Source organism: Reyranella aquatilis (genome assembly GCF_020880995.1).
Classification (GTDB): Bacteria; Pseudomonadota; Alphaproteobacteria; order Reyranellales; family Reyranellaceae; genus Reyranella; species Reyranella aquatilis.
The window spans coordinates 1-54329 of sequence record NZ_JAJISD010000008.1; the positions used below are offsets into that span (position 1 = coordinate 1).

At 67.6% G+C, this 54329-nt stretch carries 58 protein-coding genes (1 of these 58 running past the window's edge); 29 read left to right on the forward strand and 29 right to left on the reverse strand.

The window, feature by feature from the left end:
• Window positions 1-245: 245 nt before the first annotated feature.
• The 5 genes from LJ725_RS18125 to LJ725_RS18145 all read right to left on the reverse strand — a co-directional run bounded on the left by LJ725_RS18125 (window position 246) and on the right by LJ725_RS18145 (window position 5002).
• A complete protein-coding gene (locus LJ725_RS18125) occupies window positions 246-962 on the reverse strand; it encodes an ABC transporter ATP-binding protein (protein ID WP_230552058.1) in 717 nt (238 codons plus the stop codon).
• On the reverse strand, window positions 959-1690 hold the full coding sequence (locus tag LJ725_RS18130; RefSeq protein ID WP_230552059.1) for an ABC transporter ATP-binding protein: 732 nt from the start codon (window positions 1688-1690) through the stop codon (window positions 959-961). The genes LJ725_RS18125 and LJ725_RS18130 overlap by 4 nt, the downstream gene beginning before the upstream one ends.
• Window positions 1687-2685, reverse strand: coding sequence for a branched-chain amino acid ABC transporter permease (locus LJ725_RS18135; RefSeq protein WP_230552060.1), 999 nt, complete (start codon window positions 2683-2685; stop codon window positions 1687-1689). Before LJ725_RS18135 ends, LJ725_RS18130 begins: the two co-directional genes overlap by 4 nt.
• Window positions 2682-3563 carry a branched-chain amino acid ABC transporter permease gene (locus LJ725_RS18140; protein ID WP_230552061.1) on the reverse strand — a complete coding sequence of 294 codons (882 nt, stop codon included), beginning with the start codon at window positions 3561-3563 and terminating at the stop codon, window positions 2682-2684. The genes LJ725_RS18135 and LJ725_RS18140 overlap by 4 nt, the downstream gene beginning before the upstream one ends.
• 188 nt (window positions 3564-3751) lie before the next feature.
• Window positions 3752-5002, reverse strand: a complete 1251-nt coding sequence (locus tag LJ725_RS18145; protein ID WP_230552062.1) for an ABC transporter substrate-binding protein — start codon at window positions 5000-5002, stop codon at window positions 3752-3754.
• Window positions 5003-5075: 73 nt separating this feature from the next.
• On the opposite strand from LJ725_RS18145, the gene uraD reads away from it, so the two are divergent.
• From uraD to LJ725_RS18170, 5 genes are all read left to right on the forward strand, one after another.
• Window positions 5076-5957, forward strand: a complete 882-nt coding sequence (gene uraD / locus LJ725_RS18150) for a 2-oxo-4-hydroxy-4-carboxy-5-ureidoimidazoline decarboxylase (RefSeq protein WP_230552063.1) — start codon at window positions 5076-5078, stop codon at window positions 5955-5957.
• Between the two features lie 17 nt (window positions 5958-5974).
• Window positions 5975-7414, forward strand: coding sequence for an NAD-dependent succinate-semialdehyde dehydrogenase (locus LJ725_RS18155; protein WP_230552064.1), 1440 nt, complete (start codon window positions 5975-5977; stop codon window positions 7412-7414).
• 159 nt (window positions 7415-7573) lie between these two features.
• On the forward strand, window positions 7574-8548 hold the full coding sequence (locus LJ725_RS18160) for a Bug family tripartite tricarboxylate transporter substrate binding protein (RefSeq protein ID WP_230552065.1): 975 nt from the start codon (window positions 7574-7576) through the stop codon (window positions 8546-8548).
• A 46-nt stretch (window positions 8549-8594) separates the two neighbouring features.
• Window positions 8595-9575 carry a Bug family tripartite tricarboxylate transporter substrate binding protein gene (locus LJ725_RS18165; protein ID WP_230552066.1) on the forward strand — a complete coding sequence of 327 codons (981 nt, stop codon included), beginning with the start codon at window positions 8595-8597 and terminating at the stop codon, window positions 9573-9575.
• Window positions 9576-9578: 3 nt separating this feature from the next.
• Complete coding sequence (locus tag LJ725_RS18170; RefSeq protein WP_230552067.1) at window positions 9579-10553, forward strand: Bug family tripartite tricarboxylate transporter substrate binding protein; 975 nt, start codon at window positions 9579-9581, stop codon at window positions 10551-10553.
• Window positions 10554-10605: 52 nt separating this feature from the next.
• Here LJ725_RS18170 and LJ725_RS18175 read toward each other — a convergent pair whose 3' ends face one another.
• Window positions 10606-11352, reverse strand: coding sequence for an SDR family NAD(P)-dependent oxidoreductase (locus LJ725_RS18175; RefSeq protein ID WP_230552068.1), 747 nt, complete (start codon window positions 11350-11352; stop codon window positions 10606-10608).
• A gap of 39 nt (window positions 11353-11391) precedes the next feature.
• On the opposite strand from LJ725_RS18175, the gene LJ725_RS18180 reads away from it, so the two are divergent.
• Window positions 11392-12174 (forward strand): alpha/beta fold hydrolase, encoded by a 783-nt coding sequence (locus tag LJ725_RS18180; protein WP_230552069.1) that lies wholly within the window; start codon window positions 11392-11394, stop codon window positions 12172-12174.
• Window positions 12175-12273: 99 nt separating this feature from the next.
• Window positions 12274-13200, forward strand: a complete 927-nt coding sequence (locus LJ725_RS18185) for a cation diffusion facilitator family transporter (RefSeq protein ID WP_230552070.1) — start codon at window positions 12274-12276, stop codon at window positions 13198-13200.
• A 12-nt stretch (window positions 13201-13212) separates the two neighbouring features.
• Here the strand turns inward: LJ725_RS18185 and LJ725_RS18190 are convergent, their stop codons facing one another.
• Window positions 13213-14409, reverse strand: a complete 1197-nt coding sequence (locus tag LJ725_RS18190) for a CaiB/BaiF CoA transferase family protein (RefSeq protein ID WP_230552071.1) — start codon at window positions 14407-14409, stop codon at window positions 13213-13215.
• 110 nt (window positions 14410-14519) lie between these two features.
• Window positions 14520-15308, reverse strand: coding sequence for an enoyl-CoA hydratase (locus LJ725_RS18195; protein ID WP_230552072.1), 789 nt, complete (start codon window positions 15306-15308; stop codon window positions 14520-14522).
• 82 nt (window positions 15309-15390) lie between these two features.
• Here LJ725_RS18195 and LJ725_RS18200 point away from each other — a divergent pair, with 82 nt between their 5' ends.
• From LJ725_RS18200 to LJ725_RS18220, 5 genes are read left to right on the forward strand one after another with little or no spacing between them, the layout of a single operon-like run.
• Window positions 15391-16458: an ABC transporter ATP-binding protein gene (locus tag LJ725_RS18200; protein ID WP_230552073.1), complete on the forward strand. Its 1068-nt coding sequence runs from the start codon at window positions 15391-15393 to the stop codon at window positions 16456-16458.
• 3 nt (window positions 16459-16461) lie between these two features.
• Window positions 16462-17538 (forward strand): extracellular solute-binding protein, encoded by a 1077-nt coding sequence (locus tag LJ725_RS18205; protein WP_230552074.1) that lies wholly within the window; start codon window positions 16462-16464, stop codon window positions 17536-17538.
• A gap of 3 nt (window positions 17539-17541) precedes the next feature.
• The gene (locus tag LJ725_RS18210) at window positions 17542-18594 is read left to right on the forward strand and encodes an ABC transporter substrate-binding protein (RefSeq protein WP_230552075.1); all 1053 of its coding nucleotides are present in this window, start codon (window positions 17542-17544) and stop codon (window positions 18592-18594) included.
• Window positions 18591-20270 carry an ABC transporter permease gene (locus tag LJ725_RS18215; protein WP_230552076.1) on the forward strand — a complete coding sequence of 560 codons (1680 nt, stop codon included), beginning with the start codon at window positions 18591-18593 and terminating at the stop codon, window positions 20268-20270. Before LJ725_RS18210 ends, LJ725_RS18215 begins: the two co-directional genes overlap by 4 nt.
• Window positions 20271-20329: 59 nt before the next feature.
• A complete protein-coding gene (locus LJ725_RS18220; protein WP_230552077.1) occupies window positions 20330-20779 on the forward strand; it encodes an SH3 domain-containing protein in 450 nt (149 codons plus the stop codon).
• 18 nt (window positions 20780-20797) lie between these two features.
• Here LJ725_RS18220 and LJ725_RS18225 read toward each other — a convergent pair whose 3' ends face one another.
• Window positions 20798-21769 (reverse strand): ABC transporter substrate-binding protein, encoded by a 972-nt coding sequence (locus LJ725_RS18225; RefSeq protein ID WP_230552078.1) that lies wholly within the window; start codon window positions 21767-21769, stop codon window positions 20798-20800.
• 100 nt (window positions 21770-21869) lie between these two features.
• Here LJ725_RS18225 and LJ725_RS18230 point away from each other — a divergent pair, with 100 nt between their 5' ends.
• The gene (locus LJ725_RS18230; RefSeq protein WP_230552079.1) at window positions 21870-22751 is read left to right on the forward strand and encodes a YihY/virulence factor BrkB family protein; all 882 of its coding nucleotides are present in this window, start codon (window positions 21870-21872) and stop codon (window positions 22749-22751) included.
• On the opposite strand, the gene LJ725_RS18235 is transcribed toward LJ725_RS18230, so the two are convergent.
• Window positions 22748-22975 carry a hypothetical protein gene (locus LJ725_RS18235; protein ID WP_230552080.1) on the reverse strand — a complete coding sequence of 76 codons (228 nt, stop codon included), beginning with the start codon at window positions 22973-22975 and terminating at the stop codon, window positions 22748-22750. The genes LJ725_RS18230 and LJ725_RS18235 overlap by 4 nt on opposite strands.
• A 142-nt stretch (window positions 22976-23117) precedes the next feature.
• Here LJ725_RS18235 and LJ725_RS18240 point away from each other — a divergent pair, with 142 nt between their 5' ends.
• Together LJ725_RS18240 and LJ725_RS18245 are read left to right on the forward strand one after the other, a co-directional pair.
• Entirely contained in the window at window positions 23118-23630 is a 513-nt protein-coding gene (locus LJ725_RS18240; protein WP_230552081.1) for a tetratricopeptide repeat protein, read from the forward strand.
• A gap of 68 nt (window positions 23631-23698) precedes the next feature.
• Window positions 23699-25171, forward strand: a complete 1473-nt coding sequence (locus LJ725_RS18245) for a M23 family metallopeptidase (protein WP_230552082.1) — start codon at window positions 23699-23701, stop codon at window positions 25169-25171.
• On the opposite strand, the gene LJ725_RS18250 is transcribed toward LJ725_RS18245, so the two are convergent.
• Window positions 25157-26644 (reverse strand): amino acid permease, encoded by a 1488-nt coding sequence (locus LJ725_RS18250; protein WP_230552083.1) that lies wholly within the window; start codon window positions 26642-26644, stop codon window positions 25157-25159. The genes LJ725_RS18245 and LJ725_RS18250 overlap by 15 nt on opposite strands.
• A 46-nt stretch (window positions 26645-26690) precedes the next feature.
• On the opposite strand from LJ725_RS18250, the gene LJ725_RS18255 reads away from it, so the two are divergent.
• Window positions 26691-27440 carry a bestrophin-like domain gene (locus LJ725_RS18255; protein ID WP_230552084.1) on the forward strand — a complete coding sequence of 250 codons (750 nt, stop codon included), beginning with the start codon at window positions 26691-26693 and terminating at the stop codon, window positions 27438-27440.
• Window positions 27441-27683: 243 nt separating this feature from the next.
• Here LJ725_RS18255 and LJ725_RS18260 read toward each other — a convergent pair whose 3' ends face one another.
• From LJ725_RS18260 to LJ725_RS18285, 6 genes are all read right to left on the reverse strand, one after another.
• A complete protein-coding gene (locus LJ725_RS18260) occupies window positions 27684-28412 on the reverse strand; it encodes a hypothetical protein (RefSeq protein ID WP_230552085.1) in 729 nt (242 codons plus the stop codon).
• Window positions 28413-28487: 75 nt separating this feature from the next.
• Window positions 28488-28862, reverse strand: a complete 375-nt coding sequence (gene grrA, locus LJ725_RS18265) for a GrrA/OscA1 family cyclophane-containing rSAM-modified RiPP (protein ID WP_230552086.1) — start codon at window positions 28860-28862, stop codon at window positions 28488-28490.
• Between the two features lie 82 nt (window positions 28863-28944).
• Window positions 28945-29673, reverse strand: coding sequence for a hypothetical protein (locus LJ725_RS18270; RefSeq protein ID WP_230552087.1), 729 nt, complete (start codon window positions 29671-29673; stop codon window positions 28945-28947).
• A complete protein-coding gene (grrM, locus tag LJ725_RS18275) occupies window positions 29670-30881 on the reverse strand; it encodes a cyclophane-forming radical SAM/SPASM peptide maturase GrrM/OscB (RefSeq protein WP_230552405.1) in 1212 nt (403 codons plus the stop codon). The genes LJ725_RS18270 and grrM overlap by 4 nt, the downstream gene beginning before the upstream one ends.
• 2 nt (window positions 30882-30883) lie before the next feature.
• A complete protein-coding gene (locus LJ725_RS18280; protein ID WP_230552088.1) occupies window positions 30884-31192 on the reverse strand; it encodes a hypothetical protein in 309 nt (102 codons plus the stop codon).
• 280 nt (window positions 31193-31472) lie between these two features.
• Window positions 31473-31979, reverse strand: coding sequence for a hypothetical protein (locus LJ725_RS18285; protein WP_230552089.1), 507 nt, complete (start codon window positions 31977-31979; stop codon window positions 31473-31475).
• An 81-nt stretch (window positions 31980-32060) separates the two neighbouring features.
• Between LJ725_RS18285 and LJ725_RS18290 the strand changes: the two genes are divergently transcribed.
• A complete protein-coding gene (locus tag LJ725_RS18290; RefSeq protein ID WP_230552090.1) occupies window positions 32061-32597 on the forward strand; it encodes a cupin in 537 nt (178 codons plus the stop codon).
• Here the strand turns inward: LJ725_RS18290 and LJ725_RS18295 are convergent.
• Complete coding sequence (locus LJ725_RS18295; protein WP_230552091.1) at window positions 32575-33885, reverse strand: tetratricopeptide repeat protein; 1311 nt, start codon at window positions 33883-33885, stop codon at window positions 32575-32577. The two genes, LJ725_RS18290 and LJ725_RS18295, sit on opposite strands and share 23 nt — an antisense overlap.
• 277 nt (window positions 33886-34162) lie before the next feature.
• Between LJ725_RS18295 and LJ725_RS18300 the strand changes: the two genes are divergently transcribed.
• Complete coding sequence (locus tag LJ725_RS18300; RefSeq protein ID WP_230552092.1) at window positions 34163-34546, forward strand: DUF4189 domain-containing protein; 384 nt, start codon at window positions 34163-34165, stop codon at window positions 34544-34546.
• 116 nt (window positions 34547-34662) lie between these two features.
• On the forward strand, window positions 34663-35757 hold the full coding sequence (locus LJ725_RS18305; protein WP_230552093.1) for a serine hydrolase domain-containing protein: 1095 nt from the start codon (window positions 34663-34665) through the stop codon (window positions 35755-35757).
• On the opposite strand, the gene LJ725_RS18310 is transcribed toward LJ725_RS18305, so the two are convergent.
• Window positions 35754-36644: an FkbM family methyltransferase gene (locus LJ725_RS18310; protein ID WP_230552094.1), complete on the reverse strand. Its 891-nt coding sequence runs from the start codon at window positions 36642-36644 to the stop codon at window positions 35754-35756. The two genes, LJ725_RS18305 and LJ725_RS18310, sit on opposite strands and share 4 nt — an antisense overlap.
• Window positions 36645-36764: 120 nt before the next feature.
• Here LJ725_RS18310 and LJ725_RS18315 point away from each other — a divergent pair, with 120 nt between their 5' ends.
• Together LJ725_RS18315 and LJ725_RS18320 are read left to right on the forward strand one after the other, a co-directional pair.
• Window positions 36765-37616: a TauD/TfdA dioxygenase family protein gene (locus LJ725_RS18315; protein WP_230552095.1), complete on the forward strand. Its 852-nt coding sequence runs from the start codon at window positions 36765-36767 to the stop codon at window positions 37614-37616.
• The gene (locus LJ725_RS18320) at window positions 37613-38590 is read left to right on the forward strand and encodes a tripartite tricarboxylate transporter substrate binding protein (RefSeq protein ID WP_230552096.1); all 978 of its coding nucleotides are present in this window, start codon (window positions 37613-37615) and stop codon (window positions 38588-38590) included. Before LJ725_RS18315 ends, LJ725_RS18320 begins: the two co-directional genes overlap by 4 nt.
• 366 nt (window positions 38591-38956) lie before the next feature.
• Here the strand turns inward: LJ725_RS18320 and LJ725_RS18325 are convergent, their stop codons facing one another.
• The 4 genes from LJ725_RS18325 to LJ725_RS18340 form a co-directional block, all read right to left on the reverse strand.
• A complete protein-coding gene (locus LJ725_RS18325) occupies window positions 38957-39502 on the reverse strand; it encodes an ester cyclase (protein ID WP_230552097.1) in 546 nt (181 codons plus the stop codon).
• 66 nt (window positions 39503-39568) lie between these two features.
• Window positions 39569-40042, reverse strand: coding sequence for an SRPBCC family protein (locus LJ725_RS18330; RefSeq protein WP_230552098.1), 474 nt, complete (start codon window positions 40040-40042; stop codon window positions 39569-39571).
• Between the two features lie 72 nt (window positions 40043-40114).
• Window positions 40115-41227 carry a hypothetical protein gene (locus LJ725_RS18335; RefSeq protein ID WP_230552099.1) on the reverse strand — a complete coding sequence of 371 codons (1113 nt, stop codon included), beginning with the start codon at window positions 41225-41227 and terminating at the stop codon, window positions 40115-40117.
• 20 nt (window positions 41228-41247) lie between these two features.
• Window positions 41248-42123, reverse strand: a complete 876-nt coding sequence (locus tag LJ725_RS18340) for a hypothetical protein (RefSeq protein WP_230552100.1) — start codon at window positions 42121-42123, stop codon at window positions 41248-41250.
• Window positions 42124-42360: 237 nt separating this feature from the next.
• Here LJ725_RS18340 and LJ725_RS18345 point away from each other — a divergent pair, with 237 nt between their 5' ends.
• On the forward strand, window positions 42361-42711 hold the full coding sequence (locus LJ725_RS18345; RefSeq protein WP_230552101.1) for a hypothetical protein: 351 nt from the start codon (window positions 42361-42363) through the stop codon (window positions 42709-42711).
• On the opposite strand, the gene LJ725_RS18350 is transcribed toward LJ725_RS18345, so the two are convergent.
• Genes LJ725_RS18350 through LJ725_RS18360 form a run of 3 tightly spaced genes read right to left on the reverse strand, consistent with a single transcriptional unit; the run spans window position 42708 to window position 45514 of the window.
• Window positions 42708-42971, reverse strand: a complete 264-nt coding sequence (locus LJ725_RS18350; RefSeq protein WP_230552102.1) for a hypothetical protein — start codon at window positions 42969-42971, stop codon at window positions 42708-42710. The two genes, LJ725_RS18345 and LJ725_RS18350, sit on opposite strands and share 4 nt — an antisense overlap.
• A 5-nt stretch (window positions 42972-42976) precedes the next feature.
• Window positions 42977-45319 (reverse strand): xanthine dehydrogenase family protein molybdopterin-binding subunit, encoded by a 2343-nt coding sequence (locus tag LJ725_RS18355; RefSeq protein ID WP_230552103.1) that lies wholly within the window; start codon window positions 45317-45319, stop codon window positions 42977-42979.
• A 48-nt stretch (window positions 45320-45367) separates the two neighbouring features.
• Window positions 45368-45514, reverse strand: coding sequence for a hypothetical protein (locus LJ725_RS18360; RefSeq protein ID WP_230552104.1), 147 nt, complete (start codon window positions 45512-45514; stop codon window positions 45368-45370).
• An 88-nt stretch (window positions 45515-45602) separates the two neighbouring features.
• Here LJ725_RS18360 and LJ725_RS18365 point away from each other — a divergent pair, with 88 nt between their 5' ends.
• Both LJ725_RS18365 and LJ725_RS18370 read left to right on the forward strand, forming a co-directional pair.
• Window positions 45603-47432 (forward strand): serine/threonine-protein kinase, encoded by a 1830-nt coding sequence (locus tag LJ725_RS18365; RefSeq protein WP_230552105.1) that lies wholly within the window; start codon window positions 45603-45605, stop codon window positions 47430-47432.
• A 42-nt stretch (window positions 47433-47474) separates the two neighbouring features.
• Window positions 47475-48530 (forward strand): oxygenase MpaB family protein, encoded by a 1056-nt coding sequence (locus tag LJ725_RS18370; RefSeq protein WP_230552106.1) that lies wholly within the window; start codon window positions 47475-47477, stop codon window positions 48528-48530.
• Window positions 48531-48558: 28 nt separating this feature from the next.
• Here LJ725_RS18370 and LJ725_RS18375 read toward each other — a convergent pair whose 3' ends face one another.
• On the reverse strand, window positions 48559-49146 hold the full coding sequence (locus LJ725_RS18375; protein ID WP_230552107.1) for a hypothetical protein: 588 nt from the start codon (window positions 49144-49146) through the stop codon (window positions 48559-48561).
• Window positions 49147-49253: 107 nt separating this feature from the next.
• Between LJ725_RS18375 and LJ725_RS18380 the strand changes: the two genes are divergently transcribed.
• Window positions 49254-50183, forward strand: coding sequence for an SAM-dependent methyltransferase (locus LJ725_RS18380; RefSeq protein ID WP_230552108.1), 930 nt, complete (start codon window positions 49254-49256; stop codon window positions 50181-50183).
• On the opposite strand, the gene LJ725_RS18385 is transcribed toward LJ725_RS18380, so the two are convergent.
• Window positions 50172-51059 carry a LysR family transcriptional regulator gene (locus tag LJ725_RS18385; protein WP_230552109.1) on the reverse strand — a complete coding sequence of 296 codons (888 nt, stop codon included), beginning with the start codon at window positions 51057-51059 and terminating at the stop codon, window positions 50172-50174. The two genes, LJ725_RS18380 and LJ725_RS18385, sit on opposite strands and share 12 nt — an antisense overlap.
• A gap of 101 nt (window positions 51060-51160) precedes the next feature.
• Between LJ725_RS18385 and LJ725_RS18390 the strand changes: the two genes are divergently transcribed.
• Window positions 51161-51574, forward strand: coding sequence for a cupin domain-containing protein (locus LJ725_RS18390; RefSeq protein ID WP_230552110.1), 414 nt, complete (start codon window positions 51161-51163; stop codon window positions 51572-51574).
• On the opposite strand, the gene LJ725_RS18395 is transcribed toward LJ725_RS18390, so the two are convergent.
• Window positions 51571-52485, reverse strand: a complete 915-nt coding sequence (locus LJ725_RS18395) for a LysR substrate-binding domain-containing protein (protein ID WP_230552111.1) — start codon at window positions 52483-52485, stop codon at window positions 51571-51573. The two genes, LJ725_RS18390 and LJ725_RS18395, sit on opposite strands and share 4 nt — an antisense overlap.
• A gap of 107 nt (window positions 52486-52592) precedes the next feature.
• On the opposite strand from LJ725_RS18395, the gene LJ725_RS18400 reads away from it, so the two are divergent.
• The 3 genes in view from LJ725_RS18400 to LJ725_RS18410 are tightly spaced (at most 31 nt apart) and all read left to right on the forward strand, a layout consistent with a single transcriptional unit that may run on beyond the window.
• A complete protein-coding gene (locus LJ725_RS18400; protein ID WP_230552112.1) occupies window positions 52593-53630 on the forward strand; it encodes an ABC transporter substrate-binding protein in 1038 nt (345 codons plus the stop codon).
• 31 nt (window positions 53631-53661) lie between these two features.
• Complete coding sequence (locus tag LJ725_RS18405) at window positions 53662-54288, forward strand: histidine phosphatase family protein (protein ID WP_230552113.1); 627 nt, start codon at window positions 53662-53664, stop codon at window positions 54286-54288.
• Window positions 54288-54329 carry the start of an ABC transporter ATP-binding protein gene (locus LJ725_RS18410; protein ID WP_230552114.1) on the forward strand. It continues 885 nt past the right edge of the window, so only the first 42 of its 927 coding nucleotides appear in the window; its start codon is at window positions 54288-54290; the stop codon falls past the right edge of the window. Before LJ725_RS18405 ends, LJ725_RS18410 begins: the two co-directional genes overlap by 1 nt.

Below are 54329 nucleotides of genomic sequence, written 5' to 3' on the forward strand. Positions count from 1 at the left end.
CAAAATCAACGGTGGAGGCACCGAGCTCAGGAACGGGCTTGTAGGCCCCAGGAGACTCCGGGCTCTCCACCGAGACCGCGCCCGCAACTCTACGCCGACGCGGCCGTCTCTTGATACAAGGAGCGCCGCGAAGCGGCGCGTCTCGAAGGATGGGCAACAGGCGGGGTGCGCCTGACCACCCTTCGAGACGCGGTCTTGCGGACCGCTCCTCAGGGTGAGGATGTTGGTGAAAAGCCGATGAAAGGCTAGAGCCCCAGATAGGCCTGTCGCACGCGATCGTTGGTCAGGAGATCGGCCGCCGGACCCTCGAGTTCGATGCGGCCGTTCTCCAGCACATAGCCGCGGTGGGCGATGCGCAGCGAGGCCATGACGTTCTGCTCGACCAGCAGGATGGTCAGGCCCTCCTCGTTGAGGCGGCGCACGATGCGGAAGACTTCCTGCACGATGGTGGGCGCGAGGCCGAGCGAGGGTTCGTCGAACATGATGAGGCGCGGCTGGCCCATGAGGCAGCGGCCTATGGCCAGCATCTGCTGCTCGCCGCCTGAAAGCGTGCCGGCGGCCTGGCGCCGCCGTTCGGCCAGCCGCGGGAACATGGCGAAGACGCGCTCGAGCGTCTGCTTCTCCAGGGCCCGCGCGCGTTTGGGCGTGGCGCCCATCTCGAGATTCTCGATCACCGACAGATTGGGGAAGACCTGCCGTCCCTCGGCGACATGGCCGACACCTGCCTCGCACACGCGATAGGAGGGCCAGCCGGTGATGTCGGTGCCGTCGAACCAGACCTGGCCGCGTGCCGGCTTCTCGATCCCGTGGATGGAGCGGATCAGCGAACTCTTGCCCGCGCCGTTGGCGCCGACGATGGCCACGATCTCGCCCTGGGCGATCTGCAACGAGACGCCGGCCAGCGCCTGGGCGTCGCCATAGTAGAGATCGAGGGTCTCGACCTGGAGCAGGGGGGCGCTCATGCCGGCTCCGGTTCGCCCAGATAGACGTCGAGCACGGCCTGGTGGCGCGCGATCTCGGCCGGCGTTCCCTCGGCAATCTTCTCGCCGTAGCTCACCACCACGATGTTGGACGCCAGCGCCATGACGGCGCGCATCACATGCTCGATCAGCAGGATGGTGAGGCCGGTGCGCCGGTTGAGGTCCTGCAGGAAGGAGACCATGACGTCGATCTCGGTGGGTCGCAGCCCCGCCATCACCTCGTCGAGCAGCAGCAGCTTGGGCTCGGTGGCGAGCGCGCGCGCGACCTCGAGCCGCTTGCGGTCGGGCAGGGTCAGGCTCTCCGCCGCCTGGTGGCGGCGGTCGTGCAGGCCGAGCTGCATCAGGATGTCGGCGGCGTAGGCGCGCGCTTCGCCGAGACGGGGGCGGCGGTGCAGCGCGCCGACCGTGACATTCTCCAGCACGCTCAGCCCCTTGAACGGCTTCACGATCTGGAAGGTGCGGCCGACGCCTGCGTCGCACACGAGGTCGGGCCGCAGTCCGGAGATCTGCCGTCCGTCGAGTCGCACGCTCCCGGCGTCGGGTCGGTAGACGCCGGCGATCATGTTGAAGATCGTGGTCTTGCCGGCGCCGTTCGGGCCGATCAGGGCGTTGATGGCGCCCGCCGGAACGTCGAACGACACGTCGTGCACGGCGCGCAGGCCCCGGAAGCTCTTGCCGATGCCGTCCAGTTCGAGGCGCGCGCCGCTCACTGGCGCTTCTCCCCGAAGCCGAAGCGTTCCGCGATCCAGGGCCACACGCCGGCCGGCCGGTACATCACGATCACCAATAGCGCGAGTCCGTAGAAGATCTGCTTGAGGCCCGAGACGTGGAAGACCTCGCTCAGGTCGGTGAAGATCTCGCCGAGGCCGGTCAGCACCACGGCGCCGACGATCGGGCCGAACAGCGTGCCCAGCCCGCCGATGATCGGCGCCAGGGTGAATTCGATCGAGCGGCCCATGGCGAAGGCCGTCTCGGGGAAGAGGTTGTTGTAGTAGAAGGCGTTCCAGACACCGGCCAGCGCCGTCAACGCGGCCGAGATCACGATCGCGATCATCTTGCAGCGCAGGACCGGCACGCCGACCGCCTGCGCCGCCTCCGGATCCTCGCGAATGGCCAGCCAGTAGCGGCCGAGCCGGCTCTCCAGCAGGGCACGGCACAGGATGAAGGCGCCGACGGCCAGCGCCAGGATCACGTAGTAGAAGAGGAGCGGCCCGCCCCGCAGGTTCAGCATGTCGGAGCCGGCATCGACCTTCAGGAACAGGCCGCCCGAGCCGCCGGCCCAGGCCCAGTGGTCGAAGGCGATGCGGGTGAACTCGCTGAAGGCAATGGTGAGCAGCGCGAAATAGACGCCGGCCAGCGAGAAGCGGAAGCCGAGATAGCCGACGACCGATCCTGCCGCCGAGGCTGCCAGCACCGCGACGAAGACGCCGGCCCACGGGCCGATGCCGTAGTGGAAGAACAGTCCTGCCGCGATGTAGCCGCCGAGCCCGGCATAGAGCGCATGGCCCAGCGAAAGCTGGCCGGCGAAGCCCATCATGATGTTCCAGGCCTGGCCGACATAGGCGAAGTAGAGGACCAGGATCAGCACCGAGAGGCCGTACTTGCCGAGCAGCGCGGGCGCCACCAGCAGGAAGGCGAACAGCAGGCCGAGGCCCCAGAGCGAGCGGGCCGGCACGCCGCCGGTGAGTCGTGCGAGCAGGTTCATGGCCCGCTCTTGCCGAACAGGCCCTGCGGCCGCAGCAGCAGCACCAGGATCAGGATGCCGAAGCTCACCATGCTCTTCAGCGACGGCTGCAGCAGGAGGCCCGCCACCGCCTCGCTGACGCCGATCAGCAGGCCGCCGGCCAGCGCGCCGGTCATGCTGCCGAGCCCGCCCACGATCACGATGACGAAGGCCAGCAAGGTGTATTCGGCGGCCAGGAAGGGCGTCACCGGGATGATGGTGATCATCAGCGCGCCGGCGGCGCCGACGCAGGCCGCGCCCACGCCGAAGGTGAAGGCGTAGAGCCGGCGGACGTCGAGGCCGACCACCAGGGCGCCGAGATTGTTGTCGGCGGCGGCGCGGATCGACTTGCCGGTGCGGGTCCGGGTGAAGAACAGCCAGAGCAGGCCCGCGATGACGACCGCAGTGAGGGCGGCGTGAACGCGCACGGCGTCGAAGACGAAGGGGCCGAGTTCGTAGGAATCGAACTGCGAGTCCATCTGCACGCCGCGCGAATCGGGGCCCGCGATCACCAGGCAGGCATTGACCAGCAGGATCGCGATGGCCAGCAGCAGCAGGAACTGCTGGTGCTCGGGCCGGCCGATGAAGGGAGAGATCACGGCGCGCTGCAGCGCGTAGCCCGCGCCGAAGAACAGCAGGGCGATCAGTGGCAGGCTGAGCATCGGCGAGACCTGCAGGTACTCGAACCCCATCCAGGCGAGATACATGCCGACGACCATGATCTCGCCATGCGCGAAATTGACCACGCGCATGACGCCGAAGATCACCGACAGGCCGAGCGCCATCAGCCCGTAGACCATGCCGGTCAACAGGCCCTTGGTGATCGCCTGGGCGAGCGAGAGAAGAAAGTCGGCGGTCATTCTTTCAGGCTCCTCTCCGCCCGCGAAGCGGGGGGAGAGGCTGGGTGAGGTGGGTCATGTGCGGCTCTGCGGGCGAGGCCATCTCGGAAGAGAAGACAACTTCATCCTCCCATTGCTTCGCAACGGGCCCCTCCCTCTCCCCCGCTGCGCGGCGGAGAGGTGGTTTGTGCGCCGAAACAATTTCAGCGTCAGGTACGGCGCTTGTCGTTCCACGGCGGCATCGGGAAGACGAGCGGCGCGGCCGCCGATTCGAGCGGCAGTACGACCGTGGGCTTGCGCTTCAGGTTCTCGACCGCGGTGGCCTTGATGTTGACGTTCTGTCCCTTCGCATCGAACTGGATCGGGCCGCCGACCATGACGTGCTGGTCGATCTTGATCTTGCGCAGCGCCTCCATCAGGTCGCCGGGCTTGGTCGATTTGGCGGCAAGCCAGGCCTGGGCGGCGATCAGGATCCCCTCGAAGGTGAAGCCGCCGTTGAGGTCGAGCTGGTCGTTCGGGTACTTCGCGGCATGACGCTTCTCGAGCGCGGTCGTCATCGCCGACTTCGGGTCGAGCCACGGCACGTTCGAGATCATGAACTCGCCGTACTTGCCCATGGTCTTCAGGAAGTCCTGCTCGTAGAGGCCGGGCGCGCCGGGATTGAGGACGCCCATCGGCTCCCAGCGCTGCTTCACCATCTCCTGGACCAGCAGCTTGGCGTCGTTGAGGCGGCTGACCGGCAGCAGCAGCTCGGCCTTGGTGGCCTTGGCTTTGGCAACCTCGACCGAGAGATCCTTGGCCGCGACGTCGTAGCTGATCGTGTCGACCAGCTCGTAGGGCATGTCGAGCTTGGGGAACAACGCCTTAATGCCGTTGATCATCGAGGTGCCGAACGTGTCGTTCACGCTCATCAGCACGGCGGTTTTCGGCGTCTTGCCCGAGACCTTGAAGATCTCCTTGTGCAGTGCCAGCGCGCCGGTGATCAGCATCGGCGCCGTCGGGAAGTTGCGCACCACGAACTTGTAGCCCTGCTCGGTGATCTGAGGCGCGGCCGCGATGTTCACCACCAGCGGGACGCCGCGCTGCTCGCAGACCTGTGCGATGGCGATGGTCTGGCCTGAATCGAAGGCGCCGACCAGCATGTGGCAGCCCGCGTCGATCGCCTTCTCGGCCTGGGTGCGGGCGACGTCCGGCTTGGTCTCGGTATCGTAGTTCACGATGTCGAGCTTCACCGGCAGCTTCATGTCGGTGAACACCTCGTTCGCCACGTCGGCGCCGCGCTTGCAGGCCTGGCCGATCTGCGCCTGGAGGCCCGAGGTCGGCAGGAGCAGGCCGACCTTGAGGTTGGCGGGACCTCCCTGGGCGAAGGCGTCGCGCAGCGGCAGCGGGGCTCCGAGCAGGGCAGCACCCGCCAAAGCGGTCTGGCCGAGGCGGCGGCGGGTGAAGTTGCGGCCGGTCATTGCGGCTCCTCCCTATGGATTTTGCTGACGCGGACTATAGAGACGGTCCCGGGGGCATGCTAGGTGGGCCGGCATGTTCCATGCCCTCGCCGACCTCAATCGCGCGGCCCCTGCGGACTTCTGTGCCGCCGTCGGCGACACTTTCGAGCTGGCGCCATGGGTCGCCGAAGCGGTCGTCGGGCAGCGGCCCTTCGCCAGCGTCACGGCGCTCCACGAGGCGATGATGGGCGCGGTCCGGGCGGCCCCGCGGGACCGCCAGCTCGCCTTCGTGTGCGGCCATCCCGATCTCGCCGGCAAGGCGGCTCGCGCCGGCGCTCTGACCGCGGAGTCGCGGCACGAGCAGGCGAGCGTCGGCCTCGACACGCTGTCGGAGGAGGAGTTCGCGCGCTTCCATCGGCTGAACGATGCCTACAAGCAGAAGTTCGGTTTCCCCTTCATCGTCTGCGTGCGCCGACATACCCGCGATTCGATCCTGAACCAGTTCGAGCGCCGGCTGCGCCACGACGCCGCGACCGAGTTCGCCACCGCCCTGCAGGAGATCGCCTTCATCACCCGGCTGCGCATCGCGGCCAAGGTGACGGGAGAGGGAATGCCGCGGGTCGACGGGCGCCTCAGCACGCACGTTCTCGATACCCATGCCGGCCGTCCGGCGATGGGCGTCGCCATCGAACTGTACGAATTCACGGGCGATCGCGCCCATCGCATCGCCACGGCGGCGACGAATGCCGACGGCCGCACCGATGCGCCGCTGATCGGCGGAAGGCCGCTGCCGATCGGCCGCTACGAATTGCGGTTTGCGATCGGTGACCACTTTCGCAGCAGGGGCATCGAACAGGGCGATCCGCCTTTTCTCGACATCGTGCCTTTACGCTTTTCCATCGCCGAGCCGGAGGGGCATTATCACGTCCCGCTGCTCTGCACGCCCTGGAGCTACTCGACCTATCGCGGAAGTTAAGAAACGGAGGAGACCGAATGACGAGCTATAGCGACGTATCCCTGATGATCGACGGTGCCTGGACCAAGGGCGCCAACGGCCGGACGATCCCGGTGATCAATCCCGCAACCGAAGAAGTCATCGGTCAGGTGGCCCATGCCGAGAAGGCCGATCTCGACCGCGCTCTCGAAGCCGCGGAGAGGGGCTTCCAGGAATGGCGCAAGGTCTCGCCGTTCGACCGTTACAAGGTCATGCGCAAGGCCGCCGAGCTGATCCGCCAGCGTGTCGACGAGATCGCGCCGATCATGACGCTGGAGCAGGGCAAGCCGGTGATCGAGGCCAAGGGCGAGACCCTGCTGGCCGCCGACATCATCGAGTGGATGGCCGAGGAAGGCCGCCGCACCTACGGCCGCATCGTTCCGGCCCGCCTGCCCAACGTCCACCAGCTCGTGATGAAGGAGCCGGTCGGACCGGTCGCCGCCTTCACGCCGTGGAACTTCCCGATCAACCAGGTGGTGCGCAAGGCCTCGGCCGCGCTGGCCACCGGCTGCTCGATCATCGTCAAGGGCCCCGAGGACACGCCCGGCTCGTGCGCGCAGCTCATCAAGGCCTTCGTCGATGCCGGCGTGCCGAAGGGCGTGATCCAGCTCGTCTACGGCGTGCCGTCGGAGATCAGCGAGTATCTGATCCCGCATCCGATCATCAAGAAGGTGACGTTCACCGGCTCGACGCCGGTCGGCAAGCAGCTGGCCGCTCTCGCCGGCGCACACATGAAGCGCGTCACCATGGAACTGGGCGGCCATTCGCCGGCCATCGTGTTCGAGGACGCCGACGTCGACCAGGCGGTGAATGTCCTGGGCGCCAACAAGTTCCGCAACGCCGGCCAGGTCTGCGTCGCGCCGACCCGCTTCCTCGTTCACGAGAAGGTCTATCCGGAGTTCGTCGAGAAGTTCACGGCCTACGCCAAGAACATCAAGGTCGGTAACGGCCTCGACGCCGACACGCGCATGGGCCCGCTCGTCGCGGAGCGCCGCCTGCACGCGATCGACGGCTTCGTGAGCGACGCCCTGGCCAAGGGCGCCAAGGTCCAGACCGGCGGCCAGCGCAAGGGTAACAAGGGTTACTTCTACGAGCCGACCGTCCTCACCGACGTGCCGCTCGACGCCAGGATCATGAACGAGGAGCCGTTCGGCCCGCTGGCGCCGATCTCGCCGTTCAAGGACTTCGACGGTGTGATGAAGGAAGCCAATCGTCTGCCGTGGGGTCTGGCGGCCTACGCCTACACCACGAACTCGAAGACCATGGCCCAGGTTGGCGCCGCCTTCGAGAGCGGCATGGTGTCGATCAACCATCATGGTCTCGCCCTGCCGGAAGTGCCGTTCGGCGGCATGAAGGATTCGGGCTACGGCTCGGAGGGCGGCATCGAGGCGCTCGAGGCCTATCTGAACACCAAGTTCATCAGCCAGCTCGGCATGTAATCCGCCTCTACCGGGCGGGAATGGGCCCTCCTCCGATCCATCGGAGGAGGGCCTTTTCGTCTGCGGAACCTGTCGCCCCTCGGAACGGCGGACAATCGGCGACTCGCCTTTTGGCCGGGCCGATCTATACGGGTCCGGTATCGACCGAGGAGCGTTGAAATGAAGCGTAGAAATGTCATGGCCGCCCTGGGCGGTCTTCCGGTCGCCGCCGCGCTGGGATCGGCTGCGCGGGCACAGGACGCCTATCCCGCGCGGATCGTGAAGATCCTCGTGCCGTTCGGCCCGGGCGGCTCGACCGACATCATTTCGCGCCTGATCGGCAAGCAGCTCGAGACCATGACCGGCAAGCCGTTCGTGATCGAGAACAAGCCGGGCGCCACCGGCATGATCGGCACGACGCAGGTCAAGAATGCGCCGGCCGACGGCTATACGATCCTGCTCGGCTCGACCAGCACGCTGGCCGCCAACTACAGCCTCTACAAGTCGATGACCTACGAGCCGTCGGATTTCACGACGGTCGCGGTCAACGGCACCATCGGCAACTTCATGCTGGTGAAGCAGGACGCACCGTACAAGACGGTCAAGGAATTCGTGGCCTATGCCAAGGCGCAGCCCAAGCCGCTGTTCTCCGGGTACGGCAATGCCTCCTCGCGTGTGCCGGCCGCCCTGTTCGAGGTCACGACCGGCGTGAAGTTCGAGGAGGTCGCCTATCGCGACGCCGTCGCCTCGATCCAGGATCTCAACGCCGGCCGCGTCGACTGCGTGTTCCCCGACCAGGTGGTGGGCGAGAGCTACGTGCGCTCGGGCTATGTTCGCGCTCTCGCCGTCACCTCGAAGGAGCGCTCGCCGCTCTTCCCCGACGTCGAGGCGATCTCGGAGACCTATCCGGAGTACTCGATCATCTCCTATTCCTGCTTCGCGGTGCGCCGCGAGACGCCGGACGACATCAAGAAGAGGCTCAACCGCCTCATCATGGACGCTCTCTACGAGCCTTCGGTGATGGAGCGCGTGAAACAGCTCGGATTTCTGCCGCCGCCGAAGGACTGGACCATCGCGCAGTGTGACGCCTTCGTGACGAAGGAGCGCGAGGATTGGACCCGCTACATCAAGCTGGCGAAGATCGAGCCGCAATAACGGCCGCTATTGCGCCGCGACGGCGGACCGTTAATCTCGCGCCCGCATGAGCGGGATCGCGCGGCGGAGCCTATTGGGCGGATTGCTGGCGGCCGGCGCCGGGGCGGCGTCGCCCGCGCGCGCCGACGACTGGCCGACGCGGGCCGTCTCGTGGATCGTGCCGTTTCCGGCCGGCGGCGGCTCCGACATGTTCGCCCGCCCGATCGCGGCCCGCGTGGCCGATGCGATCGGCCAATCTGTCGTGATCGACAATCGCAGCGGCGCCGGCGGCACGGTCGGGGCCGCGGTCGCGGCCCGCGCGGCGCCGGACGGTTACACCCTGCTGGTGGGCGACACCGGGCTCGCCTATGCGCCGACTGTCTATCCGCGGGCCGGCTTCGACTTCCTGCGCGACTTCGCGCCCATCGCTGCCTTCGGCCGCGTGCCCTACGCGCTTGTGATCAATCCGGCACGGCTGGACGTGGCCAACCTCGAAGCCTTCATCGAGAAGGCGAAGCAGGCGCCGGGCGGCATCGACATCGGCTCGGCCGGCCTCGGCACCGTGACGCATCTCGCCATCGGTCTTTTCGAGGGCCGCGCGGGGGTGAAGCTGACGCACGTTCCCTATCGCGGCGGCGCGCCCATGCTGCAGGACCTGCTGGCCGGCCAGATCGGCGCCGCCTTCGTGCTGGTGACGGCCGTGGCGGGCTACGTCCGCTCGGGCAAGCTGAAGGCGCTGGCCGTGATCAACCGCCGCCGCGACGCGTTGCTACCCGGCGTGCCGACGGCGCACGAGGCGGGCCTGCCCGACTTCCGCATCACCACCTGGTTCGGCCTGTTCGCGCCGGCCCGCACGCCCGACGCCATCCTCGACCGAATCCATGCCGCCGTGCAGCAGGCGCTGGGCTCGGACGAAGTGAAGCGCCTGTGGGCCGAGCACGGTGCGCGGGTCGAACTCGAGAGCCGGGCCGATTTCGCGAGCTTCATCGCCCGCGAGACCGAGCGGTGGAGCCGCATCGCCAAGGCCGCCAACGTCCAGATGGAGTGAACCATGGTGCTTTCGCGTCGTGCCACACTGGGCGGCCTTCTAGCCGCAACGGCCATCGCCCCCGCGAACGCACAGCAATGGCGGCCGTCGCGGACCATGAACTGGATCGTGCCGTTCCCGCCCGGCGGTTCGAACGACACCTTCGCGCGCCCGGTCGCGGTGCATGTCAGCCGGACCCTCGGCCAGCCGGTGGTGGTCGAGAATCGCAGCGGTGCCGGCGGCACGCTGGGCGGCATGGTCGTGGCGCGGGCGCGACCCGATGGCTGCACGCTGCTGGTTGCCAACAGCGCGCAATCCTTTGCCACCGTCGTCTATCCCGATTCGGGCTTCGACCTGCTGCGCGACTTCGCACCCGTGAGCAACATCGCCAGGGTGCCGGTCGGTCTCGTGGTCAATGCGGCGCGACTCGACGTCAAGGATCTCGCGGGCTTTCTCGCGGCGGCGCGAAAGGCGCCGGACACGATCAACATCGGCTCGTCGGGTCTCGGCACCATGCCGCACCTCGCCATCGAGCTTCTGCAGCGGCGCACCGGGATCAAGCTGATGCACGTGCCCTATCGCGGCGGCGGCCCGGCGCTGCAGGACCTGCTGGCCGGCCAGCTCGACGCGACGTTCCAGCCGCTCAGCACGGTGGCGTCCTACGTGCAGTCCGGAAAGTTGCGCGCGCTCGCCGTCGCCACCGCAAAGCGGGAGAGCGTGCTGCCCGACGTGCCGACCTTCGCCGAGGCTGGCGTGAAGGATTTCGAGGTCAGCACCTGGTACGGGCTGTTTGCCCCCCGCGCGACGCCGGCCGCGCCGCTCGACGCGATCCATGCCGCTGTCCAGGCGGCGCTGGCGGAGCCGGACATCAAGCGCGTCTGGGCGGAGCAGGGCGCCCGCATCGACCTCGAAAGCCGCCAGGCCTTCGGCGACTTCGTGAAGGCCGAGGTCGAGCGCTGGAGCGCCATCGCGAGCACCACCGGGCTGCCGATGGAGTAGTGCTTTCGTGTTCCTCTCCACCGCTAGGGGGGGAGAGGTGCCTGATTTTGATTCAGGTCTGACCGCCGCCGTTCACCTGGATCATCTGGCAGTTGACGTAGGCGCCGCCGTCGGAGACCAGCAGGCCGAGTACCGACCCGATTTCGGCGGGTGTGCCCATGCGGCCGAGCGGGACCTTGGCCATCGTCTCGAGGCGATGGTGGTTCGACTCGGCGTCGTCCTCGACGTCGGCCGAGATCGGGCCGGGCGAGATCGCGTTCACGGTGATGCCCTTCGGCCCGAATTCCTTGCCCAGCGCCTTGGTGAGACCCCAGACGCCGTGCTTGGCAACGGAGACCGGCGCGCGACCGGCATAGCCGTGCATCGCGTTCATGCCGGTGAAGTTGACGATGCGGCCCCAGCCCTTCTTCACCATGCCGGGCAGGCAGGCCTGCGACAGCCAGACGGCGGCGTCGAGATCGACCGAGATGACGCGCCGCCAGTCGGCCTCGCTCATCTCGAGGAAGGGCTTGGCCGGCCGCAGCGCGGCATTGTTCACCAGCACGTCGACCGAGCCGAACTTCGCGATCGCCTCCTGGGCCATGCGGCGGCATTCCTCGGCGCTGCCGACATCGGCCATCACGACCAGCGTCTCGACACCGAGGGCCGCGGCTTCCCTGGCCACCGACTCGCAGGCCTTGCGGTCCGACGAGCCGTTGATCACGACGTCGTAGCCCATCCGGGCGAGCTCCAGCACACAGGCCCGACCGATGTTTCGGCCCGCGCCGGTCACCAAAGCAGTTCTCCGCGTCGTGGCCATCTTCTATATCTCCCGCTTCATAGGTTCAGAGGGCGTGACGTGGAGCTAAGGACAATTCCGCTCGGCCAGCGCTCGGCGAGAGTCTGGACCGGCGGCACCGGCGAGGCAATCGTGCTGCTGCATGGCGGCTGGGCGGGCGCGGAAGCCTACTGGTCGACCGTGACGGACGATCTCGAACGCACGCATCTCGTCGTGGCGCCGGAGTTGCCGCCGATCCATTCGGTCGAGGGCCTGCCGAGCTTCGGCGCCTACGCTGCGTGGCTCGCCGAGCTGTTGACGGCGCTCGGCGTCGAGCGTGCGACGCTGGTCGGCAACTCGCTGGGCGCCACCGTCGGCTGGTGTTTCGCCGGCCGGTACCCCGAACGCTGCGCTCGCCTCGTGCTGGTCAACGGCTACCAGCCGCCGGTCTACTCGAAGATGCTGCGCTGGCTCGCCGGCAAGACGCCGATCCGCGCCCTGGCGCGCGGCAATCTGCAGCGACTGCACTACGGTCCCGAGGTCATCCCGCTCGCCTTCCACGATCGCAGCAAGGTGCCGGCCGAGATCGCGCGCATGCTCGACAGCTTCACCGCGGCCGACGTCGATCGTGTCATCGACCGGCTCCTGTCGGGCGAGAAGGCGCCGCCGCCGCCCAAGGGCTCTGTGCTGCTGATCTGGGGCGAAGCCGACCGCTCGCCCGTCCTCGACAAGAACGGCGCGCGCAAGATGCGGCTGACGCTGGAGGAGTCGCGGCTGGTGACGATCCCCGAAGCGGGTCACCTGCCTCAGGTCGAGCGGCCGGACGAGTTTCTGCGCGCGCTGCGGGGATTCCTGAAGCGCTAATCCATGGGTGCCGACAGGGCACCGAGTCCGAGGCGGATCCTTGCCGCCGCTGTCCTCCCTGCGGTGGCTATCGTAGTCTGAGGCCCGAGGGGGACGATCATGGCAGCAGGGCATTCCCACGGTTCGCAGGGTCGCGCGCAGGCGACCGGCTCCGCCGCTGCGCAGCACAAGACGCGCCTGAAATGGGCGTTTTTCCTGACGGCCTCGTTCATGGTGGTCGAGGTGGTCGGCGGCCTGGTGACCGGCAGCCTGGCGCTCATTGCCGACGCCGCCCACATGTTGACGGACGCCGGCGGCCTCGCGCTCGCCCTCATCGCCATCAACTTCGGCGAGCGTCCGGCGACGCCGCAGAAGACGTTCGGCTACGTCCGCATGGAGGTGCTGTCGGCGCTGGCCAATGCTGTCGTCCTGCTGGGTGTGACGGCGTTCGTTCTCTACGAGGCCTACGATCGTTTCCTGAACCCGCCCGAGGTCCTCGGCGGGCCCATGCTGGCGGTCGCCGTCGCCGGTCTGGTCGTCAATCTCGTCAGCATGAAACTGCTGTCGGCCGGATCGTCGGAGAGCCTCAACGTCAAAGGTGCCTACTTCGAGGTGATGAGCGACATGCTGGGCTCGCTCGGCGTGCTGATCGCCGCCGTCGTGATCCTGCTCACCGGATGGACGCTCGCCGATCCCCTGATCGGTGCCGGCATCGGCCTCTTCATCATCCCGCGCACATGGATGCTCCTGCGCGAGGCCATCCACATCCTGATGGAAGGCACGCCGCCCCATGTCGACCTGACGCTGCTGGAAAAGACGCTGCTGGGCATTCCCGGCGTGACGGCGGTCCATGACCTTCATGTCTGGACCATCACGTCCGGCGTCGATTCCATGAGTTGCCATCTCGTGGTCGCCGACATGGCCCGCTCGCGGGAAACGCTCGAGGCGGCGCAAGCGGCGATGCGCGACACGTTCGGCCTCTCTCACAGCACCATCCAGATCGATGACGAGGCGCTGCGAGCGCAGGAAGGCGCTTCGCGTTTCTGAGCAACGCGTAGACTAGACAGCGCCCCCCGACTTGAGGCCCGCGATCGCCTTCGCATCGTAGCCCAGCCCGGCAAGAACCTCGTCGGTATGCTGGCCGAGGTCCGGAGTCGGGTTGAGGGACTTCGGCTGCGGGTAGTCCGACAGGTTGATCGGCTGGCCGACCACCTTGATCTCGCCCAGCGCGGGATGGTTGACCGGGCGGGCGATGCCGAGGTGCTGGACCTGCGGTTCGGCGAAGGTCTTGTCGATCGTGTTGATCGGGCCGCAGGGGACGCCGGCCTTGTTCAATGATTCGATCCAGTGAGCGCTGGTGTTGGTCCTGGTGACCTCGGCCAGCCGCTCGTTCAGCGCCTTGCGGTTCTGCGAGCGCAGCGCGGGCGTCGCGTGTTCGGGATGGTCGATCAGCGCCTGGGCGCCGAGCGCCAGTGCGGCGCGCTTCCACATCTTGTCGCCGGCGGCGGCGATGTTGATGTAGCCGTCGCTGGTCGGGAAGACGCCGGTCGGGATGCTGGTCGGGTGGTCGTTGCCGGCCTGCTTCGCCACCTCGCCCTTCATCAGCCAGCGCGAGGCCTGGAAGTCGAGCATGAAGATCTGCGCCTCGATCAGCGAGGTGTGGACCCACTGGCCTTTGCCGGTTCGCTCGCGCGTGTAGAGCGCCAGCATGATCGCCTGGGCGAGCAGCAGACCCGAGGTGAGGTCGGCGATGGGGATGCCGACGCGCATGGGCCCACGGCCCGGCTCGCCGGTGATCGACATCAGGCCGCCCATGCCCTGGGCGATCTGGTCGACGCCGGGGCGGGCCGCATCGGGGCCGCTCTGGCCGAAGCCCGCGATCGAACCGTAGATGATGCGCGGGTTCACCTTTGCCACCGTGTCGTAGTCGACCTTGAGGCGATGCTTTACGTCGGAGCGGTAGTTCTCGACGATGACGTCGGCCTTGGCCGCGAGCTTCATGAAGATCGCGTGACCTTCCGGGCTCTTGAGGTTGAGCGTCATCGACTTCTTGTTGCGGTGCAGGTTCTGGAAGTCGAAGCCGTGTCGTGCGCCGCCCATCGAATCGTTGTTCTTGCCGCCTTCGGAAGGCGGCGGGGGCGGCTCGATCTTGATGACGTGCGCGCCCCAGTCGGCGAGCTGGCGCACGGCGGTCGGACCGGCGCGGTGCGCCGTGAGATCGAGGACGGTGAGATGCGAAAGGGGCAGGGCGGTCATGTAGCTTGCCTTTTGAAAATTTGCGTCATCCCGACCGGAGCGAAGCGGAGCGGAGGGATCTCTCTCTGGATGAAAGAGAGGCCCCTCGGCTTCGCTCGGGGCGCCGGCACTTACTTTCCTTTGAAGACGGGCTTGCGCTTTTCCATGAACGCCCGGCGGCCTTCCTTGAAATCCTCGCTGTCGAAACAGGCTTCGGCCATCTTGTCGAGCTTCGCATGGTCCTGCTTCGATTCGGGCTTGGCGATCTCGCGCGCCGCGGCTTTGGCGAGCGCGATGGTGAGCGGCGCATTCTGCGCGATGGCGCCGGTGATGCCGTCGACCATGGCGTCGAGTTCGGTATCGGCGGCGACGCCGTGGACGAGACCCATGTCGTAGGCCTCCTTGGAGGAATACTGCTTGGCCGTGAACAGGAACTCCATGGCGCGCGGCAGGCCGACGATGCGCGAGAAGCGCTCGATGCGCAGGAAGCCGTAGCCGAGGCCGAGCTTGGCGGCCGGCACGCCGAAGCGCGCACCCTCGTTGCAGTAGCGCAGGTCACAACAGGCGGCGAGATTCATGCCGCCGCCGATGCAGTAGCCGGTGATCTTGGCGATGGTCGGCTTGGGAAAGTCGTAGAGCGCCTCGTAGCCTTCCTTGGAAATGGCGTCGTAGCGCACCTGCGCCTCTGCATTGGCGCGTTCGCTTTCGAACTTGGAGATGTCGGCGCCGGAGACGAAGGCCTTGCCGCCGGTCCCGCTGACGACCAGGCAGCGGATCTCGGGATCCTGGGCGAAGTCCTTGAGGATGCTCACGAAGCCGTCCCACATGTCGAGCGAAACGGCATTGAGCTTGGCCGGGTTGTTGAAGACGACGTGGCCCACGGCGCCCTCGCGGCGGCCGATGATTTTCTGTTCCTGCATGCCGGCGATCCTTCAATTGAGGTCGGGGAATATAGCGCGCCCGAATTGAAATGAATAAGGTGCGAGTCAACAGGGAGGAAACGTGGCCGCAGTCGAACTGAAGGGCCTTTCCAAGCGCTACGGCGCTGCTGTCGCGGTCGACGATGTTTCGCTGCGCGTCGAGCACGGCCAGCTCGTCTGCCTGCTGGGCCCGTCGGGCTGCGGCAAGACCACGACGTTGCGGCTGATCGCGGGCTTCATCGAACCCTCGGCAGGCGAAATCGAGGTGGGCGGCAAGGTTCTCTCCTCGCCGTCGCGCACGGTGCCGCCCGAAGGCCGCAAGATGTCGATGATCTTCCAGAGCTACGCGCTGTGGCCGCACATGACGGTGGCGGAGAACGTGGCCTATGGGCTCAAGATCCGGAAGCTCGACCGTGCCACCATTGATGCGAAATTGAAGGCCATCCTCTCGACCGCGCGTCTCGAAGCGCTGGCCGACCGCTATCCCGGCGAACTCTCTGGAGGCCAGCAGCAGCGCGTGTCGCTCGCCCGCGCGCTGGTCGTCGAGCCCGAGACGCTGCTGCTCGACGAGCCGCTCTCCAATCTCGACGCCAACCTGCGCGAAGAGATGCGCTTCGAGATCCGCCGCCTGCACGACCAGTATCGCTACACGACGGTCTATGTGACCCACGACCAGGCCGAGGCCATGACCACCGCCGACCTGATCGCCGTCATGAACAAGGGCAGGGTCGAGCAGCTCGGGCCGCCGGAAGAAATCTACACCCGCCCGCGCTCGGAGTTCGTCGCCCGCTTCATCGGCGGTTCGAACGTGCTGGCCGCGACAGCGCTCGACGAGGTCCGCGTCTCCGTGGCCGGCGGCGCGCTGCGCACCACGGGTCGATCGCTGTCAGCCGGGCGGCCGGTCGCCGTCTCGGTCCGCCAGCACGAGATCGGCATTGCCCTCGAACCACCATCTTCGGGGGCGGAGAATCACCTGCAAGGGACCGTGACACGCCAGGTGTTCCTGGGTTCGACGCGCGACTACACGGTCACGCTCGCCGACGGAACGGAACTGCGCGTCACCGCGCCGCCGGGGCGCAACATCGCGCCCGGTCAATCGGTCTGGCTGCATCTGCCGGCGGAACAATGCCGGGCATTGGCGGAGGAGTGATCCATGACGAGTGAGCCGACCACGCGGAAGCTGACGCGACGCCATGTGCTTGCCGCCTCGGCGGCGGCGGCTGCCGGTTCGTTCATCACGCCGGTGCGCGCCGCGCCGCCGGAGCCGACGAAGATCACGCCGGCGCTGATCGAAGCGGCGAAGAAGGAGGGCAAGTTCTCCTGGTACACGTCGGTCGACCTGGCGCTCGCCGAGAAGGTCGCCAAGGCTTTCGAGGCCCGGTATCCCGGCGTCACCATGAAGGTCGAGCGCTCGGGCGCGGAGCGCAACTTCCAGCGCATCGGCCAGGAATTCCAGAACAGGATCTACAATTGCGATGTCGTGAACAGCTCTGACGCGGCGCACCTCATCGTCTGGAAGCGGGCGAAGATGCTGGCGCCGTTCGTGCCGGAGGACGTCGCGCAGTATTTTCCGGCGGCGCACAAGGATCCAGACGGCATGTTCGCTTCATGGCGCATCACGCTCTGCCCGATCGCCTACAACACGAAGCTGGTGAAGGCCGAGGACGCACCGAAATCCTATGCCGACCTGCTCGATCCGAAATGGTCGGGCAAGCTGGTCAAGGCGCATCCGGGCTACAGCGGCACCATCATGACGGCGACGCAGCAGCTCAGCCGCGATCTCGGCTGGTCGTGGTTCGAGAAGCTGGCGAAGCAGAAGGTCATGCAGGTGCAGTCGGCCACCGAGCCACCCAAGAAGCTGGCGCAGGGCGAGCGGGCGGTGATGGCCGATGGCGGCGAGTATGTCGCCGAGGAACTGAAGACGCGGGGCGAACCGGTCGAGATCGTCTATGCGGCGGAAGGCACGCCGCTGATCACCGGCCCATCGGCGATCATGGCCAATGCGCCCAATCCCAACGCGGCGCGCCTTTTCCACGCCTGGTCGATGACGCGCGAGGCGCAGCAGCTCAACATCGATGTCGGCGCGCTGCGCTCGGCGCATCCGCAGGCCGTGGACCGCCCCGACATGAAGAAGTTCTCCGACATCAAGCTGATGAGGGAAGAGGCGAGCGTCGTGGCCGACCAGGCCGACGCGCTCAAGGCCCAGTACGTCAAATACTTCAAGGTGTAGCCCATGCGCCGTCGTCAATTCGTCGCCGCTGCCGCGGCCTCCGCCGCCCTCGCGCCGCTCGCGGCGCGGGTCGTGTCCGCCGCGCCGGCACCGACTGCCCTTACGCCCGAACTGATCGAGGCGGCGAAGAAGGAAGGCAAGGTCACCTATTACACGGCGATGGATCTCTCCGTCGCCGAGCCGATGGCCAAGGCCTTCGAGACCAGGTATCCCGGCATCAAGGTCGCCGTGGAGCGTACCGGGGCCGAGCGCCTGTTCAACCGCATCGGCCAGGAAGTCGGCAGCAACATCCGTCGCGTCGACGTGGCCAACAGCTCCGACGCCGCGCACTTCATCGTGTGGAAGCGGCAAGGCTGGCTGGAGCCTTTCCTGACACCCGACATGGCCGAGAACCTGCCGGCCGACCAGCGTGACGCCGACGGCGCCTTCGTCAACCAGCGCACGCATCTGTCGACCATCGCCTACAACACGAAACTGGTGAAGCCCGAGGATGCACCCAAGGGCTTCGTCGATCTGCTCGATCCGAAGTACTCGGGCAAGCTGGTGAAGGGGCACCCCGGTTATTCCGGCACGATCATGACCGCGACCCAGCAGCTGGCGAAGGCGCTGGGCTGGGAATACTTCGACAAGCTCTCGAAGCAGAAAGTTCTGCAGGTCCAGTCGGCGACCGAGCCGCCCAAGCGTATCGAGGCGGGCGAGCGCGCCATCGCTGTCGACGGCAGCGACTATCTCTTCTGGATGGCGAAGGAGCGAGGGGCGCCGGTCGAGATCGTGCATGCCGTCGAGGGTACGCCGCAGATCTCCAACCCGATGGCGATCTTCAAGTCATCGCCCAATCCGAACGCCGCGCGACTTCTCGTCGGCTGGATCATGTCGCCCGAGGGCCAGGAGTTCATCGTCAAGGTGAGCGGCCAATATCCGGCGAACAAACGGGTGAAGGCCAAGGAAGGCCGTCCGGCGCTGGCGTCGATCAAGACTCTGCCGGAGGATCCGCTCGAAGTGGAGAAGACGGCCGACGAGATCAAGTCGCGATACCAGCGCTACTTCAAGGTATGACGCGCGGCATCGATCTCTCGCGGCCCGTACTCGTCGCCGTCGCCGCCCTGCTGGCGGTGATGATCGTGCTGCCGGTCGGCTGGCTGCTGGTCGTCAGCCTGACGTCGAAGGAGGGCGGCTTCACGCTCGCCAATTTCGCGACGTTGTTCACCGATCCGACCTTCGTCGATCCGCTGGTCACGACACTGATCATCTCCTGCTCGGTGAGCGCGATCTGCTGTCTGGTGGCCGCACCCCTCGGCTGGCTGGTGGCGCGCACCGACATGCCGCTTGCGCGCACCATCCGCACGCTGGTCATGGCCTCGCTGGTGACGCCGCCCTTCGTCGGGGCCATCGCCTGGGAGATGCTGGCGGCGCCCAATTCGGGCCTGCTGAACCAGCTGTGGCGGCTGCTGAGCGGCATGCCGCCCGACGAGGCGCTGTTCGACATCTACAGCCTCGGCGGGCTGATCTTCGTGATCTCCTGCTACACGTTCCCGTACGTCTTCATTCTGGTCGCCAATGCGCTCGACCGCATGCCCGGCGAACTGGAGGACGCCTCGTCGATGCTGGGCGCGAAGACCTGGCAGACCGCGCGGCTGATCACCGTGCCGCTGGCCTTGCCGACCCTGCTGGCCGGCGCGCTGGTCGCCTTCCTGCAGGCGCTGAACCTGTTCGGCTCGCCGGCCATCCTCGCCATCCCCGCGGGCTTCCACACGCTGACGACGCGCATCTGGAGCCTGTTCCAGTTCCCGCCCAAGCCCGAACTGGCGGCCGCGGCCTCGGTACCGCTGCTGGTGCTGACGGTGCTGCTGTTGCGCGCCCAGGCGATGGCGCTCGGCCGGCGCGGCTATGCGGTGCTGGGCGGAAAGTACGGTGCGCCGCGGCCCATTCGCCTGGGCTGGCTGCGCGTGCCGGCGGTGATACTGGCGCTGTTCGTGCTCGCCATGCCGCTCTTCCTGCCTTACGCGGCACTGTTCAACTCCGCCTTCTCGCGCGTGGCGTCGCGCATCGTCGGGCCGGACACGATCACGCTGCACAACGTGAAGTTCACGTTCCTCGAACTCAGCTCGACCATGCCCGCGCTCAAGAACACGTTCCTGCTGGCCACCGCCTCGGCGACGCTGGGCGCGCTGCTGGCGCTGATGATCGCCTACATCGTGGCGCGCAAGGCGATGCGCGGCTACCGCGTGCTGGGCTTCCTCGCCACCGCGCCGCTGGCCATTCCGGGTATCGTGCTCGGCGTCGGCCTGTTCCTAGCCTATACGCGCCCGCCGCTGGCGCTGTACGGCACGCTGTGGATCCTGCTGATCGCCTTCGTGACGATCGAGCTGCCGGCGGCCTACCAGCAGCTCGGCTCGGCCTTCCATGCCGTGCATCCCGAACTGGAGGAGGCGGGCCGCATGCTGGGCGCGACGCGCCTGCGCACCCTGGCCGACATCACAGCACCCCTGCTGCGCTCGGCCGTGATCGCGACGTGGTGCTTTATCTTCGTCGCCACCATCCGTGAACTGTCGGCCGCCGTGATCCTGTTCACCTCGGAGACCAAGGTCCTGTCGGTGCTGATCTTCGACCTGAAGGAAAGCGGCGACGTCGGGGCCATCGCCGTACTCAGCCTGACGATGGTGGCGATCACCACGATCGTGATCGCCGCCGCCAACCGTCTGCACGCAAGGCCTCAGGCCAGGCCGGCCTGACGCGGCTGGAGCCGCGCCGGAAGTCGAGCACCACCAACGACGAAAGGGAACCCTCGCGCATGCTGTCATGTCGTCATGGATTGACCGTTCTCCTCGCTGCCTTTCTCGCACTGGGCAGCTTGCGGGCCGATGCCCAGCAGATGGTGAGTATTGCCGCCGAAGAAGTGAACTTCCGCAGCGGTCCGGGGCAGAGTCATCCGGCGGAATGGGTGGTGAGAAAAGGGTTCCCGCTGAAGATCGTCGGCCGCCGCGGCGACTGGCTGCACGTGGCGGACTTCGAGAACGACAAGGGCTGGGTCCTGCGCAAGCTCACCAGCAGCACGGCGTATCACATCGTGAAGGTCAAAATCGCCAACCTGCGCAGCCAGCCGACGACGACCAGCCGCATCGTCGGCAAATTCGCCTATGGCGACACGCTGAAGACGCTCGAACGCCGTGGCGGCTGGGTGAAGGTCCAACGCGAGGGACTGCGCGGGTGGATCTCGCGCAAACTGCTCTGGGGCTGGTAGGCGAGTCCGCTCCGGGCCTCAGTCGAGGATGGCCACGTCGTCCACGGTGATCGGCTTGGCCAGCAGCCCCAGCGACTCCAGCGTGGCGATCGTCGCTTCCCAGCCGGCACGGGTCTGCTGGCCGGTGGGCGGGCCGGAAAGCTGTTGTGAGACGGTCGCCATGCTGCGGTCGACATAACGCGGGGCAAGCCGCGGAAAGAGGCGCGAGAAATGCAGGGCGGCGTCACCGGGCCGTTCGCGCACCATGTTGTAGCCCTCCTGCACCGCGTCCTCGACCTTGCGGGCGATTTCGCGCTTTGCGGGGTCGGCCCATGCCGCGTCGTTGACGATCAGGTTCAGGCTGTAGGCTCTCACGCCGAAATCGCTCAGCCGGATCATGGTGATGCGGCGACCCTCTGCGATCAGTTCGGACGGTGCCATCTCATCGTAGTCGATCAGCGCATCGACCTTCTTCTCGATCAGGTCGTAGGCGCTCCAGGAGACCGTCGTCTCCTTGATCCTGCTGCGGTCGAGCTTGTTCGCGGCGAGAAGGGCGCGGAACTCCTCGTTGGTGATGCTGCCTGGTACCAGCCCCAGCGTCTTGCCGTAGAGGTCGCGCGGATGGGCGATGCGGTCCTCGCCGCGCGAGTAGACCACGGTCGGTGTCTTGGCGTAGTAGACCGCCAGGCTCTTGATCGGCACGCCCTTGGACCGGCCGATGGCGGTCGCGATGCCGCTCGACGATCCAATCCAGTATTGCTTGCCCGAGCCGATCATCTCGGCCGATGAGATCGCGCCCTGGGTCTCCGCGAAGGTGACCTCGAGGCCACGCCGTTCGAAGGCGCCCATCTCGCGGGCGAGAAAGAAGCCCCCGTATGTCGGCAGCGCCTTCCAGTCGAGCAGGATCTCGACCTTCTGGAGGACGTCGGGGGCGGGCTGCGCGAGGGCGGGCAGCGGGCACAGCAGGGCCAATGCGGAGGCGAGCACCAGGCGGCGGCTGGAAGAGGTCATCGTTGATCCCTGAAAGGTCTGGCCGGCGGGTTGGCCGCGAAACATGTCACAACGACGCCCGGATGGGGGAGCGATTTCGCCGCGGCTGCGTTTTGCGCGTGTGAACGCGATTGCCCCTCCGGGCCGCCTCGGGCGGCTGCTGCGCGAGACCGTCGAAGGCTTCATCGACGACGACGCCTTCAGCCGCGGCGCCTCGATCGCCTATTTCACGCTGTTCTCTCTGGCGCCAACGCTTCTGCTCGTCATCGCCATCGCCGGGCTGGTGTTCGGCCGCGACGCCGCCCAGGGCGCCGTGGTCGACCAGTTGAGCGGCCTGATGGGACGCGACACGGCGGAGGCGCTGCAGGCGATGATCCGAAGCGCCGGCGACCGCATGACCGGCGTGGTCGCGACCTTGATAGGACTGGTCACGATCTTCCTCGCGGCCAGCGGCGTGTTCGGCGAGGTGCAGTCGGCGCTGAACGCGATCTGGAAGGCCAAATCGACCCGCTCGACCCTGTCGCGCCTGGTGCGTGCGCGGATGGCCAGCTTCGGGCTGGTGATCACGCTGGGCTTCGTCCTGATGGTGTCGCTGGCGCTGAGTGCGGCGCTGACGGCCCTGGCCCGCTTCCTGAAATACAGGTTTCCCGTCGCCGAGTTCGCCGTTCAGGCGGCCGACCTCGCGATCTCCATCGTGCTGATCTCCGGCCTGTTCGCCGTGATGTACAAGGTTCTGCCCGATACGCCGATCCGCTGGCGCGACGTGGCGGTGGGCGCGCTCATGGCGACCGGCCTGTTCGAGGCCGGCAAGTACCTGATCGCCCTCTATATCGGCCAGACCGACGTGGCGACGAGCTTCGGCGCGGCCGGGGCGCTCATCGTGCTGTTGCTGTGGATCTTCTACTCCACGCTGATCTTCCTGCTGGGCGCAGAGTTCACACGCGCCTGGACCCGTGTCTATGGCGCGCGCTGTCGGGATCCGGAGTCTCGCCCCACGCGCTAGCCGGTGACGGCGAAGGCGACCAGCAGGGCCAGGGTGCCGCCCAGTCCCAGCAGGACCGCCAGCACCGGGATATGGCCGAGGAAGGCCAACGCCATGCACGAGAGCACGAGTGCGATGTGCAGAACGGCGAACAGGACCAGCCGGCTGAAGCGATCGTAGGTCTCGCGATGATCGCGGAGTTCCTGGGCCGGGGTTTGGAGGGGCGTATCGACGGAGGTTGCCATGACCGATCCTCTGTGTGGCGGAGCCTGACTGCCGAACGCTCCGGCCGGGCGGGCGTTGCGCGCCGGACCGGCGGCGCGACACCGGTCGGCGAGGGCCTCCGCGGACTTGTCGAACGAAGTTTGGCTCGCCATACCGGAGGGCATGAAATCCGCTCTCTCCGCCCTGCTGGTCCTCCTCCTTGCGGCGTTGGCCGCGCCCGCATCGGCGCAATCCTACGAGGAACAGATGCGCCAGGCGGCGGGCGCCTACGAGCGCAAGGACATGGCGACCGCGGTTCGCATCTGGAAGGTCTGGGCCGCCAAGGGGGAGGCGGAGGCGCAGACCCTGCTGGGTGCCATGTACTGGAGCGGCGAAGGCGTGCCGCGCAATCTCAACGAGGCGGCGCGCCTCTATCTCGCGGCCGCGCGGCAGGGATATGCACGGGCCCAGAACAATATCGGCTTCATGCTGGGCTTCGGCGAGGGGATCCCCCCGCGCGACGACATCGAGGCCTACAAGTGGATCAAGCTGTCGATCGACCGCTACACCGCGAAGAACCAGGACCGCCTGGATCAGGCGCGGAAGGACCTCGCGACGCTGGCGGCGCGCATGAACCCTGCGCAAATCGCCGAGGCGGAAAGGCGTGTGAGGGCGTGGAAGCCCTCTCCCAAGTGAGCTAAGGTTCGCCGGCCACGCGGCGGTCACGAGCGATGCCCCGACGTAGGCCCTACAAGAAGGACCTGATGACTCGACCCTCGGTCGCCGCGGCTTTTGCCGCTTCATTGCTTTTCGGCGGGATGTCCCAGGGCATCGCCGGCGATCGGCCGTGGGGCGCGGGCACGCAGGCGACGGGCGAGGGCCGCGTGGCCGAGCTGCGCCTACTCGGCCCGGAACTGCCGCCGCTGCACGACCAGCCGTCCGTCCTCGCCGGCTTGCGGGACCACTGGAATTTCGTGGAGATCGCCTCGATCGACGGGCTGCTCGAACGCAGCCTGGCGATCGAGATCACGCTCCCACAGCCGCTCATCGCCATCGCCGACAACCTGCCGCCGCCGGTCTCGACCGGGCCCGTGCCGGAAGCGGTCCAGGCGCGGGGACGCAGGGTGGCCGACCGGCTGCTGGGCGACGGGCTCGATGACGAGCGGCTCCAGGCGTACCTGCCGTTCGAGCGCCGGCTCGGCGTTTCCGGCACGATCGCCGGCGGATCGCTTGCCGCCTCGGCGGTGGCGGCGGGTGTTCCGGCGCCGGCCATGCTCGAGGCCATGCAGGCGCTCGAGACCTCGGTCGACCTGGCCAAGGAAATGCGCGACGGCGACCGGTTCTACGTCCGCTACGAGCGGACCTTCACGCAGGGCGGCGCGCCACTCGATGTCGGCCGCGTGCTCTGGATGGAGCTGCGCACGCCCAAGGGCGTGATGGCGATCCATCGTTTCCGCACGCGCGACAACAACGAACGCTTCTGGATGGCGAGCGGCCAGTCCGCGACCCTGCCGTCGTTCCGCCTTCCCCTCGATACCGTGTCGATCTCCTCGGGCTTCGGCCTGCGCGCCGATCCGTTCGACCAGCCGCCGCCGCTCTACGCCGGCAAGCCGCAGGGCGCCGGCGGTCCGCTGCGCGACCGGCCCGGGTTGCCGCCCGGACTGCCGACCGGTGGTGCGCTCGACATGCCGCGCGCGGCCTCTGGTTTCGCGTCCGCCGCGCCGATGCCCGGCCTGTCTTCCTATGGCGGGTCGTCCTACGGCGCATCGCGCGGAACGCCGGCCTATGCGATCCCGCCGCGCCCCTCGCGCTCGCTCTTCATGCACGAGGGCGTCGATCTGGTCGCCTCGGCCGGCACGCCGGTCCGCGCCGCCGCCGACGGGCTCGTCGTCGGTGCGGCCCCGAACGGCCGCTACGGCAACTGGGTCCGCATCGAGCATGGCGGCAGGCTGGCCACCGTCTATGGGCACATGCTGGGGTTCGCGCCCGGGCTTCAGGCGGGGATGACGGTGTCGCGCGGCGACGTGATCGGTTTCGTCGGCAGCACCGGCCGCTCGACCGGCGCCCATCTCCACTTCGAGCTCCAGGTCGACGGCAAGCCGGTCAATCCGGTCACCCATCCGGAACTGAAGCGCGCCCAGTTGCGCGGGCCGGAGTTCGAGCGTTTCCGCAAGCAGGTCGCCGCCAGCCTGGCCGAGCGCGATCTCGAAGCGAAGGCCGCCTCAGTCGGCGACTGACCTGCGCGCCTCGAGCGCGAAGGCTTCCTCCGGCGAGAGAACGAGCCGGTGGCGGCCTGCCAGGGCGAACCAGACGATCCCCGCGGCAAACCAGGCGCCGACGCCCAGCACGCCCGAGACGAACACCGGGTCGAGCAGCTGATAGACCAGCGTGACGGACGCGATCGCGATCGTGACGACCGCACCCGCCCGTCCCAACGGCGAGCGATAGGGGCGCGCGAGGCCGGGCAGCCGCGCCCGCAACACCAGGAAGCTGATCGCCTGCAGAAGATAGGACAGCATCGCGCCGGCGACCGCCATGTTGAGCAGCATGCCCTGGATCACCGCGCTGCCCTTCTCGGCGCCCATGCCGAACCAGAGGCCGAACAGGAGGGCGAGCGCGACGGCGGAGCCGGCGATCAGCGCGATGTACGGCGTCTTGTGGCGCGGATGGGTGATCGACAGGAAACGCGGGAAGTAGCCGGCCCGCGACAGCGAATAGATCTGGCGGCCCTTGGCGAAGAGGATGGTGTGGAAGCTCGCGATCAGGCCGATGCAGGCGACCAATGCGAGCAGCTTGGCGAGCCCGCTGCCGAAGGTCGCGCGGAAGCCGTCGAGGAGCGGTTCGCCGGAGCCGCCGAGCTGGAAGCTCCCGGGCGCGACCGAGGCGTTGAGCCAGACGGTGAGGCCCGCGGAAACGAACAGCGTCAGCAGGCCGGCGACGATGCCGCGCGGGATGTCGCGCGACGGCTCCCGGGCTTCCTCGGCGGCGAGCGGAAGCTGTTCTATGGCGAGGAACAGCCACACGGCGAAGGGCAACGCTGCGAGCGCGCCGTGCAGGCCGAAGGGCAGCAGAGGTCCGCCACCCTGTGGCAGTTCGACCGGCGTGCCGCCGGGGCCGGCGCCGATGTTGAGCGCATGGCGGCCGAAATCGGCGACCGGCAGCGCTGAGATCCAGAACACCACGAGGCACGCGAGCGACGCCAGGGTGATGACGACGGTCACCCGGAACGAGAGTTCGACGCCCAGCACGTTCAGCCCCACGAACACCGCGTAGGCCGCGATCCAGTAAGCCGGCAGCCAGGCCGGCGGGGTCTCGAACACCGCCGCGAGATAGGTGGCGAGGAAGGAGACGATGACGGCGGGTGTCAGCACGTACTCCACGTTCTCGCAGAGGCCGGTGACGAAGCCGCCCCAGGGCCCCATCGAGGCGCGCGCGAAGGAATAGGCGCCGCCGGTATGGGGCAGGGCGGCCGCCATCTCGGCGATGCAGAAGACGAGGCCGAGATACATGACCGCGATGATGGAGGCGGCCAGCGCGTAGCCGCCCCATCCACCCGCCAGGAGACCGAGGTTCCAGCCCGAATAGTGGCCTGAGATGACGGCGCCGACGCCCAGGGCCCAGAGAGAGAAGACTCCGGCGTAGCGGCGAAGTCCGCGGCGGGCGAAGTAGTCCGGCGTAACGGTCTGGTAAGGTGTCCTCGGTAGGCTCATCCCGCGATACTAGCCGGACGCGGCGCGACACGACGAGGTGGAAGAGTTGAGTGCTGTCCTGGTTGCCCTCTCGGCCCTCGGGCTGATCCTGCTGTCCATCGCCCTCGGCGTCACCATGCGGCGCAAGCTGCCGGAAACCCACCTCACCGGCGATTCCAAGGATGTCATCAAGCTCGCGACGGCGCTGGTCGCCACCATGGCCGCCCTGGTCACGGCGCTGCTCTTCGCCTCGACGCGGGCTTCCTACGAGGCGACGAACAGCCAGGTCGGGCAGCTCGTCGCCAGCGTCATCGAGCTCGACCGGCTCCTGCAGGATTACGGCGCCGAAGGTGTCGCCCTGCGCCGGGCGCTTCGTGAGGATGTGACTGCCATCGTGAATACCATCTGGCGCGAAGAGGCCTCACCGCACCAGACGCTGGCGCAGAATTCCGCGTCCGAGGCCCAGGTCATCACCCGCCTGCGCCAGCTGGCGCCGCGCGATCCGTTGCAGACTTCCCTTCAGGCGCGGGCATCGGTGGTCAGCAATGCGCTGGCCCAGATACAGCTCACGCTCTTCGCGCATCCGCAGGACTCGCTGTCCAAGCCGTTCGTCTTCGTGCTGGTGCTGTGGCTGTGCTTCATTTTCGGCACCTTCGCCATGTCGGCGGATGCCAACGGCACGATGCTGAGCGTGCTGTTCTTCTGCGCGCTCTCGGCGGCCAGCGCGATCTATCTGATCCTGGAACTGGGCCAGCCGTTCGACGGTCTCATGCAGATTTCGAGCGACCCGCTGCGTCACGCGTTGCCGCCGCTCTAGAGCCGTTCCAGTTCACATTGACCCACTTACCTCATCCTGAGGAGCGCGCCGAAGGCGTGCGTCTCGAAGGATGGGCAACAGGCAAGGTGCGCGTTCCCACCCTTCGAGACGCATCGCTGCGCGATGCTCCTCAGGGTGAGGTCGTTGTTTGAATGTTCGGCTTGATTCAATCTCGCCCAGAAGCGCTCTAGCGGGACAAACGGTCGGCGACTTTGCCGGTCGCCGACCGGTATCGGGTTTCGCTCAGTCCCAGGCCGCGTCGACGATCTGGGAGGTCTCGGAGAGAACGATGGTGAGGCGATTGGGCTCGTACTCGTAGCTCGGGATGCCGTCGGCCGGGCGGATGATGCGCAGCGGGTAGGGCAGGTCCTCTTCCTTCACGACGTTGCCGGCGGCCTGACCGGCGGGCGCGGCGGCGCCCTTGGCCTGGAAGTACTTGCCGAGGCACTTGGCGCAGTCTTCCTTCGGGGGCGCGACCTCGGCGAAGCCCGGCAGGGTCTTGAGAGTGACCGCGTTGTACCCCGAGCGGACGCGGATGCCCTTGTAGGGATGGCCGTGCGCAACCGGCAGCAGGGCCTCGACGACCATGAACGGTCCGAGCGGGGCCATGTCGGTGGGGGCGCTGGCCTGGAAGATCAGGTCGAGCATGCCGTCGATGCCCTGGCCGCGGGTGATCGGCAGCAGGTGGGGCTCACCCCAGGCGTTGGAGGTGACGAGGCCGCGGGCGCGGATGATGTCCATGCCGCCCGAGCGTTCGGAGCGGATCAGCTCGACGCTGGTCACGAACATGACCGGGAAGGGCCGCGTGCCTTCGGGGCCCGGGGCGCCGCCGCCCGGGGGAGGACCGGCGTCCTTCGGGGTCGATGGCGTGGCCTGCTGCTGGGGCGGCTGCTGCGCGTTCGCGGCGAAGCCCGCCAGCAGCGTGCCGGTAGCAACCAGAGAGGCGAGGGCAAAGAGTTTCTTCACGGTCATGACTTCCTCGAATGCTTTGCGGCGCCGTCGCCGCCCGGAATAGGCACAGGTCTCACGGTCGGTTTCCGGTGCGGCCTACCAGTTGTGCCAGCCATTGTGCCAGCCGTTACCCCAGCCGCCGTTGCCCCAGCCGCCATTGTGCCAGCCGTTGCCCCAGCCGCCGTTGCGCCAGCCCCAGCCGCGGTGCCAGCCGTTGCCCCACCAGGCGAGCGTCTGCTCGCGGTCGATGGCGACGAAGGGCTCGCCGTCCTTGCGATACTGTTCGATGGCGCTGGAGACGTCGGTGCGGATCGACTGCAGGCGCTCCGCCACCGAGCCGCGCGTCGAGTCTTCCGGTCCTGCCGTGGCAGTGGCCGATGCATCGGCGGCGGCGAGGCCGACCGAAAGGCCGAGGGCGCCGGATGGCAGCAGCTGCGCCAGCGTCCACACGGTACGACGATCCTGTGACATGCATATCTCCCTGGAGAGTGGCCAAGCCGATCTGGAGTGTCGGGCCTGGCAATGGAAACTTCAATGAATCCGCGTGCCTGTTTCAGTCCCAGGCGGCGTCGACGATCTGCCCGGCCTCGGAGAGAACGATGGTGAGGCGATTGGGTTCGTACTGGTAGCTCGGGATGCCGTCGGCCGGGCGGACGATGCGCAGCGGGTAGGGCAGGTCCTCTTCCTTCACGACGTTGCCGGCGGCCTGGCCGGCGGGCGCGGCGGCGCCCTTGGCCTGGAAGTACTTGCCGAGGCACTTGGCGCAGTCTTCCTTCGGGGGCGCGACCTCGGCGAAGCCCGGCAGGGTCTTGAGGGTGACCGAGTTGTACCCCGAGCGGACGCGGATGCCCTTGTAGGGATGGCCGTGCGCAACCGGCAGCAGGGCCTCGACGACCATGAACGGTCCGAGCGGGGCCATGTCGGTGGGGGCGCTGGCCTGGAAGATCAGGTCGAGCATGCCGTCGATGCCCTGGCCGCGGGTGATCGGCAGCAGGTGGGGCTCGCCCCAGGCGTTGGAGGTGACGAGGCCGCGGGCGCGGATGATGTCCATGCCGCCCGAGCGTTCGGAGCGGATCAGCTCGACGCTGGTCACGAACATGACCGGGAAGGGCCGCGTGCCTTCGGGGCCCGGGGCGCCGCCGCCCGGGGGAGGACCGGCGTCCTTCGGGGTCGACGGCGCGGCCTGCTGCTGGGGCGGCTGCTGCGCGTTCGCGGCGAAGCCCGCCAGCAGAGTGCCGGCGGCAACCAGGGACGTGATCGCAAAGAGCTTCATGCGCTTCATGGCATCCTCGACGGCTCTGGAGCGGCCGAGCCGCCCGTGACGGAAAGGGAGAGTGCGTTCGCGGCGGAGACCGCCGCGGCCGGACTGTGTTCGAGACGGTCGTAGGCCTCGAGAATGAGGTCGGTCGGCACCATCTGCGTGAGGGTGCAGTAGGATGTCACGGTGCTGGTCAGGCTGCCATTCTCGAACAGCTTGTTCACCGGGGCGCCGCCGCCGCACACCGAGAAATAATCGCAGGACCGGCTGCAGGCCTCCACGCCCGCCGCGATGTCGCGATGGAGCGGCGAGGCGAGGCACACGTCGCGGATCTCCTGCAGGGTCTGGAAGTTGATGTTGCCCAGGAGATAGTCGCCGTACGCCGCGTTCTTCAGTCCCAGCAGTTCGGGGCTGAAGCTCGAGACGTTGCCGTGGCTGTCGACGTTCAGCATGGCCAGCGGCTCGGTCTGGATGTTGCGCGTCGGCACGCCCTCCGGCCTGAACATGCGCGGCAGGGCGAGGTCGATCTCGCGCAGGAACCGGACGCGGCCGCTTTCCCGCGCGCGGTGCCAGAAGGTCCGCAGGAAAGCGGCATAGCGGCGGCGCAGTTCGGGTCCGTGGAACAGGCTCGACACATGGTCGCCCTCGGACTCCTCGACGTTGAAACAGATCTGGTCGATACCCTCGGAAAGGTAGAAGTCGAGCAGCTCCTCCGGCTGGTCGAGGCTGGTGTGCGAGAGGACCGAGATCACGTGGAACGGCACGTCGTGCTCGCGCAGGCAGCGGATGCCCGCGATGGTCTTGTCGAACGTGCCCTTGCCGCTGCGGCTCTTGCGATGCAGGTCGTGCAATTCACGGGGGCCATCGAGGCTGACGCCGACGCCGACGTTCCAGTCCTTGAACAGCGCGCACCAGTCGGCATCGATCAGCGTGCCGTTGGTCTGGAAGGAATGACGGACGTGGACGCTCGCCGGCCGCATCCGTTCGATCGTCGCGAAGGCTTCGCGATAGAAGGAAACCGGCACCACCAGCGGCTCGCCGGCATGCCAGATCACGGTGATCTCGGAAGAGGCCCAGCCCGACGCGAAGATCTGCTCGAACAGCCGCGTCACCGTCGTCTGGGCGATGACGTGCTTGTTCGACCGGTCGGGCAGGTAACAATAAGTGCAGGCGATGTTGCAGAAGGCCGTCGGCTGCACGACCACCATGCCGATTTCAGGCGTGGCGGTCATACTCACCAGTTGTGCCAACCATTGCCCCAGTTGCGCCAGCCGCCGTTGCGCCAGCCGCCATTGCCCCACCAGGCGAGGCGCTCCTCGGAATCGACGGCCACGAACGGCTCGCCGTCCTTGCGGTACTGCTCGAGGGCGACCGATACGTCGAGGCGGAGCGATTGCAGGCGCTGGGCCACGGAGCCCTCCTGGCGCTCCGGCACGGAGGTACCGGCGGCGGCGTCTGCGGCCGCCAGTCCGACCGACAGGCCGAGCGCCCCGGACGGCAGAAGGTTAGCCAGCGTGCGCAAGGAACGACGGGTCTTGAACATGTAGTCTCCCCCAGAAGGACACTACGTTAGGCAGACCCGCAAGCCATGCGCAAACCAAAAAGCGTTATGCAGATGATATGACCCTTGAAGTCCCGTAGAGAGTTCCCATATCAGCCAAGTCCTGAGGGTCGAGAGATCGCGGGACGACGCCGGAGGTGAGCCACGGATGTAATGGTGACCTCGAGGCGACGGGATTTCGGTCCCGAAATGGCCCCGCGCCTGAAATGGCGGCGGGGCTTTCTTTTGTCTCGTCGGCGCAGTCCTTCTTTCGCCTGACCAGCTAGTGGACGAGTGTTTCACCCGGATCGCTTGGGGAATTGCGGAGCTTCGCCGAATCAAGCCACACGCGATGCAGAGTGGCCGACGAATCGAGATCACGCCGGGCTTCGCCGATGATAAAGCCGAGACCACGCAACAGGTTCAGCGCGCGATCGTGCCGCGCATCGATTTGCTGCTCGAGCCGGGGAAACTGATCCAGCATCTCGCCCAGGACGAGGCGACAAAGCAGCGAGAGTTCGCGGGGATCGTCGTCGAACGACGGTGTGGTCAGCATCCAGACATAGCCGACGTCCGGATTGTCGAGGCGGGGTGTCACGCCCCAAAGCGCGCTGGTCGCGCCGTCACTCAGCCGTCGCGCGGCCCAGATCTGCGTGCTGAAGGCGCAGGCCTCCAGGAGTCGGCGGCCGGGATCCTTCTCCGGCCAATCCAGGGATACTGGCCCATCCTCCAGGCGAGCCGCGAGATAGGCGACGTCCGCGGAGGTGGCTGGCTGGACGTGGTGGCGCATGTCCTTCTCCTCGCTTGTCGACTCAACCGCGAAGGGGGGTGTGAGGTTGCCAACTCCGCTGGCGCGGTGTGGACTGGCCGCATGGTTCCTGCGCCTTCAACCTTCCGTTTCGAGAGCGATGGCGAGACGCCCAACAACGCGACGCTGCCGCTGCTCCTCTATCGGGAGGTCGTGCCGGCCGATGCTGCAGGCGATGCGGCAGGCTGGTTCGAAAGGACGTTCGCGACACACAACTGGACGCAGGCGTGGCGGAACGGCATTCATCCCTTCCTTCACTTTCACACCGCCGCCCACGAGGTGCTTGGTATCGCTGCCGGTCGGGCCAGCGTGCAGTTCGGTGGACGCGCCGGCGTGACGCTCGATGTGGCCGCGGGCGACGTCGTGGTCCTGCCGGCCGGCACGGGCCACCGCCGTCTCGCCGCCAGCCGCGACCTGCTGGTGGTCGGCGCCTATCCGGCCAACGGCCGCTTCGATCAGAGGCGGCCCGGCGAGGTCGACATCGACACGGTGTGCCGGGCGGTGGCCGCAGTTCCTTTGCCCGAAATGGATCCCATCGCTGGAGCGCGCGGACCGCTCACGACGCTCTGGCGCCCGATCACTTCACGCCGTAGGTCGTGAACTGGCGTTCGACGCCGGGCATCAAGGCCCGCGCCGCAGCCTTGTCGGCCTCGCCGCTCTTGAGGTCTCCCTTCGCCACCCGCACCAGGCCGCGGCCGTAGAGGGCGAGCGGGCGGTCTGGGTCGGTACGCAGGGCGGCCTCGTATTCGCGCAGCGCGATGTCCCTCTCGCCGAGCTTGAGGAAGATGAAGCCCCGCGTTTCGCGCGTCTGCACATTGTCGGGCTGCAGCTTCAGGGCCTCGTCGCAATCCGACAGCGCCTCGGCCAGATCGTGGCCCGCCACCATGCGCGCCAGACAGCGATTGTTGTAGGCCCAGGCCATGCGCCCGTCGGCCTTGATGGCGTTGGTGTAGTCGGCGATGGCCTTCTGATAGTCCTGTCGGGCGAAGTGCGCATATCCGCGGTTGTAGCTGGCGAGTGCGTGGTCCGGCTTCAAAGCCAGTGCCTGATCGAGATCGGCGATCGCCTTGTCGATGTTGCCGCGCATCGACAGGATCGCCGCGCGATTGACCAGCGCGTCGACGTATTTCGGATCGAGCGACAGCGCCATGTTGTAGTCGGTGAAGGCACGCTGCATGTCGCCCAACCGTGCATTGACGAGGCCACGCACCATGAAGGCGCGGGGATTGTCGGGCGCCAGCGCGGCGGCGCGGTCGAGATCCGCAAGTGCACGGCCGTGCTCGCCGACGGACGTGTATGCATTGCCGCGAAGGATCAGCGTGTCGACGTTGTCGGGCGTCAGCGCCAGCGCACGATCGAAGTCGCCGATGGCGCGCCGCATGTCGGCCTTGCGCGTGGCGATCAGGATCCCGCGGTCGACATGGGCCAGCGCATTGCCCGTATCGAGTCGAATGGCCTCGTCGTAGTCGGAAAGCGCGCGATCGACGTCGTCGAGCGCGTGGTGGGCGATGCCGCGTTGCAGGAACTGGCTGGCATCGAGCGACGCGGTGCTGGTCGCCTCGTCGAACAGCTTGATGGCCGCGCCGTAATCCGCCGCCGCGCGGTCCCGGTCGCCGACCGCGCGGTAGGCCTGGCCGCGATTGAGGTGGGCTGTGGCCAACTCACGTCCCTTCAGGGTTTTGGCATCGATGGCGACTGTGCACGCAACGATGCGCGTCGCGGGCGCGGTATCGTCCTTGTCGATGCACATCGATGTCGGTGAAGAGGCCGCCAGGGCCGCCTGCTGCTCGACTTCGCGCGCCTGGAGCGACATGGGAACGGCCAGCACGAACAAGGCCGCGGCGCATATGGCGACGCGTGGTCGCCGCCCGTCTCGATCGCGCTTCATTGCCACACTCCTCAGGAAGGAACTCCAGCTCTTGGGCTTCCGATGTGACAAACGACCGACGACCGGCGATCGTTGCGCGATGGCAGTGGCGCAAACTCGGCGATGGGGATGGAACCCTGCCGCTGAACCGCACCCCGTGGGGCGGTCGGCGGCCGCTGCTCGACTTGGGCCGCGTGATCCCGAGACCGGAATCACGAATTCGTTGCCGGCGCGGCCGGCCAGTTGCCAAGGGCTACCTGGCATTGAAGACTGCGCCACCTGAACTCGGGGGGGATCGATGTTTCGTTTTTTGGCTCTCGTGGCTCTATTCTCGTGGCTGATCGCTGGCGCCGCTACCGCCCACGCCCAGAATCAGGCACCGCAATATTGGGTGACCTATGCTTACGACTCCTCGACCGGCGCCTGGGGCCTGGGCTGGGGCAGGACCGACCGCCAGACCACGATCAACGAGGCGTTGTCGCGTTGCGCCAAGCCTGGCTGCAAGGTGGGCAACGTCACACTCGCCCGTTGCATCGCCATCGCGGAGGGCACACAGAGGGGACCGGGTTTCGGTTACGGCAACGACGCCAACTCGGCCAAGGCCAATGCTCTGCGATTCTGCCAGCAAGGCCCCGCCGGTTCGACCTGTGAATTGACGGCGTGGCGCTGCGGCGGCAGCTGACAAGCCCGGCGGGGTAAGGCCGTTCTTCGAGGAGCCGGCTCCGTGATGGCCTTGCACCCGTGACCTCTCGCCACGTTAACCGTCGGCTGCTGTTTTCCTCGCTGGGAGCGATGCTCATGGCGCCATCGATTTCGTCCGCCCAATCTGCGTCGTGGCAGAAGCAATCTCCCGAGGCGGCGGGTTTCGCGCCCGACCTTTCGGCAAGGCTCGACCGGCTGTTCGCCGACAAACGGATCTGGAATGTCCACGCCGTGCTGGTGGCGCGTCACGGCAAGTTGCTGCTCGAACGCTACTTCGACGGCAGCGACCATGCGCGCGGACGCTCGCTCGGCGTCGTATCGTTCGGTCCCGACACGCTGCACGATCTGCGCTCGGTGTCGAAGAGCATCGTGGGTCTGCTCTATGGAATCGCTTTGGCGCAGGGCAAGGTGCCGCCGCCGGAGGCGGCGTTGCTCCAGGCGTTTCCGGCATATGCCGATCTCGGCAGCGATCCCGGTCGCGCGAAGTGGACGGTCCACCACGCGCTCACGATGACCATGGGCACCGACTGGGACGAACTCAGCGTGCCCTACACCGATCCCACGAACAGCGAGATCGAGATGGACCGCGCCGTCGACCGCTATCGCTACGTACTCGGCCGGCCCGTCGTGTTCGAGCCCGGCACGCGCTGGGTCTATAGCGGCGGCGCCACGGCGCTGCTGGGCCACATGATCGCGCAAGGGACGGGCCGAAGCCTGCACAACTTCGCGCGCGAGGCGCTGTTCGAGCCACTGGGCCTCGGCCCCAGCGAATGGCTCACCGACGACAAGGGCGACGCCTTCGCCGCATCCGGCCTGCGCCTGCGGCCACGCGATCTGGCGAGGATCGGGCAACTGGTGCTGCAAGGCGGCGAGATCGAAGGAAAGCGCATCGTGCCGCAGGAGTGGATCGCACGCACCACGACGCCGTATGTGAGCTGCGACGAAGTCCGCCGCTACGGCTATCAGTGGTACATGGGCGACATGGGCTTTTCCGTGCCGTCGGCGGCGCGCTGGAACCGCAACCGCCTGGAGCGCTACCAGGGCGCCTACGGCAACGGCGGGCAGCGCCTCTGGGTCTTTCCCGGCATGGACCTGTTGGTCGCCGTGACGGCCGGCAACTACGACACGCCCGACCAGTGGGTGCCGTCGCTGCGGGTCCTGCGCGAGGCCGTCCTGGCGAGCGTGGTTTAACCGGGCAGGCTGGTGCGACGTCGCGTGAACAGGAGATCCTGCTGGCGCGTCGGCATGGTCTCGACGCGCTGCAGCGTCGCGGGGCGCCGCCAGCGCAGGTACCAGTCAAGTTCGTAGTCGTTCTCGATGGCCCAGGCGGCGAAGCCCGCGGCACGCATCCGGTCGAAGACGTCGCGCCAGGCCTCGAAATCGTCTTCGGGGCTCGCCTCGACCACGATGTCCATCGTCGCGGGATAGCGCGACAGTTGCTCGAGCAGGTGGCGCAGGATCGGCGGCTCCGCACCTTCCACGTCCATCTTGATGAGCCGCAGGCGGGCCAGCTCGTCGGGCTTCAGGATTTCCGCGAGCGGCAGGGCCTCGACCGAGGCCATCAGCGTCCCGCCGCGCGAGGCGAGCGTGGTCGCGGCGCCGATATTGCCTTCGTTGATCTCGTAGAGGTCGAGCGTGCCGGGCTTGTCGGACACGGCGGCATTGACGGCGCGCACGTTCGACGAAGACGGGTTGGCCGCGAGGTTGCGTTGCAGGAGCGCGAAGGTGCGCGGCGAGGCTTCGATCGAAACGACCTTGCCGGTGGCGCCGACGCGGGAGGAGGCGAGGAGCGTGTCGTAGCCGATGTTCGCGCCGATATCGACGAACACGTCGCCGGCCGAGAGGTTCTGCTCGATGACGCGCGAGACGTCTGGCTCCCAGACGCCGAAATAGAGGATCATGCGCTGGATCAGATCCTGCGGATTGCAGTACAGCCGGGCGCCGAAATAGGTCGTTGCCAGATGCTCGGGCCCCAGGGTGCGCAGGGCCTTGTTGTAGGCACGGAAGCCCAGCCGGGCTGCCGGCAGCGGCAGGCGCCGCAGCGTTCCCATGACGGTCTTGTGGAGGAGCTCAATCATCTCCGTCCTGTATAGCGTGTTTTGCGTCGCCTGTTCCGCAGGCCGCGGGCGGATTTCTTGACGGCAAAGCCGCGGGAGGCGCACCGTCCTGAAAATTCATCCGGAATGAGGATCCGCCCCATGCCGCTTTCCGTCAGGCCCCTTTCCCATGCCCTCGGCGCCGAGGTGCGGGGCGTCGATCTGGCCCAGCCGCTCAGCAATTCCGAGTTCGACGAGATCCACCGGACATTCCTCGAGAAGGGCATCCTGCTGTTCCGCAACCAGAAGATCACGCGCGAGCAGCACATCGCCTTCAGCCGCCGCTTCGGCGAGCTCGACAATCACGATTCGCTGCCGCGCGACCGTCATCCCGACTATCCCGAGCTGTTGCTGGTGACCAACATACCGGAGCCGGACGGCAAGCCGTCGGCGTCCCGGTATACCGGCCAGCAATGGCATTCGGACATGTCGTTCACGCCGGTGCCGTCGCTGGGCTCGCTGCTGCGCGGCATCACCATTCCGCCGGTCGGCGGCGACACGATGTTCACCAACATGTACCTCGCGTACGACACGCTGTCGGCGGGCATGAAGAAGATGATCGAGGGGCTGCACGGCATCCATACCGGCACCCGCAAGGTCGACGACCCGAACTCCGACCGCGAGAAGGAGCAGAAGAAGATCAATCCGCCGATCGCCCAGCCGGTCGTGCGGGTGCATCCCGAGACCGGCCGCAAGGCGCTGTACATCGGCGAGAAGGTCTCGTGCTTCGTCGACATGACGCCGGAGGAGAGCCGGCCGCTGATCGACTATCTCGTGCGCCACGCCACGCGGCCGCAGTTCGTGTATCGCCACCAGTGGCAGCAGGACGACATCATCCTGTGGGACAATCGCTGCACCATGCACATCGCGCTGGGCGACTACCAGGAAGGCGAGATCCGCCATCTCGAGCGCACCACCGTCAAGGGCACCCCGTCGGGATACTATCTACAATGAAGCGCTCGTCATTCCTGCGCGCCGCCGCCGCCCTCGCGCTTGCGCCCGCCGCGGCTCCCGCACTCGTCCGCGCCCAAGGTACCTATCCCGACAGGCAGATCCGGATGGTGATTCCCTTCGCCGCCGGCGGGACGACCGACCTGATGGCCCGCGCCGTCGGCCAGCATTTTGCCCAGGCCTGGGGCCAGCCCGTCGTGGCGGACAATCGCGCCGGCGCCAACGGCGTCGTGGCGGGCGAGATCGTCGCCAAGGCGCCGGGCGACGGCTACACGCTCAGCGTCGTGGCCATGGGGCACGCCATTAATCCGCTGATCTACCGGAAGCTGCCCTATGACGGGGTGAACGACTTCACGCCGATCAGCCTGCTCGCGACGTTTCCGCAACTCGTGCTGGTCCATCCATCGGTCAAGGCCAACACGCTGCCCGAACTCATCCAGCTGGCGAAAACCGCCTCGCCGCCGCTCACCTACGCCTCGGGCGGCAACGGCTCGTCCCAGCATCTGGCGGGCGCACTCTTCGCCCACATGGCCAAGCTCAACCTGACTCACGTCGCCTACAAGGGCGGCAATCCGGCCCAGCTCGACCTGATGGCCGGCAACGTCAACATGATGATCACACAGCCCAACTCGAAGGAACTGATCACCACCGGCAAGATGCGTGCGCTGGCCGTCAGCTCGTCCAGGCGCAGCCAGTACTATCCGGAGCTGCCGACCGTCGCCGAGGCGGGCGTGCCCGGCTACGAATCGGTCGCCTGGTACGGGCTGCTGGGACCCAAGGGCATGCCGCCGGACGTGGTGAAGAAGATCGCCGACGAGACCGTGCGGGCCTGCGCCGGCGAAGGGGCGAGATCGATCGTTGCCGGGCAGGGGGGCGACATGGTCGCCGGCACGCCCGCGCAGTTCGCCGAATTCATCGCCGCCGAGCGCAAGCGCTATGAGGCGATCGTCCGGGAAGCCAACATGACAGTCGACTAGGCAGCAGGGTCAGCGGCTTCCGGCTGGGGGAGCCTGCCGGCCCGTATCGGAGCCGACGCCGGGCTGGCCCGCGCTGGGCGCGCCGGATGTCGCGGGCGCCGGGGGAACGGTCGAAGTACCGGTCGACGGAGACGCCGACGGTGACGCCGACGGCGGCGGCACGGTCGGCGACGTACCGGCCGGTGCGGGCGATGTCGACATGCCGCCGCTGCTGGCGCCTCCGCTCGACGATTGCGCGTGGACCGCGCCCGCCGTCACGGCGCAGGCGACAACTGCGATCAAGGCTTTTCCGATCATGCGATCCTCCTGAGGGTTATAGTGGATCAACCGCCGCGAGACGCGGGCGTTGCATGATCGGGCGGCAGGCTAGATTGGCTTGCCTTCGCTGGCGGCCCAGCGGGCCATCAGGCCATTGCTCGGCTGGGTCTTGTCCATGATCTTGCGCGTGGTTTCGGCGCCTGCGACCGGCAGGCCCCGCGGGTCGAGCAGGCCGACCTGCACGAGCACGGACGCCTGGTCCCAGTAGATGTGCTCGTGCGCCACCTTGCCGTCGACGAACCGCACGATGGCGACCAGCGGTATTTCGACCCTGCGCCCGGTCGGCGCGACCCCCGGCAGCATCCAGTCGACTTCGCTTGTATGGGTGAAGCTGAACACCATTTCATCGACGATCTGGTCCGCGCCGATCGTGCGACTCACCGGGACGAGCGCCGTATCCGGGGGATTGTTGCCGATGAAATGGTACTTGTAGAAGCGCTTGAGCTGATCGTGCCCCACGCCGCCCGTCATGGTCGGGACATGGTTCACGTACGGCGTGGCAACCATGGTGGCCATCGTGGCATCCACGTCGCGCGTCTCGAATTCGTGGCGGCAATGCGCTTCCCAGAGCGCGGCGAGGTCGTGAGCGGGCATGGTGGCTGTCCCCTGTCATGCTGAACCGGGACAGCCTACCGCGTTCGCCCGTGCGGTTCCCGGGGGTTAGAGTGTCGCGGCAAGCGCGGCGAGCTGGTCGGTGCAGATGCCCCAGCCCTGGTGGAAGCCCATCTTCTCGTGCGCCTCGCGATCCTCGACCGTCCAGTGGCGGACGCGCGCGGTGTAGAGCGTCTTGGCCCCCTGCGGCTCGAAGGTGAGGATCACCGTCATGAACGGCTTGGCCGATGGCTGCCACGCCTCGGTGAACGCATCGGTGAACACCAGGCGCTCGTTCGGCACGACCTCGAGGTAGATGCCGCGATTGGGCATGTCCTGTCCGTCGGGGCCGCGCATCACGATCAGGTTCGCGCCGCCGGGCCTGACATTCACCTCGACGACCGGCGTCTCGTAGGGCTTGGGCGCGAACCACCGCTTCATCAGCGCCGGCTCGGTCCAGCAGCGATAGAGCTTTTCGCGCGGCGCATCGATCAGGCGCGTCAGCACGAGTTCGCGGTCGGTGGTGGCGGGGGTGGTCGTCATGTCAGGCTCCTCGTGTGGTCTGTCTGTCCCAAGGACGGACGATGCCGGCCTGTTCCGACACGAGGAGCCGATTTAGTTGCGCGGGCCGTAGGACCCCGGGGTCACGCCGCCATATTCGTGGCTGACCCGGCCGTTCGAGCCATAGCCGACATAGCCGCCGGCGGCGTCGTAGAGATAGTCGAAGCCCTCGAGGAACATGCGGCCGGTGTTCACGAAGACGTTGGCGTCGTGGACGACCTCGACCCGTTCGGGATGCAGCGGGTTGCCGCGACGGCCGACCCGGAACTCGTAGAAGGCGGGCTGCGGGCGCTGGCGATCGGGCATGAACAGTTCGATGCGCGTGCCCTCGGGGGCGCGGTGGCCGCGCTGCAGCCCCGTGCCGGGCGGCGGCGAGAGGAACATGTAGTCGATGCCGGTATCCATCAGCATCGTCCCGCGGCCGGTCACGCCGTCGACCGACACTGTCATGGGGGCGCCGTTCCAGTCGGGAACGCCCGGCGGATGGGCCTTGGGCGTAAGCTTCACGAAGGCCATGTGGCGGGTGAGGGCGGGCGTCATGCCGAGATGAACGCCGGTGCGCGTGACGACGTAGCCCTGCCGCACCGAACTGACGGGCCGTCCTGAGGCGAGGGAGATCAGACTCACGAACGGGTTCTTGGGCGAGGGGTTGTCGGCGGTATGCTGCGCCGAGCCGCGATCGAAACCGATGCCCATGAAGCCGACGTTGCGCGGATCGCTCTCGGGCCGGCAGTCGCGCGCCCGTTCCAGGCAGGTGATCTGCGCGACGCGAAGGACCTGCACGCGCGCGGTCGCGACGGGGGTGTGGGCATCGCGGCGGATGACCACATCGGTCATCCAGTGCTCGCCGCTCAGGACGCGGCCGCTGCTGTTGTAGACGAGGCGTCCCGGTCCCTGTGCGACGTCACCCGGCCCGGGAATGAAATGCTCGGCCGATACGACGATGCCGGTCGAGCCGGTGTCCATCCCGAACAGGCGCGGCCGGCTGCCGCTGAGGCTGAGCCAGACGTGCGGCACGTGCGACATCGAAACCGGACCGTTGGCGAACGGGATCTCGATGGCTTCAAGTCCCTCGTAGGCGCGCCAGGGCTCCTGAGCCTGCGCCAGTGCCGGTGTCGAGAGGCCGAGCGCGAGCGCACCGATCCGGAGAAGAGTCGCAAGAGGCATGGGGTTCCACATCGCAAGGTTCAGTCGGGAAAGTCGAAGTCCTGTCCCTTGGACTTGATGCCGACCTTTTCGAAATAGTCCGGGCCCAGCAGGCTGATGGGCTTGCCCGTGCACTTCAGGGACGCGACCTGCTTGCCATCGCGTTCGATGGCAACGCCCGCCTTTTCCTGAATCTCGCCGCGAGGACCCCATTTGCCGATCCCGGTGAACAGAACGAAGCCCACCGACTTGGTCGCGACACGGAGCCATGCGCCGCCGCCGCCCGCGAAGGGCACGCTCTCGCCCGTGGCGGCCTGCGGCGGCGGGACATGGCCCGACGGCAGGGTGAGGTCGAGCGGGTCGGTCGAATCGGGTTTGCCGGTCCGGTACTGAAGGTAGCCCTTGGTCGGGCTGGCATCCCGTGACGCACAGACCGAGATCATCTTCGTGGGGCTCGTTCGGCAGGAGAAGACGACCGTCTCGGCAGGTGTGCAGAACGATGTTTGGGCCGCCTTGGCGGGTGCGGGAGGCGGCGTGGGGGAGGAGGGCGCGGCTGCGGCAAGCGGCGCCGGTTTTGCCGAGGCGATCAGCACGATGGTTTCGCTCTTCTTGCAGTCCGGATCGCCCTGGCAGGACGCGGCCATGACGCGTGCCGCCTTGTATGTCAGCGCCAGGCGCTTGCCCTTCAGCGCCCTCTCCTGGGCACAGAGGTCGAAATCCGCGGCCTCGTCGAACGTTGCGCCGCGATCGTCCTTCAGGGTGATGCGACAGGCCACGTCGCCGTTCTGGAACTCGATCGGAATCCCGAAGGCTCGTTTCTTCACGCCGCCGACGGTGACGGAATCCTGCGCGACGGCAGGGAGGGCGGCCAACGTGAGAAAGGTCACAGACGCGTAGCGCAGGACGGAGAAAAACAAGCCAGACTCCGGGGCTGAAGCGGAAGTGGCCGCTTATAGACGACCCGCCCGGGATTGTCGCGTGACCAACGCAAAAGACCCGCTCCAGCATCGCCGGGCGGGCCTTACGAACTCACCGGTACATCCGCGGCTCAGTCCGTGCTGCCGAAACAACGCCGACCACAGGAATTGGTTGCTTCGTCCGGTCCGGCCACCAGATGGGCGCAACTATTGCGGTTCGGCCTTCGTTGATCCGCCATGTCCGAGAACAATACACTCGAGGAGATCAGTCCCTATCTGGTTCTGGGTCAGGCGGACGTTGCCGGCCAACCGATCGTGGAGACGGCGCGCGTACTCCACGACCTTATAGTGACGTTTCCGCCGCAGGGTCACTATTCGGTGCGCACCGTCGAGGACGAATGCGGGCCCGCGATCCATTGTGCCTTCGAGCGCAAGAGCGACGCCGACAGGCTGGCCCGCGCGGTCGGCGCGATCGAGATCGCCCGCTACGAGAGTTATCGCAGCGAACGGGCCTTCTTTCTGGACGAAAAGGCCACCCGCGCCATCCGCCGCACGCTGGAGCAGCGGCGGTCCCTGGTTTCGAACTAGAGAATCCCGAACATCCGCGCGACGCGCTGGACCGCCTGCCAGGCGGGATCGAGCGTGGCAAAGGTGCGCGCCATCTCATTGGCGTCGTTCAGCAGCGCCTTGAGCTTGACGTCGCTGGGTTCGTCCTTCTCGGCCTCCAGCCGTGCCTCCTCGAAAAGAGCGCGCAGTTCGCGCATCTCCTCGGTGTAGTCGGCGTCGATCGCCTTCACCGAATCGGCGAGGGCGGAGGCGAGGGACGGATCGTTCGTCTTTTCGGTCATACTCTCTACGCTGCTTTCTTTGCGCGATGGGCCTCGATGGCGGCCCACAGGGACGATGCGGTCACGGGCATGTCGATGTGCTTCAGCCCGGTATGCGGATGGATGGCGTCGACGATGGCGTTGATCACGGCGGGCGGTGCGCCGATCGCGCCGGCCTCGCCCGCGCCCTTCACGCCCAGCGGATTGGTCGTGCACAGGCTGTTGTGCATGTCGAACTTCACGTGCGGCACCACGTCGGCGCGCGGCAGCGCGTAGTCCATGAACGAGCCGCTCATGAGCTGGCCCGACTCGGGATCGTAGATCGTCTTCTCGGTGAGGGCCTGGCCCACGCCCTGTCCGACGCCGCCATGGACCTGGCCCTGCAGCAGCAGGGGATTAAGCGCCGTGCCGAAATCGTCCATGATCGAGTAGTTGAGGATCTCGAGCGTCCCGGTGTCGGGATCGATTTCGAGTTCGCAGATGTGGCAGCCGTTGGGGAAGGTTGCGGCCTGCGGCGTGCGCGTGAAGGCGTCGTCGAGACCCGGCTTGCCGCCCTCGGGCACGTGCTTGGGATCCTTTGCGGCGCGGGCCACGTCGAACAGGCTCATCGTGCGATCGGTGCCGACGATGCGGAACGTCGCGTCGGCATACTCGATGTCGCCCACCGCCGCTTCCATCGCGGAGGCGGCGACCAGCTTGCCCTTCTCGATGATGTTGTCGCTGACGCCCAGTACGGCCGCGCCGGCCACCGGGATCGAACGGCTGCCGCCGGTCATGCCCTCCGGCGTGAAGTCCGAATCGCCCTGCACGATGCGGATACGGTCGGCATCGACGCCGAGCCGCGCCGACATGATCTGGGTGAAGGCCGTCTCATGGCCCTGGCCGTTGGTCTGCACGCCCACGAACACGGTGATCGTATCGTCCTCGTTGAACTTGGCGATGGCGCTCTCCGGCGCGCCGCCCGAGCACTTCTCGACATAGGTCGCCATGCCCATGCCGCGCCACTTGCCCTTGGCCAGCGAGGCGGCGCGGCGGGCGGGGAAGCCCTGCCAGTCGGCCTTTTCCATGCCCTTCAGCATGACGTTGTCGAAGTCGCCGGAATCGAAGGTGTCGCCCAGCGCGGTGTTCCACGGGATCTGGTTGGGCTTCACGAGGTTGCGCTTGCGGATCTCCACCGGACCCAGGCCGGTCTCGCGACCGATATGGTCGACGAAGCGCTCCAGCAGATAGGCGGCCTCGGGCCGGCCGGCGCCGCGATAGGCATCGGTCGGGACCGTGTTGGTCATCACGCCCTTCACGTTCACGTAGATCGCGGGCGTCTGGTAGAGGCCGGCCAGCATGCCGCTGCCGGCCATCGTCGGAATGAACGCGCCGAAATGGCTGAGATAGGCGCCCAGCGCGGCGTGGGTCGTGACCCTGAGGCCGAGGAACTTGCAATCCTTGTCGAGCGCCATCTCGGCCAGCGAGACATGGTCGCGGCCCTGCACGTCCGACAGGAAGGCTTCCTGGCGATCGGGAATCCACTTCACGGTGCGCTTCAGCTCGCGGCTCGCCCACACCACCAGCGGATATTCGGGATGCACGAAGATCTTCATGCCGAAGCCGCCGCCCACGTCGCCGGTGCGCACGCGCAGCTTGGGCTGGCCGATCTTCAGGATCATGTCGGCGACCACGGGACGGATGACGCTCACGCCCTGAGAGGACACCCAGAGGGTCGAGCGGTCGTCGGCCGGGTCGTACTCGCAGATGGCGCCGCGCGGCTCCATCGAGTTCACGACCAGGCGATTGTTCACGATCTCGAGCTTCACGACGCGATCGGCCTTGGCGAAGGCCGCCTCGGTCCGCGCGCGATCGCCCATCTCCCAGTCGAAGACGAGATTGCCCTTGATGTGATCATGGACCAGGGGCGCACCGGGCTGGGCGGATTCGAAGGTGCCGACGGTGTGCGGCCGGGCCTCGTAATCGACCTCGATCAGTTCGGCGGCGTCCTTGGCCTGCTCCAGCGTCTCGGCGACGACCAGCGCCACCGGATCGCCGACGTGACGCACGCGGTCCAGCGCCAGCATCGGCCGGGGGGTCTCACCGCGGGGCGTGCCGTCGCGATTGGTAACGGGCACCAGGCAGGGCAAGTCGCCGTAGCCCGCCTTCTTCACGTCCTCCCCGGTCAGGACCAGCAGAACGCCCGGTGCCTTCCTGGCAGCCGAGGTGTCGATGCTCTTGATGTCGGCGTGGGCATGAGGCGAGCGCAGGACATAGGCCCGTGCGGCCGGGCCGGAGAGTTTGGTGTCGTCCGTGTAGCGACCGCCGCCGGTGAGGAGCCTCGGGTCCTCGACCCGGCGGACCGACTGACCAATGCCGAACTTCGCCATCAAATTCCTCCGTGTTGTCCGGAGGTTAGCCCGGCCGGTGGATGCTCGCTACAGGATCGTCCAGACGAAGCCCGCCATGACGACCAGCAGGCCGGCGCCGAGGCCGAGCCAGGTTCCTGCCGTCGGGACGCGGATTTCGGCCTGGTCAAGCGCCGGCCTGGGTGATTCCTCGAGGATCTTGAAGCCCTGTGCCACGGAAAACCTCGCTGACTGCAGTTTCATCATGCAGCTGCCGGAGGAACGCCGGGCGGAGCTGGACGTTGCTTTGCGGGGCAGGAGTGAAATGCACATCCAGGACGACGATACCGGTGAGAAGCGCGCCGGACCTGCGACCACGGCCGAGCCGGTCGTCGATTACGTGGCGCTGGCACCGGGACGTGTCGTCGGGCGCTACGAAGTGCTGGAGGTGCTGGGCCAGGGCGGTTTCGGCATCACCTATCGCGTGCGCGACACCCAGCTCGACCGCGAGGTCGCGCTGAAGGAATACCTGCCCCCGGCGCTCGCGATCCGCCAGGACGGTGCGTCCGTGCTGCCGCGCTCCACCGAGGTGGCTGAGGATTTCTCGTGGGGACGCGAGCGCTTCGTAGCGGAGGGCCGCACGCTGGCCGGGCTGCACGATGCGCCGGCCATCGTGAAGGTCTTCGACTTCATCGAGGCCAACGGAACGTCCTACATGGTGATGGAGCTGGTCCGCGGCGGAACGCTGGAGGACAGGGTCAAGCGCCGCGGTCCGCTCCAGCCGCACGAGATCGACACGTTCCTGCCGCTGCTGCTCGAGGGGCTTCAGCAGGTTCACGCGACCGGTTTCCTCCATCGCGACATCAAGCCGGGCAACATCCTGTTGAGCGAGGCGGGGGTGCCGACGCTGATCGACTTCGGCGCCGCGCGCCTGGCGATCGCCGGCCGCTCGTCGACCATGACGGCCATCTTCACGCCGGGCTTCGCCGCACCCGAGCAGTTCACCACCGGCAAGCAGGGGCCATGGACGGACATCTACGGCCTGTCCGCGACCCTGCATCACGCCATCACCGGCACTGCGCCGCCCAGCGCCTTCGACCGGCTGCTGGAGGATACCTACCAGCCGCTGGCCGGCCTGCCGCTCATCGGCTACGCGCCGCAGTTGCTGGCCGGCATCGACGCGGGCCTCGCGGTCCGCTTCGACGAGCGGCCGCCGTCGATCGCCGCCTGGCGGGCGCTGCTGGGCGGGCCGATGGCGGATGCCAACAAGACGGTGCTGATGCCGCAGCCGGTCGTCCCGCCCACACCTCCCTCGCCGCCGACACCTCCGACGCCGCCCAGCCCGCCCACGGCGCTGGCCGTCGCGCCGCGCCGCAGCCGCCGGCCGGCGGCGATTGCCGCGGGACTGATCGCGCTGCTGGGCGTGGCCGGCGGGTACTATCTGCTGGCGCGCGCACCGCAGCCGTCGCCGCCGGTCGAAACGGTGGCTGCCGCGCCGGTTGCCACGCCCGCCACGGCGCCGGAAACCGATCCGGCCGTCATGGCGCGCGAAGGCGAGGACGCGCTCCAGCTCATTCCCGCCGATCGCCAGCGCATCCAGGCGGTGCTCACGTCGCTGGGCTACGACACGCGCGGCGCCGACGGCACCTTCGGGCAGCGTTCGCGGGAGATGATCGCGGCCTGGCAGAAAGCGAAGGGGCAGCCGGCGACGGGCTATCTCACGGCGGCGCAGGTGCCGGCCCTGTTCCGCGAGGCGCCCAACCAGGCCGCACCGGCTACGCGGGCAGGGGGGACGGCGCCACCCCAGACCTTGCCTGCCGCACCGAGAGGTGCCGCCACTTACGATGGCGTCTATGGCGGCGGCCTGTCGACCAGTGGCATGGCCGATGCGCCGGGTGTGGTGACCGCCGAATTGAGCATTTCCGGCGACCGGCTGATCGGCAGGGTCGTGCATCCCGGCTGCGGCGCCTCGTCGATCACGCTCTCGGTGTCGGCGTCCGGCGAGATCAGCGGCAGTGGCCGGGTGCTCGAAAGCCAGGATTGCTCGATGGCGCCGTTCACGGCCACGGGCAGGGCCTCCGGCAACGGCGTCACGCTGGAAATGCGCACCACCGCCGGCGCGATGCGCGGAAGCCTCACGCGGCGCGGCGGCTAACCGCGCGTTGTCATTGTGGCGCGGTCATGGCAGAGCCTAGCCATGACCATGAGCCGTTTCCTGAATGGCGCCGAGGCTTCGCGCCAGTACGGAGTACTGGCCGGGCACTGTGCCGCTTCCCTGATGTGGGCCGATCCGCTGGCCGACGCCGCCGCAGGCGCGTTGCAGCCCCTCGGGGAGTCGTGGTGGCCGATGGTCCTCAAGGCGCTCGAGCCGGGGGCCGGGGCGCTTCCCGACGCACCGCCCGCACTGGCGGCCTTGATTGCGGCCCTGCCGCCCGAGCCCACGGCAGAGGAGTGGGAGGCCCTCGAGGCGGGCCGCGCCGCGATCGCCCGTACCGGCAATTCCGCCTCGCTGGTCGTGCAATGCGCCTTGCTGGCGATCGACGCCTGGGCGCCGCCGATGACCACGTCCCCACAGCAGGCGAGCCGCCAGCTGTCCGAGACGGGAGACTGGTGGCTCAAGCTTCACGCGCCGGGTGGACTGCGCCGCGGGGCCGATGGGTACAAGGCCACGCTGCGCGTTCGCCTCACCAATGCTTTCCGGCGCCGCGCCGTGCGCGAGACGGGCACGTGGGACCGGCGTGCCTGGGGGGAGCCGATCAACCAGGGTGATCTTTTCGCCCAGATATCGGCCTTCACCGCGGTGCTGCTCGATGGTCTTCACCGCATGGGCTATCGGCTGACGCAGGCGGAAAAAGACGGCTACTACGTCTTCTGGCGCTACGCCGCTGCCGTGCTGGGTCTGCACAAGACGTGGCTCGGGATGATCGACGCCGAGCGATGCGGCCCGTTCTGGAAAATGTGGCTGCTGGTCAATCCACCGCCCAACGCCCAGGCCCAGGCGCAGGCGAACCGGACGCTCGACGCATTCGCGCGGACAGGCGGCGGTGCGGCGTTCCTCGATCGCGTCCTCCTGTCGGGCATGACGCACTGGCTGCTGGGCCGGGATGTCGCGCAGGGGCTCGGTGTGCCGAACGGCCCGATGACGTATCTGCTGCCGGCGATCTATCCGCCGACCTCCTACCTGGCGCAACGACTCGGCGGAAGCCGCGAGCGACGCCTGACGCGGACGGTCGCGGCGCTGGCCCGTTCGTAACCAGCGCCGTCCGCGTCTTCTCCAGTCGTTACTTCTTCGGCGTGATCGAGACGACCAGCACCGACGTGTCGATGGCCGTGAGATTGTCGCCGGTCTTGACGCGCGGCAGCTGCGCGCGGCCTTCCGCCGTCGCCGCCGTATAGGTCTGGACCTCGCCGCCGTTGGGATTGACGACCGAGATGGTGCCGGCCGACGGATTGACGCCCGTGACCCACCAATTGGCGACGGTCTGCTCGGCCTTTGCGCCGGCGGCGCGGTCGCCCGACGAGGCGGCGGCGGTGACGCTGACGTCGCGGTCGCGCGGCGTCCGGGCGTTGGGGCCGGAGAGCACGAAGGTGAGCTTGTCCTCGAAGCTGGCCGACACCCGGTCGCCGACCTTGCTGGTGTCCATCTTCACGCCGGGGCTGACGGTCGAGGTCAGCGAGCGGCCGGCGGGACCGGTGAAGGTCACGGTGCGCTTGGCCGGATCGATGGCCGTGATGGTGGCGTCGATGGAATAGGTGGTCACCGTCGAGATGCCGACGATGGGCTGGCCCTGCGCGAACGCGGCGCCGGCGCCCGTGGCGACGAGCGTGCCGGCGACGGCTGCGGCAACCAGGAAGCGTTTGGTGAACATTGACTCTCTCCTCCGTTGTCTTGGCGACGCTAGCATGAGGTTTGGCGGATTTTCCATCGCCGGCCTGTTACGTTGAGATTGAATATGTTCAATCTTCGAGCTGCCGCGTGATCACCGCCTATCTTGCCGCCGAGGGCCTGGAAAGCCAGTTACGCGAGGAACTCGCGCATCAGGGCGTCGAGGTTCGAGCCACGCACGGCCGTCTCCTCCTGTCGGATGCCGCGCCCGTCGCCGCGGCCTGGGCCGCCAACGTCTGGCACGACTGCATCGAGCTGCCGGTCGCGTCGATCGGCACCGCAGCGAAGGCGTTGCGCGACATGCAGCGCAACTGGGCGATGTACGCGCCGCTGCATCACCGGCGCGCCGCGCTCATCCAGGAGAAGCTGCCGCACGTCTCGTCGAAGCCCGTGGTGTTTCCCGCCGCGGCCCCGACGTCGCCGCTGGGATCGTGGACCCTTCTCGCGCCCGACCGCATGCTCGCGGCGGCCTCGTGCCGTTCGCCCTTCGCCAACGGCGAGGTCGAACTGGTCGAGGACAAGGTCGGTCCGCCCAGCCGCGCCTACCTGAAACTATGGGAAGCGCTGGTGCGGCTGCGCCGCTGGCCGCAGCCGGGCGAGCGCTGCCTCGATCTCGGCGCCTCGCCGGGCGGCTGGACCTGGGTGCTGGCGCGTCTGGGCGCGCATGTCGTGGCGGTCGACAAGGCGCCGCTCGATCCCCGGGTGGCGGCCATGCCCGGCGTCGAGTGGCGTGGCGAGAGTGCGTTCGCCCTCGAGCCCGGCAGCGTCGGTCCCGTCGACTGGTTGTTCTCCGACGTGATCTGCTATCCGGCGCGGCTGTTGCGGCTGGTCGAGCGCTGGCGCGCATCGGGACTGGTCCGCAACATCGTCTGCACGATCAAGTTCCAGGGCGAGACCGACCACGAAACCGCAAGGGCCTTTGCGGCCATTCCGGGCGCCACCGTGCTGCACCTCCACTACAACAAGCACGAGCTCACGTTCCTGCTGCCGCTGCAGTCGCCGGATCCGCTACCGCGATAGTCCACGGCTGCGCAGGTCGCGGACCGTGTGGTCGACGAAGGCGCGGATCTTCGGGGCGAGAAGGCGGTTGGTCGGATAGACGGCATAGATGCCGCCCGACGGGGTCTCGTGGCTGGCGAGGACGCGGGCCAGCAGACCCGCCGCCAGCGCATCCGCGATCAGCCATTCCGGAATGGCGGCAAGTCCCAGGCCCGCAAGCGCTGCCGCGCGCAACGCCTCGGAACTGTTGACGACAAGACGGGGCTGGACCGCCATGGTCTCCGTCCCGATGCGCCAGGTGTCCCGCCACGGGAGCGGCGCGAAGCCGATCAGCCGGTGGCCGAGAATGTCGCGCGGCTTTCGGGGCGTGCCGTGCTGGGCGAGATAGGCCGGGGCGGCCGCGATGACGACGCGCGATGTCGCGATGCGGCGCACGACGAGGCTCGGCTCGGGTCTCTCCACGATGCGGATCGCAAGGTCGATGCCTTCCTCGACCAGCCGCAGCGCGGCGCTCCCGGCGATCAGCTCGACCTCGATCGTCGGATAGGCGGCGAAGAAGGCGGGCAGGCCGGGCACGATGTAGTGCTCGGCGAAGCCGTCGGGAGCGGCAATGCGAAGCCTTCCGCCGGGCTCCTTCTGGGCGGCTTGGGCCTCGCTTCGCGCCGCGGCGAGATCGTCGAGCAACTTCCGGCAGTGCCGGTAGAAGGCGCTGCCGGCCTCGGTCGGACGCACGCGGCGCGTGGTGCGGTCGAGCAGGCGCACGCCCATGCGCTCCTCGAGCGCGCGCACCGTCTCGCTCACCGACGACTTGGCGCTTTGCAGCGCCTGGGCCGCTGCCGTGAAACTGCCGGTCTCGACGACGCGGGCGAAGGCTTCGATGCCGCTGAAGGCTTCCATGCGCCATTGTTCGCTCTGCCGAACAATCTGTCCAGAACCACCCTCTGCCGTCGTGCCCGGCACGGGACTATCCATGGTTTGTCCCGACAGCGGAGGAAACGATGAGCGAGCAACTTGATGTTCTGGGCGCGCCGATGATCGTCAAGGCCGACGGCGGCACCGTGGCGGCCTTCGTCGCCGACCATCCGATCCCGCCGGGCTATTTCGTGCCACCGCACCGGCACGACGCCGACGACGAGATGCTGCTCGTCGTGGAAGGCGAACTGACGCTGATCGGCGAAAGGGGCGAGAGCAAGGTGCAGGCAGGCGCGAGCGCGACGTTCATGCGCGGCGACCTGCACGGGTTTCGCAACGATACGAACGGCACGGTACGTCTGCTCGTCGTCGCCACCCCCGGCCTGCAGGCGGCCGAGATGTTCCGTCATTTCGATCGGGCGACGCGGGAGGCGGGCCAGCCTCTCGTGCCGTCGCAGATCGCGGCCATTGCCGGCGAGTACGGCGTCCAGTTCGGTTAGCGCCGGATCAGCGGGCGCAGGAAAGCCGTGATGTGGGCGCGGAAGCTGTCGATGAATTCGCGCGCCACCGGCGGCGGCGTGCCCTGGGCCGCGTAGAGCGCGGCGAACTCGAAATGGATGCGCGGCTCGAAGGGCAGCACGACGATGCCCCGCGTGGCGTACTCGGTTGCGGTGAAGGGATCGCAGAGCGTCACGCCCGCGCCGGAGCCGGCCAACGAACATGCGATCTCCGACAGCGGCGTCTCGATGCGCATGACGCGGCGCACGCCGTGGTCGGCAAAGACGCGATCGATGCGGAAGCGCGACACCGAGGAATGTCCGAGTGAGATGAAGCTCTCGCCCTCGAAGTCGGCCGGCCGCAGCCGCTTCTTGCGCGCGAGCGGATGATCCTGGGGAAGGACCGCCATGTAGGGGGCCGGCGGCATGCGCTCGAGCCGCACAGCCGCATGCTCGATCGACCCCTCCGCGAAACCGAGATCGCTCTGGCCCTGGGCGACGGCCGTCACGACGGCGTGCGACACCAGCCCCGACAGGACGAGGTCGAGCTTGGGGCGCTCGACCAGATAGCCTCCGGCGAAGCGCGGCAGGAAACCGTTGGCCAGGGCGGGCAGGGCGGCGATGCGCAGGAAGCCGGCCCGGCGCGTGCGCAGCTCGTCGGCCATCTGCGCGATGCGTTCGAGGCCCACGAAGGCCCGTTCGACCTCGGCATAGAGGGACAATGCCTCGCTGGTCGGCACCAGCCCGGTGCCGCGGCGCTCGAACAGGGTGAGGCCGAGTTGCTGCTGCAGGTCGCGGATCATGCGACTGACCGCCGGCTGGGTGACGTTGATCAGCTTCGCGGCCATGCCGACGCCGCCGGTCAATACCACGGCGCGAAAGGCTTCGATCTGGCGTGGATTGAGGCCGCGCATGGCCCTTCATAACATTTCGCTATGAAGCTTGGCAGAAAATTGGATTTGACGCCGTGGGCTGCGGCATAAAACACTCGCTGTCGGGGAACTCACGAACGGAGGGGGCAATGACCCGTTTGGCGCGCTTCGGCGCAATCGCCGGTCTGGCTTTGTTGGCGGGCTCGCTGCCCGCCCTCGCGCAGCAGAAGACGCTCACCGTCGCGGCCTATGGCGGCGTCTGGGACAGCCACCTGCGCAAGGAGGTCTTCCCCGAGTTCGAGAAGAAGCACGGGGTCAAGGTCGAGTACGTCGCCGGCAATTCGACCGACACGCTGGCCAAGCTGCAGGCCCAGAAGGGCAACCAGGTGATCGACGTCGCCATCATGGACGACGGCGTCATGTACCAGGCGATCAAGCTCGGCTTCTGCGCCCCGATCGAGGGCATGGACAAGAGCGAGCTCTATCCGGCTGCGCTGTTCAAGGACGACAAGGCGGTTGCCGTCGGCCAGACCGGCACCGGCTTCATGGTCAACACCAAGGTCTTCAAGGAAAAGGGCTGGCCGATCCCGACCTCGTGGAACGACCTGAAGGATCCCAAGTTCAAGAAGCAGCTCGTGATCCCGCCGATCAACAACACCTACGGGCTCTACACGCTGATGATGTTCGCCCGCATGAACGGCGGCGGCGAGAAGAACATCGAGCCGGGCTTCAAGGTGATGAAGAACGACGTCAACCCCAACGTGCTGGTCTATGAACCGTCGCCGGGCAAGATGACCGAGCTCTTCCAGTCGGGCCAGGCCAACATCGCCGTCTGGGGCACGGGCCGCGTCCAGGCCTTCGCCAATACAGGCTTTCCGGTCGACTTCATCTATCCGAAGGAGGGCGCACCCATCCTGCTCGCCTCGGCCTGCCCGGTCGCCAAGGCCTCGGTCAATCCGCTGGCGCACGAGATGATCAAGCTGCTGGTGTCGGCGCCGGTGCAGACCGGCATGGCCAAGGAAATGGGCAACGGCCCGGTCAACACCAAGGTCGACGTCAACATGCCGGAGCTCAAGATGGCTCCGGTCGGCGAGCGCGCGAAGCTGATCATCGCGCCCGACTGGGACGCGATCAACGCGCAGCGCGACGACTGGACCAAGCGCTGGAACCGCGAAGTCGAGCGCTGATCCTTCCGGGAAGATTGGCGAGAGGCCGGTCGTGCATCATCCCGTCTACGTGTTTCGCCACGGCGAGACCGTCTGGAACGCCGAGAAGCGCGCGCAGGGCGTGCTCGATTCACCGCTGACCGAGGCGGGACGCGAGCAGGCCCGAGCCATGGGCCGGGCCCTGGCGCGCGAGCTGCGGGAGGCGGGCCATGCGCCCGCCGACGTCATCGTGCGGTCGAGCCCGCTCGGCCGCGTGCGGGAGACGTTGGCCCTGGCCGCCGAGGAGGCCGGGCTGCTCCACGACGAGCAGTGCTTCGACCATCGCCTGCGCGAGATGAGCTGGGGCGAATGGGACGGGCTCACCGGCCCGGAGATCGAGGCACGCTGGCCCGGCGCGATGGCCGCACGTCGGCTCAATCGCTGGACCTACGAGCCGCCCGGTGGGGAGAATTACATCATGGCCGTCGCCCGCGCGCAGGCAGCGCTGGACGATATTGCGGCGCTGGCGGCGGCGCGGCCGGTCGCCGTGTTCGCGCATGGCGCCATCGGGCGCGTGCTGCGCGGATTGTTCCTGCGATCGGCCGAGGCCGAGATCCTCGACATGGACCAGCCGCAGGACGCCTTCTACCGCCTGCATCGCGAGACAATGGCGCGCATCGCGGCGCACGGTGCCTCCTAGTGCCGTTCCTGGAACTGGAAAAGCTCACCAAGTCGTTCGGC

What these genes read in the sequence shown, in the direction of transcription:
- LJ725_RS18125 (WP_230552058.1), bottom strand. Translation starts at nt 962, where the DNA reads ATGAGCGCCCCCCTGCTCCAGGTCGAGACCCTCGATCTCTACTATGGC.
- LJ725_RS18135 (WP_230552060.1), bottom strand. Translation starts at nt 2,685, where the DNA reads ATGAACCTGCTCGCACGACTCACCGGCGGCGTGCCGGCCCGCTCGCTC.
- LJ725_RS18140 (WP_230552061.1), bottom strand. Translation starts at nt 3,563, where the DNA reads ATGACCGCCGACTTTCTTCTCTCGCTCGCCCAGGCGATCACCAAGGGC.
- LJ725_RS18145 (WP_230552062.1), bottom strand. Translation starts at nt 5,002, where the DNA reads ATGACCGGCCGCAACTTCACCCGCCGCCGCCTCGGCCAGACCGCTTTG.
- uraD (WP_230552063.1), top strand. Translation starts at nt 5,076, where the DNA reads ATGTTCCATGCCCTCGCCGACCTCAATCGCGCGGCCCCTGCGGACTTC.
- LJ725_RS18155 (WP_230552064.1), top strand. Translation starts at nt 5,975, where the DNA reads ATGACGAGCTATAGCGACGTATCCCTGATGATCGACGGTGCCTGGACC.
- LJ725_RS18160 (WP_230552065.1), top strand. Translation starts at nt 7,574, where the DNA reads ATGAAGCGTAGAAATGTCATGGCCGCCCTGGGCGGTCTTCCGGTCGCC.
- LJ725_RS18165 (WP_230552066.1), top strand. Translation starts at nt 8,595, where the DNA reads ATGAGCGGGATCGCGCGGCGGAGCCTATTGGGCGGATTGCTGGCGGCC.
- LJ725_RS18170 (WP_230552067.1), top strand. Translation starts at nt 9,579, where the DNA reads ATGGTGCTTTCGCGTCGTGCCACACTGGGCGGCCTTCTAGCCGCAACG.
- LJ725_RS18175 (WP_230552068.1), bottom strand. Translation starts at nt 11,352, where the DNA reads ATGGCCACGACGCGGAGAACTGCTTTGGTGACCGGCGCGGGCCGAAAC.
- LJ725_RS18185 (WP_230552070.1), top strand. Translation starts at nt 12,274, where the DNA reads ATGGCAGCAGGGCATTCCCACGGTTCGCAGGGTCGCGCGCAGGCGACC.
- LJ725_RS18190 (WP_230552071.1), bottom strand. Translation starts at nt 14,409, where the DNA reads ATGACCGCCCTGCCCCTTTCGCATCTCACCGTCCTCGATCTCACGGCG.
- LJ725_RS18195 (WP_230552072.1), bottom strand. Translation starts at nt 15,308, where the DNA reads ATGCAGGAACAGAAAATCATCGGCCGCCGCGAGGGCGCCGTGGGCCAC.
- LJ725_RS18205 (WP_230552074.1), top strand. Translation starts at nt 16,462, where the DNA reads ATGACGAGTGAGCCGACCACGCGGAAGCTGACGCGACGCCATGTGCTT.
- LJ725_RS18210 (WP_230552075.1), top strand. Translation starts at nt 17,542, where the DNA reads ATGCGCCGTCGTCAATTCGTCGCCGCTGCCGCGGCCTCCGCCGCCCTC.
- LJ725_RS18215 (WP_230552076.1), top strand. Translation starts at nt 18,591, where the DNA reads ATGACGCGCGGCATCGATCTCTCGCGGCCCGTACTCGTCGCCGTCGCC.
- LJ725_RS18220 (WP_230552077.1), top strand. Translation starts at nt 20,330, where the DNA reads ATGCTGTCATGTCGTCATGGATTGACCGTTCTCCTCGCTGCCTTTCTC.
- LJ725_RS18225 (WP_230552078.1), bottom strand. Translation starts at nt 21,769, where the DNA reads ATGACCTCTTCCAGCCGCCGCCTGGTGCTCGCCTCCGCATTGGCCCTG.
- LJ725_RS18235 (WP_230552080.1), bottom strand. Translation starts at nt 22,975, where the DNA reads ATGGCAACCTCCGTCGATACGCCCCTCCAAACCCCGGCCCAGGAACTC.
- LJ725_RS18240 (WP_230552081.1), top strand. Translation starts at nt 23,118, where the DNA reads ATGAAATCCGCTCTCTCCGCCCTGCTGGTCCTCCTCCTTGCGGCGTTG.
- LJ725_RS18245 (WP_230552082.1), top strand. Translation starts at nt 23,699, where the DNA reads ATGACTCGACCCTCGGTCGCCGCGGCTTTTGCCGCTTCATTGCTTTTC.
- LJ725_RS18250 (WP_230552083.1), bottom strand. Translation starts at nt 26,644, where the DNA reads ATGAGCCTACCGAGGACACCTTACCAGACCGTTACGCCGGACTACTTC.
- LJ725_RS18260 (WP_230552085.1), bottom strand. Translation starts at nt 28,412, where the DNA reads ATGACCGTGAAGAAACTCTTTGCCCTCGCCTCTCTGGTTGCTACCGGC.
- grrA (WP_230552086.1), bottom strand. Translation starts at nt 28,862, where the DNA reads ATGTCACAGGATCGTCGTACCGTGTGGACGCTGGCGCAGCTGCTGCCA.
- LJ725_RS18270 (WP_230552087.1), bottom strand. Translation starts at nt 29,673, where the DNA reads ATGAAGCGCATGAAGCTCTTTGCGATCACGTCCCTGGTTGCCGCCGGC.
- grrM (WP_230552405.1), bottom strand. Translation starts at nt 30,881, where the DNA reads ATGACCGCCACGCCTGAAATCGGCATGGTGGTCGTGCAGCCGACGGCC.
- LJ725_RS18280 (WP_230552088.1), bottom strand. Translation starts at nt 31,192, where the DNA reads ATGTTCAAGACCCGTCGTTCCTTGCGCACGCTGGCTAACCTTCTGCCG.
- LJ725_RS18285 (WP_230552089.1), bottom strand. Translation starts at nt 31,979, where the DNA reads ATGCGCCACCACGTCCAGCCAGCCACCTCCGCGGACGTCGCCTATCTC.
- LJ725_RS18290 (WP_230552090.1), top strand. Translation starts at nt 32,061, where the DNA reads ATGGTTCCTGCGCCTTCAACCTTCCGTTTCGAGAGCGATGGCGAGACG.
- LJ725_RS18295 (WP_230552091.1), bottom strand. Translation starts at nt 33,885, where the DNA reads ATGAAGCGCGATCGAGACGGGCGGCGACCACGCGTCGCCATATGCGCC.
- LJ725_RS18300 (WP_230552092.1), top strand. Translation starts at nt 34,163, where the DNA reads ATGTTTCGTTTTTTGGCTCTCGTGGCTCTATTCTCGTGGCTGATCGCT.
- LJ725_RS18305 (WP_230552093.1), top strand. Translation starts at nt 34,663, where the DNA reads ATGGCGCCATCGATTTCGTCCGCCCAATCTGCGTCGTGGCAGAAGCAA.
- LJ725_RS18310 (WP_230552094.1), bottom strand. Translation starts at nt 36,644, where the DNA reads ATGATTGAGCTCCTCCACAAGACCGTCATGGGAACGCTGCGGCGCCTG.
- LJ725_RS18315 (WP_230552095.1), top strand. Translation starts at nt 36,765, where the DNA reads ATGCCGCTTTCCGTCAGGCCCCTTTCCCATGCCCTCGGCGCCGAGGTG.
- LJ725_RS18320 (WP_230552096.1), top strand. Translation starts at nt 37,613, where the DNA reads ATGAAGCGCTCGTCATTCCTGCGCGCCGCCGCCGCCCTCGCGCTTGCG.
- LJ725_RS18325 (WP_230552097.1), bottom strand. Translation starts at nt 39,502, where the DNA reads ATGCCCGCTCACGACCTCGCCGCGCTCTGGGAAGCGCATTGCCGCCAC.
- LJ725_RS18330 (WP_230552098.1), bottom strand. Translation starts at nt 40,042, where the DNA reads ATGACGACCACCCCCGCCACCACCGACCGCGAACTCGTGCTGACGCGC.
- LJ725_RS18335 (WP_230552099.1), bottom strand. Translation starts at nt 41,227, where the DNA reads ATGCCTCTTGCGACTCTTCTCCGGATCGGTGCGCTCGCGCTCGGCCTC.
- LJ725_RS18345 (WP_230552101.1), top strand. Translation starts at nt 42,361, where the DNA reads ATGTCCGAGAACAATACACTCGAGGAGATCAGTCCCTATCTGGTTCTG.
- LJ725_RS18350 (WP_230552102.1), bottom strand. Translation starts at nt 42,971, where the DNA reads ATGACCGAAAAGACGAACGATCCGTCCCTCGCCTCCGCCCTCGCCGAT.
- LJ725_RS18355 (WP_230552103.1), bottom strand. Translation starts at nt 45,319, where the DNA reads ATGGCGAAGTTCGGCATTGGTCAGTCGGTCCGCCGGGTCGAGGACCCG.
- LJ725_RS18365 (WP_230552105.1), top strand. Translation starts at nt 45,603, where the DNA reads ATGCACATCCAGGACGACGATACCGGTGAGAAGCGCGCCGGACCTGCG.
- LJ725_RS18370 (WP_230552106.1), top strand. Translation starts at nt 47,475, where the DNA reads ATGACCATGAGCCGTTTCCTGAATGGCGCCGAGGCTTCGCGCCAGTAC.
- LJ725_RS18375 (WP_230552107.1), bottom strand. Translation starts at nt 49,146, where the DNA reads ATGTTCACCAAACGCTTCCTGGTTGCCGCAGCCGTCGCCGGCACGCTC.
- LJ725_RS18385 (WP_230552109.1), bottom strand. Translation starts at nt 51,059, where the DNA reads ATGGAAGCCTTCAGCGGCATCGAAGCCTTCGCCCGCGTCGTCGAGACC.
- LJ725_RS18390 (WP_230552110.1), top strand. Translation starts at nt 51,161, where the DNA reads ATGAGCGAGCAACTTGATGTTCTGGGCGCGCCGATGATCGTCAAGGCC.
- LJ725_RS18395 (WP_230552111.1), bottom strand. Translation starts at nt 52,485, where the DNA reads ATGCGCGGCCTCAATCCACGCCAGATCGAAGCCTTTCGCGCCGTGGTA.
- LJ725_RS18400 (WP_230552112.1), top strand. Translation starts at nt 52,593, where the DNA reads ATGACCCGTTTGGCGCGCTTCGGCGCAATCGCCGGTCTGGCTTTGTTG.